49 protein-coding genes (1 of these 49 running past the window's edge) are annotated in these 57,671 nt (G+C 33.6%); 15 read left to right on the forward strand and 34 right to left on the reverse strand.

Going from position 1 to position 57,671, the window contains the following annotated elements:
• Positions 1-270 precede the first annotated feature (270 nt).
• Complete coding sequence (locus ACFOWA_RS08860) at positions 271-501, forward strand: hypothetical protein (protein ID WP_378984169.1); 231 nt, start codon at positions 271-273, stop codon at positions 499-501.
• 24 nt (positions 502-525) lie between these two features.
• On the opposite strand, the gene ACFOWA_RS08865 is transcribed toward ACFOWA_RS08860, so the two are convergent.
• Complete coding sequence (locus tag ACFOWA_RS08865; protein WP_378984172.1) at positions 526-1,254, reverse strand: esterase family protein; 729 nt, start codon at positions 1,252-1,254, stop codon at positions 526-528.
• A gap of 46 nt (positions 1,255-1,300) precedes the next feature.
• Entirely contained in the window at positions 1,301-1,900 is a 600-nt protein-coding gene (locus tag ACFOWA_RS08870; protein ID WP_378984174.1) for a GDSL-type esterase/lipase family protein, read from the reverse strand.
• A gap of 200 nt (positions 1,901-2,100) precedes the next feature.
• On the opposite strand from ACFOWA_RS08870, the gene ACFOWA_RS08875 reads away from it, so the two are divergent.
• The 8 genes from ACFOWA_RS08875 to ACFOWA_RS08910 all read left to right on the forward strand — a co-directional run bounded on the left by ACFOWA_RS08875 (position 2,101) and on the right by ACFOWA_RS08910 (position 14,834).
• Positions 2,101-6,390, forward strand: coding sequence for a PAS domain S-box protein (locus ACFOWA_RS08875; RefSeq protein ID WP_378984176.1), 4,290 nt, complete (start codon positions 2,101-2,103; stop codon positions 6,388-6,390).
• A gap of 490 nt (positions 6,391-6,880) precedes the next feature.
• Positions 6,881-7,114: a hypothetical protein gene (locus tag ACFOWA_RS08880; protein ID WP_378984177.1), complete on the forward strand. Its 234-nt coding sequence runs from the start codon at positions 6,881-6,883 to the stop codon at positions 7,112-7,114.
• Between the two features lie 110 nt (positions 7,115-7,224).
• Positions 7,225-7,779: a hypothetical protein gene (locus ACFOWA_RS08885; protein ID WP_378984179.1), complete on the forward strand. Its 555-nt coding sequence runs from the start codon at positions 7,225-7,227 to the stop codon at positions 7,777-7,779.
• 73 nt (positions 7,780-7,852) lie between these two features.
• Entirely contained in the window at positions 7,853-8,350 is a 498-nt protein-coding gene (locus ACFOWA_RS08890) for a phosphoheptose isomerase (RefSeq protein ID WP_378984180.1), read from the forward strand.
• Positions 8,351-8,545: 195 nt separating this feature from the next.
• Entirely contained in the window at positions 8,546-9,274 is a 729-nt protein-coding gene (locus ACFOWA_RS08895; protein ID WP_378984183.1) for an acyl-CoA desaturase, read from the forward strand.
• A 229-nt stretch (positions 9,275-9,503) separates the two neighbouring features.
• On the forward strand, positions 9,504-10,706 hold the full coding sequence (locus tag ACFOWA_RS08900) for a GAF domain-containing sensor histidine kinase (RefSeq protein ID WP_378984186.1): 1,203 nt from the start codon (positions 9,504-9,506) through the stop codon (positions 10,704-10,706).
• 396 nt (positions 10,707-11,102) lie between these two features.
• Complete coding sequence (locus ACFOWA_RS08905) at positions 11,103-14,411, forward strand: PAS domain S-box protein (protein WP_378984189.1); 3,309 nt, start codon at positions 11,103-11,105, stop codon at positions 14,409-14,411.
• Positions 14,412-14,414: 3 nt separating this feature from the next.
• On the forward strand, positions 14,415-14,834 hold the full coding sequence (locus tag ACFOWA_RS08910; RefSeq protein WP_378984191.1) for a response regulator: 420 nt from the start codon (positions 14,415-14,417) through the stop codon (positions 14,832-14,834).
• On the opposite strand, the gene ACFOWA_RS08915 is transcribed toward ACFOWA_RS08910, so the two are convergent.
• On the reverse strand, positions 14,835-16,124 hold the full coding sequence (locus tag ACFOWA_RS08915) for a gluconate:H+ symporter (RefSeq protein WP_378984193.1): 1,290 nt from the start codon (positions 16,122-16,124) through the stop codon (positions 14,835-14,837).
• Position 16,125: 1 nt separating this feature from the next.
• Entirely contained in the window at positions 16,126-17,616 is a 1,491-nt protein-coding gene (locus ACFOWA_RS08920; RefSeq protein ID WP_378984195.1) for a gluconokinase, read from the reverse strand.
• Positions 17,617-17,865: 249 nt separating this feature from the next.
• Between ACFOWA_RS08920 and ACFOWA_RS08925 the strand changes: the two genes are divergently transcribed.
• Genes ACFOWA_RS08925 through ACFOWA_RS08935 form a run of 3 tightly spaced genes read left to right on the forward strand, consistent with a single transcriptional unit; the run spans position 17,866 to position 23,568 of the window.
• On the forward strand, positions 17,866-18,948 hold the full coding sequence (locus ACFOWA_RS08925; RefSeq protein WP_378984197.1) for an efflux RND transporter periplasmic adaptor subunit: 1,083 nt from the start codon (positions 17,866-17,868) through the stop codon (positions 18,946-18,948).
• Positions 18,949-18,971: 23 nt separating this feature from the next.
• Positions 18,972-22,142, forward strand: coding sequence for an efflux RND transporter permease subunit (locus tag ACFOWA_RS08930; protein WP_378984199.1), 3,171 nt, complete (start codon positions 18,972-18,974; stop codon positions 22,140-22,142).
• Complete coding sequence (locus ACFOWA_RS08935) at positions 22,135-23,568, forward strand: TolC family protein (RefSeq protein WP_378984202.1); 1,434 nt, start codon at positions 22,135-22,137, stop codon at positions 23,566-23,568. Before ACFOWA_RS08930 ends, ACFOWA_RS08935 begins: the two co-directional genes overlap by 8 nt.
• A 330-nt stretch (positions 23,569-23,898) precedes the next feature.
• Here the strand turns inward: ACFOWA_RS08935 and ACFOWA_RS08940 are convergent, their stop codons facing one another.
• From ACFOWA_RS08940 to ACFOWA_RS09080, 29 genes are all read right to left on the reverse strand, one after another.
• Complete coding sequence (locus tag ACFOWA_RS08940) at positions 23,899-24,345, reverse strand: DoxX family protein (RefSeq protein WP_378984205.1); 447 nt, start codon at positions 24,343-24,345, stop codon at positions 23,899-23,901.
• Positions 24,346-24,495: 150 nt separating this feature from the next.
• The gene (locus ACFOWA_RS08945; RefSeq protein WP_378984208.1) at positions 24,496-26,220 is read right to left on the reverse strand and encodes a carbamoyltransferase family protein; all 1,725 of its coding nucleotides are present in this window, start codon (positions 26,218-26,220) and stop codon (positions 24,496-24,498) included.
• Positions 26,221-26,228: 8 nt separating this feature from the next.
• Positions 26,229-26,831, reverse strand: a complete 603-nt coding sequence (xrtY, locus tag ACFOWA_RS08950) for an exosortase Y (RefSeq protein ID WP_378984210.1) — start codon at positions 26,829-26,831, stop codon at positions 26,229-26,231.
• On the reverse strand, positions 26,828-27,736 hold the full coding sequence (locus tag ACFOWA_RS08955) for a glycosyltransferase family 2 protein (RefSeq protein WP_378984212.1): 909 nt from the start codon (positions 27,734-27,736) through the stop codon (positions 26,828-26,830). The genes xrtY and ACFOWA_RS08955 overlap by 4 nt, the downstream gene beginning before the upstream one ends.
• On the reverse strand, positions 27,733-28,923 hold the full coding sequence (locus tag ACFOWA_RS08960) for an XrtY-associated glycosyltransferase XYAG1 (RefSeq protein WP_378984214.1): 1,191 nt from the start codon (positions 28,921-28,923) through the stop codon (positions 27,733-27,735). Before ACFOWA_RS08960 ends, ACFOWA_RS08955 begins: the two co-directional genes overlap by 4 nt.
• Positions 28,920-30,317, reverse strand: a complete 1,398-nt coding sequence (locus tag ACFOWA_RS08965; RefSeq protein ID WP_378984216.1) for a hypothetical protein — start codon at positions 30,315-30,317, stop codon at positions 28,920-28,922. Before ACFOWA_RS08965 ends, ACFOWA_RS08960 begins: the two co-directional genes overlap by 4 nt.
• A gap of 13 nt (positions 30,318-30,330) precedes the next feature.
• Complete coding sequence (locus ACFOWA_RS08970; RefSeq protein WP_378984218.1) at positions 30,331-31,290, reverse strand: glycosyltransferase; 960 nt, start codon at positions 31,288-31,290, stop codon at positions 30,331-30,333.
• Positions 31,283-32,440 carry a glycosyltransferase family 4 protein gene (locus tag ACFOWA_RS08975; RefSeq protein ID WP_378984220.1) on the reverse strand — a complete coding sequence of 386 codons (1,158 nt, stop codon included), beginning with the start codon at positions 32,438-32,440 and terminating at the stop codon, positions 31,283-31,285. Before ACFOWA_RS08975 ends, ACFOWA_RS08970 begins: the two co-directional genes overlap by 8 nt.
• A gap of 21 nt (positions 32,441-32,461) precedes the next feature.
• A complete protein-coding gene (locus tag ACFOWA_RS08980; protein ID WP_378984223.1) occupies positions 32,462-33,346 on the reverse strand; it encodes an FkbM family methyltransferase in 885 nt (294 codons plus the stop codon).
• Entirely contained in the window at positions 33,343-34,599 is a 1,257-nt protein-coding gene (locus tag ACFOWA_RS08985) for a hypothetical protein (RefSeq protein WP_378984225.1), read from the reverse strand. Before ACFOWA_RS08985 ends, ACFOWA_RS08980 begins: the two co-directional genes overlap by 4 nt.
• Before the next feature lie 53 nt (positions 34,600-34,652).
• Complete coding sequence (locus ACFOWA_RS08990; protein ID WP_378984226.1) at positions 34,653-35,894, reverse strand: glycosyltransferase; 1,242 nt, start codon at positions 35,892-35,894, stop codon at positions 34,653-34,655.
• Complete coding sequence (locus ACFOWA_RS08995; RefSeq protein ID WP_378984229.1) at positions 35,873-36,325, reverse strand: methyltransferase domain-containing protein; 453 nt, start codon at positions 36,323-36,325, stop codon at positions 35,873-35,875. Before ACFOWA_RS08995 ends, ACFOWA_RS08990 begins: the two co-directional genes overlap by 22 nt.
• An 18-nt stretch (positions 36,326-36,343) precedes the next feature.
• Entirely contained in the window at positions 36,344-36,586 is a 243-nt protein-coding gene (locus tag ACFOWA_RS09000; RefSeq protein ID WP_378984231.1) for a hypothetical protein, read from the reverse strand.
• 149 nt (positions 36,587-36,735) lie between these two features.
• Positions 36,736-37,749 carry a glycosyltransferase family 4 protein gene (locus ACFOWA_RS09005; protein ID WP_378984233.1) on the reverse strand — a complete coding sequence of 338 codons (1,014 nt, stop codon included), beginning with the start codon at positions 37,747-37,749 and terminating at the stop codon, positions 36,736-36,738.
• 150 nt (positions 37,750-37,899) lie between these two features.
• Positions 37,900-39,042: a glycosyltransferase gene (locus ACFOWA_RS09010; RefSeq protein ID WP_378984235.1), complete on the reverse strand. Its 1,143-nt coding sequence runs from the start codon at positions 39,040-39,042 to the stop codon at positions 37,900-37,902.
• The gene (locus ACFOWA_RS09015) at positions 39,039-39,962 is read right to left on the reverse strand and encodes a glycosyltransferase family 2 protein (protein ID WP_378984238.1); all 924 of its coding nucleotides are present in this window, start codon (positions 39,960-39,962) and stop codon (positions 39,039-39,041) included. The genes ACFOWA_RS09010 and ACFOWA_RS09015 overlap by 4 nt, the downstream gene beginning before the upstream one ends.
• A gap of 60 nt (positions 39,963-40,022) precedes the next feature.
• Complete coding sequence (locus tag ACFOWA_RS09020) at positions 40,023-40,925, reverse strand: glycosyltransferase family 2 protein (protein ID WP_378984241.1); 903 nt, start codon at positions 40,923-40,925, stop codon at positions 40,023-40,025.
• Between the two features lie 4 nt (positions 40,926-40,929).
• The gene (locus tag ACFOWA_RS09025; protein ID WP_378984244.1) at positions 40,930-41,856 is read right to left on the reverse strand and encodes a glycosyltransferase; all 927 of its coding nucleotides are present in this window, start codon (positions 41,854-41,856) and stop codon (positions 40,930-40,932) included.
• Entirely contained in the window at positions 41,846-42,748 is a 903-nt protein-coding gene (locus tag ACFOWA_RS09030) for a glycosyltransferase family 2 protein (RefSeq protein ID WP_378984247.1), read from the reverse strand. Before ACFOWA_RS09030 ends, ACFOWA_RS09025 begins: the two co-directional genes overlap by 11 nt.
• On the reverse strand, positions 42,745-43,680 hold the full coding sequence (locus ACFOWA_RS09035) for a glycosyltransferase family 10 domain-containing protein (RefSeq protein ID WP_378984250.1): 936 nt from the start codon (positions 43,678-43,680) through the stop codon (positions 42,745-42,747). Before ACFOWA_RS09035 ends, ACFOWA_RS09030 begins: the two co-directional genes overlap by 4 nt.
• 180 nt (positions 43,681-43,860) lie before the next feature.
• Positions 43,861-44,550: an FkbM family methyltransferase gene (locus ACFOWA_RS09040; RefSeq protein WP_378984253.1), complete on the reverse strand. Its 690-nt coding sequence runs from the start codon at positions 44,548-44,550 to the stop codon at positions 43,861-43,863.
• The gene (locus ACFOWA_RS09045; RefSeq protein WP_378984256.1) at positions 44,543-45,802 is read right to left on the reverse strand and encodes an ABC transporter ATP-binding protein; all 1,260 of its coding nucleotides are present in this window, start codon (positions 45,800-45,802) and stop codon (positions 44,543-44,545) included. The genes ACFOWA_RS09040 and ACFOWA_RS09045 overlap by 8 nt, the downstream gene beginning before the upstream one ends.
• A 111-nt stretch (positions 45,803-45,913) precedes the next feature.
• Positions 45,914-46,258 carry a four helix bundle protein gene (locus ACFOWA_RS09050; RefSeq protein WP_378984259.1) on the reverse strand — a complete coding sequence of 115 codons (345 nt, stop codon included), beginning with the start codon at positions 46,256-46,258 and terminating at the stop codon, positions 45,914-45,916.
• Positions 46,259-46,353: 95 nt separating this feature from the next.
• Positions 46,354-47,208: an ABC transporter permease gene (locus ACFOWA_RS09055; RefSeq protein WP_378984261.1), complete on the reverse strand. Its 855-nt coding sequence runs from the start codon at positions 47,206-47,208 to the stop codon at positions 46,354-46,356.
• Positions 47,209-47,211: 3 nt separating this feature from the next.
• Complete coding sequence (locus ACFOWA_RS09060; RefSeq protein ID WP_378984264.1) at positions 47,212-48,330, reverse strand: glycosyltransferase family 4 protein; 1,119 nt, start codon at positions 48,328-48,330, stop codon at positions 47,212-47,214.
• Positions 48,320-50,110 carry an asparagine synthase (glutamine-hydrolyzing) gene (gene asnB, locus ACFOWA_RS09065; RefSeq protein ID WP_378984267.1) on the reverse strand — a complete coding sequence of 597 codons (1,791 nt, stop codon included), beginning with the start codon at positions 50,108-50,110 and terminating at the stop codon, positions 48,320-48,322. The genes ACFOWA_RS09060 and asnB overlap by 11 nt, the downstream gene beginning before the upstream one ends.
• 158 nt (positions 50,111-50,268) lie before the next feature.
• Positions 50,269-50,775 carry a UpxY family transcription antiterminator gene (locus ACFOWA_RS09070; protein ID WP_378984270.1) on the reverse strand — a complete coding sequence of 169 codons (507 nt, stop codon included), beginning with the start codon at positions 50,773-50,775 and terminating at the stop codon, positions 50,269-50,271.
• 66 nt (positions 50,776-50,841) lie between these two features.
• A complete protein-coding gene (locus tag ACFOWA_RS09075; protein WP_378984273.1) occupies positions 50,842-53,250 on the reverse strand; it encodes a GumC family protein in 2,409 nt (802 codons plus the stop codon).
• The gene (locus ACFOWA_RS09080; protein ID WP_378984276.1) at positions 53,247-54,071 is read right to left on the reverse strand and encodes a polysaccharide biosynthesis/export family protein; all 825 of its coding nucleotides are present in this window, start codon (positions 54,069-54,071) and stop codon (positions 53,247-53,249) included. The genes ACFOWA_RS09075 and ACFOWA_RS09080 overlap by 4 nt, the downstream gene beginning before the upstream one ends.
• Before the next feature lie 848 nt (positions 54,072-54,919).
• On the opposite strand from ACFOWA_RS09080, the gene ACFOWA_RS09085 reads away from it, so the two are divergent.
• Positions 54,920-55,369 (forward strand): hypothetical protein, encoded by a 450-nt coding sequence (locus ACFOWA_RS09085; RefSeq protein WP_378984278.1) that lies wholly within the window; start codon positions 54,920-54,922, stop codon positions 55,367-55,369.
• A gap of 217 nt (positions 55,370-55,586) precedes the next feature.
• Here the strand turns inward: ACFOWA_RS09085 and ACFOWA_RS09090 are convergent, their stop codons facing one another.
• Complete coding sequence (locus tag ACFOWA_RS09090) at positions 55,587-56,108, reverse strand: NADPH-dependent FMN reductase (protein ID WP_378984280.1); 522 nt, start codon at positions 56,106-56,108, stop codon at positions 55,587-55,589.
• A 181-nt stretch (positions 56,109-56,289) separates the two neighbouring features.
• On the opposite strand from ACFOWA_RS09090, the gene ACFOWA_RS09095 reads away from it, so the two are divergent.
• Together ACFOWA_RS09095 and ACFOWA_RS09100 are read left to right on the forward strand one after the other, a co-directional pair.
• Positions 56,290-57,093 (forward strand): ParA family protein, encoded by an 804-nt coding sequence (locus ACFOWA_RS09095; RefSeq protein ID WP_378984282.1) that lies wholly within the window; start codon positions 56,290-56,292, stop codon positions 57,091-57,093.
• Between the two features lie 7 nt (positions 57,094-57,100).
• A protein-coding gene (locus tag ACFOWA_RS09100) for a ParB/RepB/Spo0J family partition protein (protein ID WP_378984285.1) crosses the window boundary here: on the forward strand, positions 57,101-57,671 show its 5' portion. The gene runs 338 nt beyond the window's last position; 571 of the gene's 909 nt are visible here — the first part of the coding sequence; it begins with the start codon at positions 57,101-57,103; its stop codon lies beyond the right edge, outside the window.

Here is a 57,671-nt window from a genome sequence, read left to right on the forward strand (position 1 = left end):
GGCGCTACAGCGAAAAGCAGGACTAAAATCGGCAATGAAACGCTGAACGTTCACTTCCAAAAAAACCTTTTTATAAAAGATTAAGGCTTAGAATAAATGCGTCAATTAATAACTTTAAGATTACCACCCACAAAAGAAAATGAAAATTTGAATTGTATTGAGAATACGATTACTGGGAAAAAACACACACAAATGTTAACTTAATGGCTTTGATAGCTTAACAATTACTGAAAATTAAATTCTAAACTTTGCGCAAATAAAAATTATTCTATGAATATCGAGCAGATACCAAGCAATGAAGATTTACAAACTTTTCTTAAAAAATTTGATCCTAAAAAATATAAAATGACGCGGGCGGGCGTAGAAATTCGTGGCATTAACGATATGTATAGAAACCTTACACAGGCTAGAACCATTATTGCAAACCTAGAACTTAACTTAACCGTTATTCACACGGCAGATATGCTAAGCTATGGAGGCTTTCAGGTCAATGTAATTTGATTAATAAATGGCCAAATAAAACGCTTAGATATAGATAGGAACCATTTGCCTCCAATAATGTGGGCGATGGGCATTGCTACCCCATTGGTAGAAATGATTGTTTATGCCTTTCTCATTTAAAAGCTTGCTAAGTTGCAGGTTTCCTTCTAAAAATGGGTCTGTTTCGCCAACAGCTAAAATAATTTCCATTGCCCTTAACTGGTTAAGTGTTTCCTCATTTTCTATGTTGGCAATAAATTGCGCAGGCATATTGTAATAAACCTTATCGCTTCTAAATCCGTTCAAAAGGTCTTCAAAATCACCCGGCGCTTCGGTTAAATCATAACGGCCACTAATACCTACTGCTTTTTTAAATAACCATGGATATTTAGTAGCCAGATTAATGGCATGGTAAGCACCCATGCTACAGCCTGCAGTTTCTAAAAAATTACTGTTATTAATAGCATTTACAAAGGGAATTACTTCTTCTAAAATGTACTTTTCATACTGTAAATGCCTTTCAATTCTTACCGAAGGAAATACATCTTTGTTATAAAAGCTTTCACCATCAATACTATCTAAGCATATCAGCTGTATTTCGCCATTGTTTAGCGCCGTATGTATCGAATTTACAATACCCCAATTTTCATAATCGTAAAACCTTGCCGTTCGCGTTGGGAAAAACAACACTGCTCTTCCAGAATATCCAAAAACCAGCAGTTCCATATCTCTATTCAGGTTATTGCTAAACCATTTGTGGTATTCTCTGTGCATTGCTTTTGTTTGTGAAAATAGTGGCTTTATGTTATTGAGGTATTAACTAAAAGTAATTATTACCTAATTTTTCAAGTACAATTTCCGTCCATAATTTGTATCCTTCTTTACTTAAATGAAGTCCGTCTTCGTCGAAATATATTGGATTAGGTTTGCCGGATTTATCTAACATTCTTTTAAAAACATCAATAAAGTGCCAATTGTTGTTTAGCTTAATAATTTCACTTTCGATAAGGTTATTGGTGTATTTAAATTGATCGGCCATGTGCCATCTCGAAACGCTTGGCTTTAACGATATAAAATAACATGGCAGCGTTCCAAACCTTTGGTTAGCCTTAACCATTAATTGCTGAAAAAATATAAATACCTCTTCGGCCGTTCTTCCATCGCCTAAATCATTATCACCTGCATAAATTATTAAAGCTTTTGGTTGATAAAGAAACATAATTCTATCAAAAAACCAAACACAGGCAGCTAAGGTAGAGCCTCCAAAGCCAAGGTTTGTTACTGTAATGTTTTCTAAATCTCTTTCAAGGCTATTCCACAATCGTATTGAAGAACTTCCATAAAATATGATACCAGGATGGTCTTTTTCGTTTTTATTGCGTTTCTCTAGAGATTTTACTTCTTCTTCGTACCAGTACATTTGCTAAATATAAGAACTTAGTTATAGGTAACTTAACACTAAGTGTTAAGTTTTTGTCTTCTTGTAAATTGAATCATTCTGAATAAAGAAATGTTATTTATTTGCATAAAGTTTTTTATACATTACTGAACTTAGATTAATCGCAAAATACCGCTCACTTATCCCTTTTCCGACTAACCAAATAAATAGAGAACCATGCCATGTTAAATAATAAAGACGCTGACCCGATTAGTCATTTTACCAATCTTGCAGCAGTTGCGAAGTCAATTTCAGGATTAAAGTATTTTTTTGTAACCACAAGCGGCAGTAAAGTTTATGGTGATATTCCTAATGTTGAACCTGAATTTTTTACAAGAGAAGAACTTGATTTAATAATTACCAATTTCAGCAGGAAGGAAGTTCATAATAATGTGTCTTTTGATAGGTTAAATCCAACTGATTTCAAAAGCCTTAAGCCATATAAAACATGTTATGCATTTGCCATACCAGATGAAATTGCTGGCACATTAGGGTTGCTATGTTTATTGGATGATGACCAGAAAGCATTAGAAGTAACACAGATAGCTGCTATAAGCCAATTATGTGAACAAGTTGGAAAGCTATTTGAGGAAAGAGCATGCATTGATTTGCAAAATTTCTCTGAAATATTTGAGCTTTCCGAAGATTTGATTTGCATATGCGGCTTAGATGGAAATCTGGAAAACGTAAATCCAAGTTTTGAGCGTGTACTTGGTTGGAAAAGCGAAGAAATTTTGGGTAAACTGCTATACGATTTTGTGCATGAAAAAGATAAATGGTACACTAAAACTAAACTTGGTAGTTTACTAAAAGATGCAAGCAGAATAGGATTTACACATCGATTGCTAACCGCTAAAAACGAATTCAAAACAATTGAATGGGTTGCAACTGTTGTACCTACAACGGGAAAAGTTTCTGCTATTGGTAGAGACATTACCGAAGAACTTGATAAACAACAAAAGCTGCTACAAAGCGAAAAAAAGTTTAAACTATTCTTTGAAAATTCGCAAGGCTTAATGTGTACACACGATTTGACGGGTAAATTCATTTCTGTAAACGAATCTGGAGCAAAAATACTAGGTTACACAAAAGCCGAACTCGATGGATATTCACTTTACAATATTGTTCCAAAAAACAGGCACATATATCTCGACCAATACCTTCAATTAATACAACAACAAGGGTTTGCTAAAGGACAGATGTTAACCTTAGCTAAAAATGGCAGCGAAAGAACTTGGATGTTTTCTAATGTTTTGCAAGAGGATGATGCAGATGGTTATTATATTATTGGAAATGCGGTTGATATTACCGAACAACATGCCTTAGAGAAAGATTTGCTGCACACCAAAGGCATTTTGGAGCGTACAAACAAGGTGGCAAAAGTGGGCGGATGGGAAATGGATATGGCTACCAGTAAAATAGATTGGACGTCAGTAACGAGAGAAATCCACGAAGTTGATGAAGATTTTGTGCCAGAGATTTCTGTTGCCATTAGCTTTTATAAACCTGGAAGTAGGGAGATGGTTGAGGATGCATTTAGGATAAATACAACAACCGGCGAACCTTATGATTTGGAGTTAGAAATAACAACAGCAAAAGGGAGAGATATTTGGGTAAGGGCAATTGGAAATGCAGTATTTAAAGATGGCGTTTGTACGCGTTTATACGGCACTTTCCAAGATATAGATGAATACAAAAAATCAGAAATTGCGTTGGCAGAATCTAAAAAACTTTTGGATGATGTATTAAATGCCGCTTCTGATTTATGCATTATAGCAACTGACTTAAATGGTATAATTACAGTTTTTAACAAAGGCGCAGAAAGTTTGCTTGGATATACTGCTGCCGAAATGATTGGGAAGCAAAATCCTGAAATGCTTTATATACGACACGAAATTGAAAGTCATGAGCCAGCTGTTAAAGTCTTCGAAAACGACCTTATTGGCTTCGAATATTTTTTAGAGATATCAAAGAAAAATTCATCAGCCAAGCACGAATTAAGTTTCGTTTCTAAAACCGGCAATAAGTTAGATGTTTCACTTCTTGTTTCTTTAATTACCAATCCGCAGGGAGAAGTAATCGGTTTCCTTGGTGTGGCTACAGATATCACCAATCAAAAGAAAATGGAAGAGGCACTTTCTACTGAAAGAGCTCGCCTATTGGCGTTTATAGAGCATACTCCTGCTGCGGTGGCTATGTTGGATAATGACATGAAATACTTGGCGGTTAGTCAGAAATGGATTGATGATTATAAATTCAAAACCAACGATCTTATTGGTGCCTCTCATTACCAAATGTTTCCAAATTTAGATGAAGAACGAAAAGCAAGGCACAAAGAAATTTTAAAAGGTAAGATTGATAGGCGAGAGGAAGATATTTTTATCGATTCTCAAACCGAAGAGCAGCATTTCATAACCATGGAGATGCGCCCATGGTATCGTTCTGAAGCTGAAATTGGAGGTATGATGATTTTTACCCAAGATATTTCTGGCATGATTGCCCAGCGTGAAGAACTTAAAACGGCAAGAATACATGCTGATGAGGCCAATCTGGCAAAATCTGAATTTTTGGCTAATATGAGCCACGAAATTAGAACGCCATTAAACGGTGTAATTGGCTTTACCGATTTGGTTTTAAAAACTAAGCTAGACGAAATTCAACAACAATACCTTAAAATCGTAAGCCAATCTGCCGGGGCACTGCTTAACATCATCAACGATATTTTAGATTTTTCTAAAATAGAAGCCGGCAAATTCGAATTGGATATTGATAAGTGCGATTTATATGAAATGACTTGTCAGGCCACTGATATTACCACCTATCAAATTCAATCAAAAAACCTGGAAATGTTGCTTAATTTAAGTCCGCAATTACCACGATTTGTATGGGCTGATGATGTTCGTTTGAAACAGGTGATAACCAATTTGCTCGGTAATGCAGCTAAATTTACTGAACGTGGTGAGATAGAATTGAAAGTAGAAATTTTAGAAGAAGAAGCTAAAAAGTGCATGTTTCGATTCAGTATTCGCGATACTGGAATTGGTATTCAGGCCGATAAACAAGATAAAATATTTGAAGCTTTTGCTCAAGAAGATTCATCAACTACGAAAAAATATGGCGGAACCGGATTAGGGCTAACCATATCAAACAAGTTGTTAAGGATGATGGGAAGCAGATTAGAACTTTTAAGCGAGGCAGGAAAAGGAAGTACATTTTATTTCGATATCTGGCTTGAATGCGAAAAGGGTGATGCAATTGAGTGGAAAGAAATTGATGCAGTCAAAAACGTTCTGATTGTGGACGATAATGATAACAACAGGAATTTCCTTAGAGATATGCTCAACTTAAAAGGCATTAGTACCGACTTGGCAAAAAGTGGCTTTGAGGCATTACAGTATTTAGCCGAAGGCAGATTGTATGATGCTGTTTTAATGGATTATCACATGCCATTTATGGATGGTTTGGAAACGATTGATAAAATCAGAAAAAGCTTCTTTGAATCGCATGAAAGCTTGCCAATACTTTTACTACACAGTTCGGCCGATGATAACACTTTAATTACATCGAGCAAAAGTTTGCAAGTTAACCGCAGACTGGTTAAGCCAATTAAAATGCCCGATTTGTACGATGCCTTGTCCAAATTACACATTAAACAGGATGTTGAAACAAACATCGCCGCAGATAAAAAGGAGCCGAAAGCGGTGATAAGAACTGATACCGGAAAAGTTAAAATATTAATAGTTGAAGACAACGAAGTAAACCGATTTTTAACCAGAAGCTTAATTTCAAATATGTTGGATGGAATAGAAATTATTGAAGCAAATAATGGCAAAGATGGTTTAGAGTGTTTTATCAAACATGCGCCCAATCTTATTTTAATGGATGTGCAAATGCCAATAATGAATGGTTTGCAAGCTACTAAAGCTATCCGTGAGTTGGAAAAGGGAAAACATACACCAATTATTGCGGTAACAGCTGGTAATGTATCGGGTGAGCGTGATAAATGTTTGGATGCAGGTATGGATGATTTTATTACGAAACCAATCTTTCAAGGTGCTTTAGAATTGGTAATAAATAAATGGATTGGAAAATTTACTGATGATAAACCTCAAGCAATCGAATCGGGTGCTGAAGGCGATGAGCATTTCGATTCATCTAGACTAAGCATGTATTATGGAGAAAATAAAGAAAAGCTTGCTAAAATTGCGTCCTTAACCATTATGCAACTAGAAAAGGTTGCAGAACAGCTAAAAGAACTGGCTAAAATAGGGGATATAGAAAATATCAAATTGCTAGGCCATAAAATTTATGGAACTTCCTCATCTGCCGGATTGATGCTGCTGCAAAAATATTCTTCTAAACTGGAAGCCATTACTCAAGTTGATTTCCCAATGCTGGCCGACCTCACAAATGATTTTATAAACGAAGTGCTAATCCTTAAAAAAATCTTAACGGAAAAATATTTATCATAATTAGAACTAGTTATTTTTACTAAATGTTTTTTTGAATGGGCTTGTCGAATTGAATTAAAAATGGATTGGACAACCCACCACTCGTGTAATTAACCAGAGCCTGGCTTTTTACAATAAGTGTAATCGTTTAATAGGAACAGTCGTTATTGCTAAGCTGAGCTTGTAGCAGGCTAAGGCAATCTTTCTTGCGGGAACAGATTGCTTCGTGCCTCGCAATGACGCAATGGTGCTTTATTCAATGTTTTCTAAAGATATTAATCGAACTATGGTTATTAGTGACTTAGTTAAATAATGATTTATAGAATATCAGCTTTCGCGATTGTAAAGCCAAAATGGTGTTACATTAAGCTACTACAAGCCCGAATGGAATTGTAAATATTCTATTTTCACTCTTTATGCTTTGAAATAATATTGACTAAAGTCAACATGAAATTTACAAAAAGGGTAATTTTACTGTATTATTAATTAGTAAAAAGTCTAAATTTGTTTCATGGAAAATGCAAACAGAAAATCTGATTTAAGCACTTTTTTACAAAGGGTTAAGCAATTAAGAGGTTTTGGCGATATGAACTCTTACATTTTAGTTGCAGAATTTAAAGACCTTGGAAATATTCCGGATTATAAAATTAATGACATTATAGAGCACATGTCTTGTGCGCAAACCTGGAACAACGGAAAATCGATATTCATTGAATCTGTTTTAGAGAACATTCTGGAAAACTAGAGAAATTAAAAATACAATCAAGCCTTCACTGTAAACATTGGAGGCTTTTTTTATGTAATACTTTTTTCAATATCCTTAAAAAACTATACCTTCAATAAAAACTATTCATCATGAAAAAAATCATCACTATTTGTTTTTGCTTAGCGCTCGCTATTCATGCAAAAGCACAAAAAACTGTTCCAGAGATTAAAACGGGCACTGTTATGTCTGCAAATGCATTTGTTCAGGGGCAAGAATTTCCATTGGTATTAACCGTTAAAAGTATAACTGCACCGGTTAGCATTGGCTGGTCTGTTGAGGGTTATGGCGATGGCGCTTTTGAAATGAGTGCAAAAGCACTAGAAAGTGGAACACAATTTTTGCCAGTTACACAACCAGCCCTAGGTGTTACTAAATTGGGCGATAATGAGACATTTGGCGTAATTTCTCAGGCTGCGTTTAAAACATTAAGCGATACAAAAGCATTTACCTATGGCGGTGCAAAATTTAAAGTTAAAACACCCGATACTGCAGGGATAAAAATTGGCGGCAAAGATGTTGATGCAATTCATGTTGTTAGCGAAGATGGCAAATTGGAGTTGTGGGTTTTAAATAACCCTTCATTTCCCTTTGTTGTTCAATCTGTAGGGCAAGCAACCGATATCGTAATTACAGATATAAAATAGATTAGAATTTTTACAAAATTAAAGAAGCCCGAAAGGGCTTTTTTAATTTATATCCATTATTTTTACGGCAATTATGGAAAACGACAAAAAAGAAATATTCGATAACGTAGCACAACGATTAAAAATTGAAGGTTTTAATGTAGTAAACCGCGATGAAACTCGCCCTTGGGGAGGATTTTTCGTTATTGATGAGGCACAAGCACAACAATTTGCCGATACTTATTTTGACGGATTAGATGTTGAAAGCCTTAAAATTGGTGGTAAATTGAGTCCGAAAATATTAATTGTTGCACCAAATACACGTTTATCATGGCAATATCACCACCGCCGAGCAGAAATATGGCAAGTGGTAAGTGGTACCGTTGGTATTAAAACCAGTGAAACTGATGAAGAAGGTGAAGTAAAAAAATATGCACCTAAAGATCAGATTAAATTGCAACAAGGCGAACGCCATCGTTTAATTGGTTTAGATGATTGGGGTGTAGTTGCAGAAATTTGGCAACATACCGATGCTTCAAATCCATCAGATGAAAGTGATATCGTAAGGGTTCAAGATGATTTCGGCAGATAAATATTGCGATTAAGCTGTAGCGCATTTCGACAAGCTCAAGGTGATAATTTTAAATGTGATCTAAGGCCTGTCGAAAGCATTAAACAGTATTTTTTAAACTAGAATATCGTTCGCTTTAACGGCGAATATTTTTAACGGAATGTTATTGAAAACTAAAAGGCAATAAATTTCGTTTATAAAGCATACACACATTACATGATTATCTTCATTTTTTTTCTTTTACATTGGTTTCTTTCTCTTTTCAGTCAAACCTTTTTCTTGCACCGTTACTCATCACATAAGATGTTTAAAATGGAACTTTTTTGGGAAAGATTTTTTTACCTGGTATTATTGATTTCTCAAGGTTCTTCTTTTTTAAATCCTCGTGCTTACGCTATACTACATCGCATGCACCATGCCTATAGCGATACAGAAAAAGACCCGCATTCGCCTCATTTTTTTAAGGATGTTTTCGGGATGATGATTGCAACAAAGAACATGTACATGAATTATCTTCATTTTAAAGTTCAGCCAGAACCTGCGTTTCAGGGCAATTACCCTGAATGGCCATTGGTGGATAAAATTGGTAATTCTTGGTTGTGGAGAATAGGATGTGGATTATTTTATATCGGTTTTTACATTGCCTTTGCCAATCATTGGTGGTTATTTATATTATTGCCGGTACATTTTTTAATGGGCCCTTTGCATGGTGCGATTGTTAACTGGTGTGGCCATAAATATGGTTATTCTAACCACGATAATGATGACCATAGCAAAAACTCATTGCCATGGGATTTCTTATTAATGGGGGAGTTGTTCCAAAACAATCACCATAAAAAACCAAACAGCCCAAACTTTGCCAGTAAATGGTGGGAGTTTGACCCAACCTATCCGGTGATGAAATTTCTTCATTGGTTGAAGATTATTAATATTAGGAAGTTGTAATTCTCTTTGTTTTTCGTTATTCGAATCTCAGAATAATTTACCATTAGCGTCAGCGTTAAATCAAAATTCCAAACCCAATCCATCACAAAATAAATCTGCCTCAATACCAATAATTTAGCTTGTAAAATCACTTTTTGTAAACCTCAATTACACCCATTACGTAAAATTTATTTTAGAATAAGCGGCAAAAATCATACTTTGTGCTGCGCTCGGATTTAAAATAAAACTAATGGCATTAAGCAGCGAAAACCCCCGTCCGATACCAGCAAATGAAGTTGAGCGATTAAAAGTGCTCGCAGATTTCGACCCAGATTACACTGACTTACAAAGTAACTTTGAGAATTTGACGGCACTGGCTGCGAAAATTTCTGGCAGTCATATTTCTTTAGTAAACCTTATCGATTCTTTTACGCAGTGGTCTGTTTCAAATTACGGCTTAGATGTAGATCAAATGCCGCGAGAAGAATCCATTTGCCAATACACCATTTCAGGCGAAGACCATTTCGAAATCAGTGATTTATCTATTGATGAACGTTCGAAAGACTTTTTCTACGTAGGTAGTCCGCTAAATTTACGCCATTATTTTGGTGTTCCATTGAAAACACCAGGTGGATATAACATTGGCGCATTATGTGTTATGGATGAAACGGCTAAAACACTTAGCCCGGATAAGATTGATTTGTTAAAACTGCTTGCCAAAGAAGTTGTTGATAAACTGATAAATTTAAAGATTACTCAAAATTTAAAAAATGAGCTTGATGAATCAAAAAAGAGTCAGCGTAAGGCTGCTCATGACATTCGTGGGCCATTATCTGGTGTAACCGGCATTATAGATATTATTCGTAAACGCGATATTCAAAATCAAATTTCAGATATATTGGATTACATGAAGATGATTGAAAACAGTACTAAAGGCGTTTTAACCTTAACAGAGGAAATACTAAATCAGGAAAAAGCTTTAAAAAGTGATGATTTTACTGTAATCACATTTAAGGATAGGTTGGAGAAATTGTATGCTCCACAAGCTAAGGCAAAAAATATATTCTTCAAGGTTATCGTTGGTAATGCAAACAATGATGTTAACTTTTCTAAATATAAATTATTAACCATTGCTGGGAATTTAATATCAAATGCCATAAAGTTTAGCTCTGATTACGGAACGGTTACTGTAAAACTCGATTTAAGTGTTATTGATAAAGAAAAAACGCTAAAGATTGATGTTTCTGATAATGGAAATGGACTTAGTCAGGAATCGGTAGATAAGATTTTAAACGGGCATTTAGAATCGAGCGATGGAACGATGGGAGAGCGAGGTTATGGTTTAGGCTTACCAATGGTAAGTGAAAATGTTCATAGCTTAAATGGTAAAATGGAAATAACATCGCAAGAAGGTTGGGGAACGAATTTCGAAATCACCATTCCTTTATCATAAATAAATGTCTTTTTTATATGCGAAAGATATCAACTCCTACAACTACGTATTTATTGCGTTAAGAGATGTAAAAGGTAAAAATGAATAGAAGAGATAATTTAAATATTCATTTTGTTCTTTTAATATTACAAAAGTTAAAATATCCATTTAAATGGTTTGTAGCGTGTTTTCTATCTAACAATCAATGCTTTTAATGTTCAATTAAATAAAATTCGCCCAGAATTCGGTGTGATGATGATTTGGATCGGCTATGTATTCAATCTAAATTCATACATTGAATTCTTTAAGCATTAAAATCCCGTTTAGGGGAGCTGAAAAGATTGTAAATATAGATTAGGTGCAAAAGAAGTTATGATCTCCCAAACTGGTTATCTCCAATTGTTAAATGCCATAGAAATGCCTTCCATAGTAGTAGGTGTTTCTCCAACATACTTTAAGTTTGTTGCAGCAAATCGTGCATGGCTTTCTTTCTTTGGCCTTAGCGAACAAAATCTTAAAGATTTAACCATCGCAGAATTAAATACCATTTACAACAATCATTTGGTTGGGGTAGAGAATTTTTTCATCAATCTTAAAGAGAATCTTTATTCGGAGGCAGAAACCCCCATTTTAAATGCCACAACAGTTGAAAATCATAACCTTACCAGCCATTTAATTGATGTTGATGAAGATGGAAATAAGTATTTTCTTCACAAAATTGGTTTTAGTGATGTACCTGTTGCAATAGTAAACAATCGCTTTGGCAATACTAAGGTTTTAGATGCTTTGGTAATGGAAGGTTTGGATATGATTGCCGTTATTGATGCAGGTGGAAATTATCTATACGTTAGTCCAACTTCTGAAGGGATTTTAGGTCTTACACCAGAGGACTTCAAAAATACAAATGCTTTCGATTTTATCCATCCGGATGATGTGCCACTCATTGCTGCACAGTTTTCTAAAGCTCCACACATCGAAAAAATACTTTTAAAACCTTATCGTTTTAAAACTGCAAATGGCAATTGGTTATGGTTGGAAACAATCATCAGCAATAAACTAAATGATCCTGATATCTGCGGATTCGTAGCCAATTCTAGAGATATTACCGAACGTGTGCTTGATAAAATTAAGGCCGAAATTAGCAATGAACGGTACAGATATGCAGCAATGGCTACGAGCGATGCAATTTGGGATTGGGATGTTGTGAACGGTACATTAATCTGGGCAGAAAATTTTAGGTTGCTGTTTGGTTATACAGAACAAGAGCTTAACACAGATATGAATTCGTGGACGGATAAAATTCATCCTCACGATGTGGATAGAGTTGTTAACGCGATAAATAGTGCGGTAAATTCTAGCGAAACTGCATGGACATCAGAATATCGTTTTTTAAAGGCCAACGGACAGTATGCTATTGTTAATGATAATGGTTTTATCATTAGAGATGCATTTGGTAAAGCTGTACGAATGGTAGGAGCGATGCATGATGTAACCAAGAAAAGAATTGAAGAGCAACGGCTGCAACTTTTAGAATCTGTTGTGCTAAATACTACTGATAGCGTGGTGATAACGCAAATTGAAACCGGTGAACTGCCTGTATCGAAAATTATTTATGTAAATAGCGCCTTTACGCTAATGACTGGTTATTTGCCTGAGGATGTGATTGGCAAATCGGCAAAAATTTTAGAAGGTCCTAAAACAGATCAGCATGAACTTGAAAGAGTCATGTATAATTTAAATCATGGATATTCTTGTGAAACCAATCTAGTTAACTACAAAAAAAATGGCGAAGAATTTTGGAATAATTTTTCCATTACACCAGTAGCAAATGAAAAGGGCATATTCGACCGTTGTATTTCAATTCAACGTGATGTTACCAAAATAAAAACCGACGAAATTCGTAAAAAACTATTTAATGATATTGCGGCATCATTTAACAATCCTGGTAGGTTGGGCGATATCCTTGCGGTTGTTCTAGCTACTATAAATGAATGTACCGATTTCGGTATTTCTGAGATTTGGATTCCTGATACTTACAAAAGGAACTTGAAACTTTTTGCTAAAAAAACCAATCTAGATAGTGGATTCCAGTTTCATCAGCAAACAATAGATATAAAGAAAATACCTAAAGGCGAGAGTTTAGAGGGCAGTGTTTGGGAAATGATGGACATGCAAATTCTAGATAGTTTGGAACATACAGCTGATTTATCTCGAAGTTTTGCGGCATTAAAAGCTGGCTTAAATACTGCAATTGGGCTACCATTATTACACAATGGCGCATTTATAGGTGTTTTGGTTTTATTAGGCGATACTAAATTACAATCATCATCGCAAGCAATTGTTGGAGAAGAATTGGGTAAATTTTTAGGTGCAGAAATTAGGCGGAAGCAATTAGAAAACGAGTTAGACCAAATTTTTAATTTTGCACCAGATATTATAGCTGTATTAAATTACAAAGGCTTTTTTAGAAAGATAAATTTGGCTGCCTGCGAACTTCTAGGTTATTCGGATAACGAATTGCTAAGTGAACCTGCTACCCATTTTATACATCCAGATGACCAGGAAGGTTCAATTGAAGCTATGAAAAAGGCTATTGATAATGAACTTTCGCACTTTGAAAACAGATACATTACTAAAGACGGTAAAACAATTTGGCTATCTTGGACGGCCTCTTCAGTTGTTGAGGAAGGCTCAATTTTTGTGGTGGGAAAGGATATCACAGAAAGAAAAAATTTAGAAGTTCTTCTCTATAAATCTAACAGCCTTGCCCTTATTGGTAGCTGGGAAATAGACCCAAGAGCAGGAAATGTATATTGTTCTAAAGTCGCGTGTGAAATTATTGAAGCACCTGATGGTTTTAAACCTGATGCTAAAATGATATCACGGTTTTTTGGTGCCGCTAATGATAAAGCAAAAAATGGCTCCAGTGATGCGGTGTGTTTAGAAAGTTTAGAAAATTGGGATGAAGAAATTCAGGTTGAGACTTTAAATGGAAAATTGAAGTGGATAAGAACAATCGGGCAGACGGAACTTGTAAATAACAAATGTGTTAGGGCTTATGGCAGTATCCAAGATATTAATGTTCGAAAAATAGCTGAAATTGATTTTGCAAAGGCCAATAAGGCACTGGCCGAATCGCAAAAACGTTATCAAGAACTGTTTCATGTTAGTCCGCTACCAATGTGGGTTTACGATTTTGAAACTTTAAAGTTTCTTGATGTTAACCGGGCAGCAGTTGAGAATTACGGCTTCACTCGAAGTGAATTTTTAAAAATGAGTATCCGCGATATTAGGCCGCATACAGAATTGGCGATTTTGGAGAAAAGATTAATGGATAAAACTAAGCATAAAAATGTTTTTCGTGGCACATTTCAACATCTTACAAAAGATTCTAGGCTGATAAATGTTGATATTAAAACCAACCCGATTGTGTTTAACGGGCGCAAGGCAAAGTTGGTTGTAGCCAATGATATTACCGAGCGACTGCACTACATAAATACCGTTGAGGCTCAGAATGAAAAGTTAAAGGAAATTGCATGGATACAATCGCATATTGTACGGGCGCCTTTGGCAAGAATTTTAGCCCTTACAGATATGCTTAGCAGCTCGGTAAATCAGAAAAAACTATCTGAAAACGATATTGTAAAGCACATTGAAAGTTCTGCAAAAGAACTTGATAATATAATAAGAGATATAACCATCAAATCTGATGCTTCTAAAATTTAATTAATGAACAGAAAAATATTGGTTATTGATGATGACAGCCTTATATTATTAATACATGAGGCCAAGCTAGAAGAAGAAACAAACTGCGCTTGTGCGTATTTTGATAACGCAAAATCTGCTTTGGAACACATCATTGACGCAGATTCAAACACACATTTTTTACTCTTACTAGATATTAATATGCCTGTAATGAATGGTTGGGATTTGCTTGATGAGATAAAAAAGCATCCATTTAAAAATAATATCTTAACAATAATGGTCACCTCATCGGTTAACGAAGCCGATAAAGAAAAAGCCCAACAGTATGAAATGGTTTTAGATTTTTTAAGTAAACCTCTTAAAACACGTCACATTGATCGTCTTAGGAATATTGTTGAAGTTGCTCCTTTTTTTAAAGAAGCTGTACCCAATCAAAATGTGTAGTTACACAAAATGATTTACAAGCAACACACCTAATAATCCGGCTACAGATACAATGCTTTCCATCATTGTCCAGGTTTTAAATGTTTCTTTTAATGTAAGATTGAAATATTCTTTAAACATCCAAAACCCGGTATCGTTTACGTGAGAGAACATCAAACTACCAGCACCAACGGCTAAAACCATTAATTCTGGAGATGCTCCTGTTCCAATTAGCGGCAAAACAATGCCCGATGCGGTTAATGCAGCAACTGTTGCCGAACCCAATGTTACACGAAGCGAAGCCGTAATTAGCCATGCTAAAAATAAAGGCGAAAGATTTAAATTGGCGGTCAGCGTTTTTACCGTTTCGCCTACGCCACTATCTACCAAAATTTGCTTAAAGGCACCACCGGCAGCAATAATTAATATAATCATGGCAATGCTTTTTACACCTTCTACACAAGAATCCATAGCTTTAGAAATGCTCACTTCCTGAACAGAAATTGTAATTAGGACTGCAACTAATAAGGCAGAAGTTGGGTCGGCCAGGAAAACAAAAACCGGTTTTAAAAAGTAAGGATTTGTAAATGTAACGCCCAACGTACCTGCTACAATTAATAAAACAGGTAGTAAGGCGGTGCTAAAACTCTTTAAACCCGATGGAAGATTTTCATCTTCAGCTAGTACAAAGGTTTTTGATAAGCCGGCATTTTTGTTTTTAATGATTAACCGTGGAAAATAAACGCCAGCTATAATTGCTATCGGGATGCTTAAGCCTAAGCCATATATTAAAGTCTTACCTAAATCTGCATGAAATATTGCCGCCAACGCTACCGGACCAGGATGTGGAGGTAAAAAACCATGGGTAACAGAGAGTGCTGCCGCCATTGGGATGCCAATATACAGCTTTGATAAACCAGTTGCAGATGCAATAGCAAATACTAATGGAATTAAAACAACAAAACCAGCGTTGTAAAACAATGGAATGCCAACCAATAAACCTGTTAATAAAACAGCCCATTGTATATTTTTATGCCCGAATAGTTTAATTAAGATAAATACAATTTTTTTGGCAGATCCACTGTCTTCAATAAGTTTTCCCATCATAGCGCCCAAGGCAAGTACCATTACCATGCTACCAAGTGTGCTGCCAATGCCGCTACTTACCGAAGCCATCACTTTTGTAGCAGGCATGCCCAAAAATAGCCCTGTTAGTATGGCTACAAAAAGTAATGCTATCATTGGGTTTAGCTTTTTAATAATTAAAATAAAAAGCAACACGATTCCGGCAAGTACAATAAGTAACGACATATTATTGATTTAGGTGATGAAGATGATGCATGGTTAGATTTAGGTTTGCATACAGTTCTTTAAATATGAGAAAATTTCTTTGATACTTTGAGTGATTTGAATTATTGGGCAATATAATTTGTTGATTTGCTGCTCCTGTTGAAGGATATGATTCAGTTAAACTTATCGCTTTTGCGGCTAAATAAGCAGCACCCACTGCAGATGCATCTTCTTCTGAAACCAATACTAATTTTTTCCCTGTTACATCGGCAAGTATCTGCATCCATGTTTTTGAATGTACAAAGCCACCGCTAACATTAATTTGCTTAATTGGATTGGCACTGTTTTCTACTGTTTTCATTACGTCGTTTAAGGCATAACAAATTCCTTCTACAACTGCTTTAGCCATATGGTTTTGATTATGTTGTAGTGTTAAGCCAAAAAAAGTTCCGCATGCTTCGCTATTCCAAATTGGGGCTCGTTCGCCTGTTAAATAAGGTAAAAAAATTAGGCCACTGCTTCCTGCAGGAATAACTTCAATACACTCGAATAATGCCTTATAGTCTTCATCATCTAAAGTTTCTTTACCAAAAATATTTTTTAATAGCCATTGAATCGCTATTCCGCCATTATTTATTGGTCCGCCACATATAAAAGTTTGTTCATCTAATATGTAGTTAAAAGGCATTGCAACCCTATTAAAAATTGGTTTTGAACTTGCTAATCTTAATGCACCACTCGTGCCAATGGTTATTGCAGCAACTTCATCCTCAATTGCCTCGCTACCTAAATTGGCCAAACAGCCATCGGAGGCACCGATTACAAAAGTAGTATTAAGGTTAGGGAAAATAGCTTTTGCAGTTAATTGTAGAATGGAATTTTTGTAGTCGGTTTGAACTGGAGTGGATAGTTTTTCGGCATTTAGGCCTGTTAATTGAAGCGCCTGCTCATCCCATGTTAAGGCATTAATGTTAAACAATCCTGTGGCCGATGCTAAAGAGAAATCTACTTTAAATTCGCCAAAGAGTTTAAACCAGATGTATTCTTTTATGGATATAAATTTATGTGCTTTGGCAAATGGTTCAGGTTTATGCTCGGCAAGCCAAATGATTTTGCAAAGCGGCGACATTGAATGGATGGGTGTTCCTGTAGCTTCATAAATCGCTAAACCTTTTTCAGTTGCTTTTAATTTTTGAGCAATTTCTGCACTTCTATTATCTGCCCAGGTAATCATTGGCGCCAAAGCTTTGCAATCTTCATCAACTAAAATTAAACTGTGCATAGCCGAACTTAAGCCAATAGCAATTGGTGCCGAACCTAATTTCTCTTGGAGTTCTTTAATGCAATTGATAAATGCCTGCCAAATAAGTTCGGGGTTTTGTTCGTTGTAACCCACTTTTGGCGCATCAGTAGGATAAAAAAACTGAGCAGAAGCAACAGGCTGGTAAAGCAAATTTAAAGCAACTGCCTTTGTGCTTCCTGTGCCAATATCAATGCCGGCAATGTATTTCATTCGTTTAGGTTTGAGCTGCAATTTAAGTTTTTGAAGCTGAAATTAGAGCCTCGAATACAAATAAGCAAAACCCAACTTCATTATAACTTCATAAATCTGTAGTTATTTCGTATCGTAATTAATCAAAAGGATAGCCCTAATCTACTGAAGTTATTATATCTGCTTTTATCACAGGTACAATCTTTATAGCTAATCTGTCGCAGCGATTAATTTATAAAAAATTAAATCAGATAAAATCAGTAAAAAAAGATGAAGAGAAATGTCATTTTCCTTGGCTTGTGTGCTTTACTCTACGTAACAGGCTGTACACCGAAAAAAGAAGAAAAAGAAGAAGTTGTTACTTATGCGGTTACCTCACCGTTAAAAATAGATACTTCATTTACTAAAGAGTATGTTTCGCAGATTAAGTCTGTAAGAAATATAGAAATAAGGGCGCTTGAGAAAGGCTACTTGCAGAACATTTATGTAGATGAAGGTCAGCATGTGCGTGCTGGGCAAGTGTTGTTTCGGATTATGCCTAAAATGCTTCAGGCCGAGTTATTAAAGGCACAGGCAGAAACCAAATCTGCCGAAATAGAATTAGAAAACACAAAATTACTTACCGATAAAAATGTGGTTTCTAAAAACGAGTTAGCCATGGCTAAAGCCAAATTGCAGGCAGCCAACGCAGAAACCTCCTTAGCCAAAATGCATTTAGGTTTTACAGAAATCAGGGCACCATTTGATGGCACGATAGATCGCATTCCATTTAAATTGGGAAGTATGGTTGATGAAGGCGCATTGCTTACCAGCTTATCTGATAACAGTCAGGTTTTTGCCTATTTCAATGTTTCCGAACCCGAATATTTAAATTATCAATCTGCCGCTAAAGTTAAAGGGCAGCAAGAGGTGGGGCTGCTATTGGCAAATAATGAATTGCTAAAATCGAAAGGCAGAGTAGAAGTTATTGAAAGTGAATTTAATAACGAAACAGGTAACATTGCTTTCAGGGCTCGGTTTACTAACGCCGATAACTTATTAAGAAATGGCGAAACCGGTAAAATTCAAATGGTTGTGCCTTTAAAAAATGCATTGGTTATTCCGCAAAAAGCAACTTACGATATTCAGGATAAAACCTATGTTTTCGTAATCGACGCTAAAAATAAAGTTCATTCAAGGGCGATAACAATTGCCAGCGAATTGCCTGATCTATATGTAATTGGCGATGGTTTAGCTTTAGGCGATAAGATTTTACTAGAAGGTGTGCAGAAAGTAAAGGATGATGATAAAATCAATTACAAATTTCAGCAACCGCAAGAAGTTATTAAACAGTTAAGATTAAAAACAGAATAATCTAAATCCTCCATACTTATTTTATGTTTAGCAAATTCATACAAAGGCCAGTCCTTTCTATCGTTATATCGCTTGTAATTGTGTTTTTAGGTGTTTTAGCAATAAGCTATCTTCCTGTAACTCAATTCCCATCCATTTCTCCACCAAAAGTTAACATTACGGCAGAATATCCAGGGGCAAATAACGAATTACTCATCAAATCCGTTGTTATTCCGCTAGAACGGGCGTTAAATGGCGTACCAGGAATGAAATACATTGCTTCTGATGCTGGAAACGATGGTGAAGCATCCATCCAGGTCGTGTTTAATTTGGGTACCGATCCAAATCAGGCATCATTAAATGTTCAAAACCGTGTGGCTGCGGTAACCAATAAGCTACCTCCATTGGTGGTTAGAGAAGGGGTTAAAATCACTCGAGAGGAATCTAATATGTTGATGTACATTAACTTATATAGTAAGGATCCAAAGATGAACCAAAACTTCCTCTACAACTTTGCCGATATCAATTTGCTTTCGGAATTGAAAAGGATTGATGGCGTTGGTTTCGCAGATATTTTGGGTGATAGGGATTATGCCATGCGAATTTGGTTAAAACCCGATAGGATGCAGGCTTACAAAATTTCTGTTGATGAAGTGATGAAATCGCTTGATGAACAAAGTTTAGAAGCATCGCCGGGTAAGACAGGAGAAAGCTCTGGTAGAAGATCGCAGGCTTTTGAATATGTATTAAAATATTCTGGTCGATTTAACACTAAAGAGGGTTACGAAAACATTGTCTTACGGGCAAACGCCAATGGCGAAATGCTGCGTTTAAAAGATGTGGCTGATGTAGATTTTAGCGCTTCTGCTTACAATTTATATTCTACTTTAAACGGTAAAGCCTCAGCGGCAATCGTTTTAAAACAATCGTACGGAAGTAATGCCACGCAGGTAATAAAAGATGTTAAGGCTAAAATGGCCGAAATCAAATCTAGTTCTTTCCCTAAAGGCTTAGATTATGAAGTGAGTTATGATGTATCGAAATTTTTGGATGCATCTATAGAAAAGGTAATTCACACTTTGGTAGAAGCTTTTATTCTGGTTGGATTAGTTGTATTTCTATTCCTTGGCGATTGGCGCTCTACCGTAATTCCGGCTATTGCTGTCCCGGTTTCGCTAATTGGAACCTTTGTTTTCATGTCTTTCTTTGGCATTACACTAAACTTAATAACGCTTTTTGCATTGGTATTGGCGATAGGCGTGGTTGTGGATGATGCGATTGTGGTAATTGAAGCTGTGCATGCGAAGATGGAGCATGATAGAAAAATGTCAGTTCTGAGGGCTACGCAAGAGGCTATGAAAGAAATTAGTGGAGCAATTATCGCGATTACTTTCCTAATGGCATCGGTATTTATTCCGGTAACGTTTATGTCTGGTCCGGTGGGTATTTTTTACCGTCAGTTTTCTATAACAATGGCTACGGCAATTATTCTTTCTGGTATTGTTGCACTTACGCTTACGCCTGCCTTATGTGCAATCATGCTAAAAAACAATCATGGCGCACCTAAAAAGAAAACCATAGTAGATAAATTTCTTGATGGATTTAATAATGGCTTCGCTAAACTTTCGGGTAAATATGAGCTGGTTTTAACCAAAGTTGTTAGTCGCAGGTTATTAACTTTCGGTGTATTAATTGTGTTTTGTTTAGGAATATGGGGTTTAAGTGGAAGCGTACCATCTGGCTTTATCCCGAACGAAGATCAAGGGATGGTTTATGCAATTATTCAAACGCCGCCAGGTTCTACATTAGAGCGTACCGACCAGATAGCAGAGAAACTGCAAAAAATGTGCGAGGATATTGATGGCGTAAAATCTGTTTCATCGCTTGCCGGTTACGAAATTTTAACTGAAGGTACTGGTTCCAACTCTGGTACATGTTTAATTAATTTGAAAGATTGGGATGAACGAAAAAGTTCTGCCCAGGAAATCATCAAAGAGTTGGAAGAAAAATCAAAATCTATCCCTGGTGCAGCGATTGAATTTTTCCAACCACCAGCGGTTCCGGGTTATGGTGCAGCGGGCGGTTTCGAGCTTCGATTACTTGATAAAGCAGGAAGTGGCGATTATAAAAAAATGGAAATCGTTGCTAACGATTTTGTTAGAGAACTAAATAAACGTAAAGAGTTATCATCAGTTTTTACTTTCTATAGCGCAAGTTTCCCGCAATATATGCTAAAGATAGATAACGATATAGCTCAGCAGAAAGGTGTAACGATTGATAATGCAATGAATACGCTATCTACTTTTGTCGGTAGTAATTACGAAACCAGCTTTATAAAATACGACCGTCAGTACAAAGTTATGGTTCAGGCATTGCCACAATACAGGGCTTTGCCTGGTGATATTTTGAAGCTTTCGGTTAAAAATGATAAAGATGAAATGGTTCCTTTTTCAGCATTCATGACTATGGATAAAGTGTACGGATTATCTGAAATTACTCGACACAACATGTACAATGCTGCAGAAATTAGTGGTCAGTCTGCTTCTGGCTATAGTTCTGGTGAGGCTATTGCAGCCATAACCGAAGTGGCTAAGAAAACTTTGCCTCGCGGTTTCGGGATAGATTGGGCAGGGATTTCCAAAGATGAAGTTTCGCGTGGAAACGAAGCGATATATATCTTTTTAATCTGTTTGGGCTTCGTTTATCTGGTGCTAGCCGCTCAGTACGAAAGTTTTATCCTGCCATTATCCGTTATTCTATCATTACCGGTTGGAATTTTTGGTGCATTCCTTTTCTTAAAGCTTTTAGGTTTGGAGAATAACATCTACGCCCAGGTTGCCATGGTTATGCTAATTGGTTTGCTTGGTAAAAACGCAGTGTTGATAGTAGAGTTTGCCACACAAAGGCAGGCTCAGGGTGCAACAATTTTAAAAGCCGCAATGGAAGGTGCAAGTGTGCGTTTCCGACCAATTCTAATGACATCATTCGCATTTATCGCAGGCTTAATTCCGCTGATGATAGCAAGCGGGCCGGGTAAAATTGGTAACAGAACGATTGGTTCTGCCGCCGCTGGTGGTATGCTTTTCGGAACCATATTCGGGGTAATTGTTATACCAGGCTTGTACTTTATTTTCGGAACAATTGCAGCAAAACATAAGCTGATAAAAATTGAAGAAGAACATCCATTAACTGAAGAAATAGAAGATAATGTTTAAGAGAAATATTTATAAATACCTAGGTTTAGTATTGATATGTGCTGCATATTCTGCTTGTAATGTGCCTGAATATGCCCAACGTAACGAAAATAAAAACGTTCCTGCTGGTTTTAACAACCTTACAGATAGCACAAATACGGGAAAAGTACAATGGCGACAATTTTTTACCGACCCTAATTTGGTAAGCTTGATTGATACCGCAATAAAAAACAATCAGGAATTGAACGTAACGCTGCAAGAAATTGAGATTGCTAAAAACGAAATAAAATCTAGAAAGGGTGATTTATTACCAACTTTAGGTTATCGTGTTGGAGCAGGATTGGAGAAAGTTGGGCGATACACAAGTTCTGGTGCGGGCGACGCTTCTACAGATATCACTCCAGGTAGGGAAGTGCCAGAGGTTTTACCCGATTATGCTTTCGGATTGCAAGCAAACTGGGAAGCTGATATTTGGCATAAACTAAGAAATGCTAAAAAGGCAGCCGTTACCAGATATCTATCTACAGTAGAAGGAAGAAATTTTGTTATTACCAATTTGGTTGCTGAAGTTGCCAATTCTTACTACGAATTGCTGGCACTTGATAATCAATTGGCTATAGTAAAGCAGAATATCGCCTTGCAAAGTAATGCTTTGGAATTAATGAAAATTCAAAAGCAGGCAACACGAGTTACTGAACTTGCTGTAAGAAAATTCGAAGCTGATGTTTTAAGTTCTAAAAGCTTGGAATTTGATATCCTGCAAAACATTACAGAGAGTGAGAATAAAATTAATTACCTGTTAGGTCGTTTTCCGCAACCAATTATTAGAGATAAAGGAAGTTTTACAGATTTGGTACCGCCAACTGTTCAAGCTGGTTTGCCGGCTCAATTATTAGCAAATCGCCCCGACATAAAGCAAGCAGAATTGGATTTGGCTGCAGCGAAGTTAGATGTTCAGGTTGCAAAAGCGCAATTCTATCCATCATTAGGCATTTCTGCTACCATTGGTTATCAGGCATTTAATCCATCTTATTTATTGAGAACGCCAGAATCATTAGCTTATTCTTTAGCAGCAGATTTAGCCGGGCCATTGATTAATCGCAATGCAATTAAAGCCGAATATGCCACAGCAAATGCAAAACAATTACAGGCTGTTTTTAACTACGAGAAAACAATTTTAAATGGATATGTTGAGGTTGCAAATCAGTTGTCAAACATTACAAACCTTCAAAAAAGCTACGATTTAAAATCGAAACAAGTTTTGGCACTAACGCAATCGATAGACATTTCGAACGATCTATTTAAAGCAGCAAGAGCCGATTATTTCGAAGTTTTAATGACTCAGCGTGATGCCTTACAATCTAAATTAGAACTTATTGAAACCAAGAAACAACAATTAAATGCGGTTGTAAACATTTATCACGCTCTTGGCGGTGGATGGAATTAACTGAAAAGATGGTTTGAAGTTGAGTATTAAAATAACTTATTTTCGATTTGCCGTGTTGAGTTTGCGGGATTTTTTAGAATCATTAGTTACGAAATTTGTAGCGTTAAGTCTGTCGAAACATTTTTAACTAGCTTTTAAACTAAGTTCGATTCTTAAACTATATAAGAAAAAACCATGAAATAAATACAGGGTGACGTAAACTAATAAAAAGGCATTAAATAAATAAGCCCCGGATTAAGAGTTTGAACGTTCTAAATCCGGGGCTTTTCTTTTATTGATAGATATTTAAAACTTACTAACCAATAACCTTAAAAATTATTTGGGAGATTATTAATTAACATCTGCTTTTAATTTTCTTGTATAATCAACAGATAAAACTCCATTTCCTTCAATTATAAAACAAATTAGTCCGATAAGAACAGATATTGATAGCCACAATTCGGAGTATGGTCTGAAAATATTGGTCGATAAGTTTATAAAGAAGACCGCACCGATAAGAATTGGTAGGTTAATGACGCAAAAAGCTCTTGTATGCGTTCCTAAAGCAATAGCCAAACCTCCAATTAAATGTACAATGATAATAAAATGCGCTATCATGCTAATGAAAACTGCTGTACCCAAATGCGCATGATGCATTAGTGAACTAAAGGCACCCATATTCAGGTAAAATGCAATGCCTTTCCATATTAAAATTAGACCTAAAAGAATCCTAAAATAATCAAGCCAAGCTGGGTGATGGCTATCACCCCAATCCTGCAATTTTTTAAATGTGCTCATATCTTTATAATTGGTTATAAGCAATATACGTAAAAATTAATACTGATTATCAAGTACAAAGAACTTTAACATTTGATGTAGCTAAATTTTATTTTAAGTAAAACTAGCTGATTTAATTATTTTAAAATAGATGATTAAGAAAAGGCAATTTCACCTCAGAACAATTATATCTTCCATTACCAGCATATCCATTTTAGTGCGCAAAAAGCAATCTAAAGCTTCTTCGGGTGTGTTTACAATCGGTTCGTTTTCATTAAAAGAAGTGTTTAAAAGAATAGGCACACCGGTTTGTTTATAAAATGAATAAATCAGCTTGTGATAACGCTCGTCTGTTTCTGCATGAACCGTTTGTAACCTTCCGGTACCGTCAACATGTGTAACAGCGGGAATGCAATCAACTTTATTTTTTTTTATTTTGAATACCTTTTCCATAAAAGGTACATCATCACTTTGCTCAAAATATTCATCAACAAACTCTGACAAAATTGATGGAGCAAAAGGTCGGAATGATTCTCTTCGCTTAATTTTACTATTGATGATATCTTTAGCCTTTGCATTTCTGGGGTCAGCAAGAATAGAGCGGTGACCTAATGCTCTGGGGCCAAACTCTGCTCGGCCTTGAAACCATCCAACAACACCTTCATTTTTTAAGCATTTTATAATCAACTCATAATATTCATCAATTGATGGTTTAAGATATTTTATATTTTTCGAATTTAGCAGGTCTTCTATGTAAGTGTTATCAAATTTACTACCGAAATAGGCATGTAACATTGGTACAGTTCTAGGTTTTTGAAGCAATTGATTGTACACCCACAATGCAGCACCTAGACAAGTTCCGGCATCGTGCCCGGCGGGAGGAATATAAATATGTTCGAATTCGGTTTGCTGTAATATTTTTCCGTTTGCTACAGAGTTTTGTGCAACACCGCCGGCAATACATATTTTTTTTAAGCCAGTATTTTTTTGCAGGTGTTTTAGAATATGAATAATAACTTTCTCCGTTACTTTTTGCACACTTGCAGCTATGTTTTTATGCCGTTGAGAAATCGGCTCATCATATTTTCTAGCAGGGCCTAACAATAGGATTAACTCTTCAGAAAATACAGCTTCAACTTCAGGTATTCCATTATTCCAAACCATTTGAACACCGTTTTTTGTATGCGTGAAATACTTGAGATTTAGCTCAAATAAACCATTTGATTTTAAGTGGACTAACTCTTGAATTTCTAGTTCATAAGCGGGTTCGCCATAAGGTGCCAATCCCATTACTTTGTATTCATCGCCATAGTGTGGGAAACCTAAAAATTGAGTTAAGGCGGTGTAGAATAAACCCAAAGAATGCGGATAGCTAACCGTATCCAATACCGATATCTTATTACTTTTTCCGGTAGCTATCATGGTACTAGTAAAGTCTCCAAAGCCATCAATACTTAATATTGCAGATTCATCAAAAGGTGAGGCGAAAAATGCACTTGCTAAATGTGTCCGATGATGTTCTACATTGTGGATTTTACCTTTCAATTCATTTGGCTTCAATCCAAAGTGCATGATAAATTGATCTTCAATACTTTTGGCTTTTTTTAAGTTCTGCAATCTATCGTTTATGTTTTTTATGCTTAGTCGATTTTTTAATGCTGTAAAAACTTTTTTAGTAAAATTGGCTTTAGGGTTTCTTGAAATTGCGATATGATCAACATCTCTAATATCAATACCGGCTTCATTTAAGCAAAACTGAATCGACATAGAAGGAAAACCAGCCCAATGCTTAATTCGTCGAAAACGTTCTTCTTCTGTTGCAGCTATGAGTGTTCCATCTTTGTAAATGCAAGCAGCAGAATCTCCATGAAAGGCGTTAATTCCTAAAATGTACATATCAGATTTTAGGGTTGCTTATCATCTTTTGGGACTTTAATTTTTGTGTTTTTTTTAATCCACACATAAAGCATTATAAAAATGAAAATGTAAACGATAACATTAAATATTTCATGGTGGTATTCGAAATAATTTCGCTGACTTTGAAAAAATCCAAATAGCAAATCTAAGCCCGCTATCCTTAAAATATTTAAAATATAGATGGTAATTATGCCTATTACCAACATTTTTATAGTCTCTTTCCAGCTCGCAGGAAATGCCAAAACAAATGCTGCCAAAAAACTCATTACACCCAATCCAAGGCACGAGTAATTGATGCGAAGTAGTGGGCCGTTTACAACCATAACATCCATTTCATTGTATATGGCGTAAAGACCAAATAGTTTAATTATCCAGACGGCAGGTACAATAAGCGCATTTTTTAAGCCTTGTATATAATTAAAATTTGAGGAAATAAAAGCATTATAGTATTTTCCGCCAGGACTCATTACACTATTCATAAATAAATTTCCCTGACTAAAAATTATGTACAATATGAAAAGCATTACGATAAACTTTATCGCTTTTCTATCTGCAGCTTTCTTAGCTTGTTGAGGTGATATTTCGTTCATAAAGTGTTCGTTGTTTTAATGGATGCGGAATGTATCTCTGTTTGATTGTGTGTAGGATTATTTTGCAGCGATTTTATCTTTTTATCAACCAATAATCTAAACCATAATGCCTGCAAATAATGAAACCTAATTCCGGTTTTACCATCCAATATGCCTAACTGAAATACCATTCGATAAATGAAATATAGATACGGTCTAATGCCTAATGGTAATTTCCACCAAAGGCTTTTGAACCATGCTCTCTGCTCATCAGGGTTGCCAAATAAAGAAGCTTTAATGACTTGATTCCTGATTTTATGCATCCGATCTACTTCTTCTTTTGCAATTAAATCACTATATTTTTCATGTTTTTCTATCCAGAAGTTTATATCATTTTCTTTCAGATTGTTTTCTATCAGAAATCCCTTTTGCCATGTAATACTTTTGCCTGGAACAACAAAACGATGATCCATATTTTCATTTAAATCGGAATAGCCAATGTTAGTTCTAAACATTTTTAAAAGGTAAAACGGGTAGTATCCTCCAAAACGAATCCACTTACCTTGAAAATAATTTTTGCGATTAAAATAGATGCTATTAATATTTCGATATGCATCAGCATTGAAATTTTCTAGCAATTGATAGAGTTCTTTGCTTACAATCTGATCTGCATCTAAAGCAATAATCCACGGGCTTTGTATATCGAAATTTTTAAGTGCAAAATCCCATTGTTTAGGATGATTTTCAAAAAGATTTACTTTAATTAGTGCGCCAAAAGTTGTTGCTATTTCTGTTGTTTTATCTGTACTTCCACTATCAAGAATATAAGTTTTGGCTTTTAAATTTTGAATAGAATTTAGCAATCTTGGCAAATGAATTTCTTCGTTGTAAGTAAGGATGATGAAACTGAAATTTTTATTAATCATTCTATTGTTTCCCTAGAACTACTTTTAATTATATGCCGATAAATTGCTACGTATTTAGAAGCGAGCGCAGAATCATCAAAATCTTCTAGGATAATTTTAGGGGCACATTTTCTAATTAATTCAAGTTTTGGTTTATCTTGAAAAATGCATGATAGATTATGTTTGATTTCTTTCACATTAAGCGGTGTAACCCAGCCTAAACCTTTAATCTTTACATAATCAGACAAACCAACTTTATCTGAAATTAATACGGAAGTTCCAACACTTAAACTTTCTACAACAACATTTGCAAAATTTTCATTGTAAGAGGTTAGAGCACAAACATCATGTGCTGCGAGTAAATCAAACTTTTCTGAATTTGAAACTTGCCCTGTCCATGTTATATTTTCGGTGATATTCAGTTTTTCTGCCTTTTCCAAAAGCCTTTGCAAATATTCTTCTTCACCTGAACCTGCAATAGTTAGTGACCATGAAAAGTTTAAGCTCGCTAGTGCTTCAAAGAGCAGTTCTAAACCTTTTTTTTCTTCGATTCGAGATAGAAAAATTACCTTAAATATTGAGCTAGAATTGCTCTCCTCTATATTATAATCTTTAAGGTTAACCAAATTAGAGATAACACTTATGCTTTTGGGTTTAACAATTTTTAAAACATCTTCTTTTTCTTGATTGCTGGTAGTATGTATATGGCAATATTTTAATAAACGTTTACCAAAAAAAGCGTGAACAACTCGTTTAGAGCATGAATTTCGGTTGTTAAAAGTATAAGATGTTAGCATTCCTCTTGGCGATACCACGATTGGGACATTGTGCCATTTGGCAATAAAGCAGCTGAATATCGATGTTAAATTCCACCAAGCATGTATGTGAATTATACTATTTTCACTGCCGTTTTTAATGATTTCTTTCCTCAGATTTAATAATAATGCTGGCGAAAAATGACTATGATCTTTTGTTAGTCTTTTATAATAAATTACCTGAACACCTTCTATAATTTGTGGTTCTCCAGGTTTTATATTAAGCTCGGTTTTACCATTTGCTGTGGTGGTGAATACCCTTATTTTGTAATCACATTCTGTTTTGTTTTCTTGTGATTTGACCAATACCTCACACAACTTCGCAATGCTGTGAATGGGTCCACCGTATGTGTAAGCAGGTTTGTAAGAAGGTGTGATGTGGATGATTGTCAATTTCTTAAATACGTATCTAATCTTTTGATAATAAATTTATTGAGAAAAATATAGATTATAAAAAAGCCTGCAAAACTTCCAATCAACTTATCTAAAGCCATTTCGAAAAGATTTATTTGAAATATAAAAGGTACAACAAATGCAAGTCCCCATATTTGATTGTACGATTTTTGAATAATGTATTTATATGCTAAACCAATAATAATACCCCATAAAAGTAGCGGTATTAACATGCCTGGAAAACCAAAGTCGATGTAATTTTCAGTAATGTAGCCTAAACTGATGGAAGTGCCTGAATTAGCTCCAGCAAATCCAACCCCAGTATAAATTATTGTTTTTTCAGTATCATCTATAGATGTTTTTTTTGGAAACAAAATCCTTGGCATTACAATTCTTTTTAAAGCATCTATCCATAATCTGCCATGCTCATGAGGACGGTTACTTGGTACATATGCAATAGATGCAGAAAAGATGTCGATATAGGAAACACGATCCAATAGATTGGTTACTCCGTCTTCATATTTTAAATTATCTGTTTTTGTAGTTAAATCATATAATTTTTTTAATGCTTCAGCTTTTGAAACGGTAACGATTTGTCTGCTTTCTCCACCAGATAAATAGTTTCTGTATTCTGGTTTAACATATTGCCAAACAATCATCAAATTGAATAGAAGAGCTATTAGTAAGCCAAACGCGGCATAATTAAGATATGTGTAGGTTCTTTTGATAAAAATAAATAAGATTATGGCAACGATAAAAAAATCCTTAAACGAACTAAAATAACCAGTTAAACTAAAGATAACCTCTGCAGTTAAAATGATATAAAGTAATTTTCTATTCTGATTAAATAAAAAATAGTAAGTAAAAAAGAAAAAGAAGATAGCCCATTTTAAATCTTGAATTTTAATAAAGAATTGCTGCAAACCTGGAAATGCATGAGAGAAATATAAGATTATTGGCGTTAAGCATATTGTTGTAACGTAAAGCGTTACAATTTTTTTTAAGTTGTAGCTTTTCATCGTAGATTGAAAGCTATCGAAGTTAATCATCGGTATATTCTTTACAATTAAAAAAATACCTAAGGTGATAACATAAAGTGATATTAAACTATAATAATAAGCTTGATTTATGTTTTGATAGTAAATGAATAAATCGCTAAAATTTTTATACTGATAATTAGCATAAAATACTTTTAAACAAACCTGAGACCATTGCATTAACAGACCAAAGAAGAGAATTGGTGGTTCATCTTTTCGCCATAATAACTTTGCAGAATAGGGAATAAATAAAATACTAAAAAAAGTTGCTAAAGGGTTTATAGTAAATAGCGATAATGCCAAGATTATACCAATGACTACTTTAAATGCGCCTAGTTTTATGGAGTTTTTAAACATAATTAAAACGAAATTATGTAGTAAGAATTCTGATTAGTTTTTTATCCACTTTAAACTTTCGACTAATGGTGAATATCGACCATCTTAAAAACAAACTTAAAATATTGGTATTCGCGTTTAACAACATAAACGCTTTTTTGGCTTCGATATATTCTTTTTTAGAAATTAAAAATAACAAATCGTTAAAATAGCTGGGTTGGGTTTTGTACTTGTTAAATTTTATGCCTTGAGATTTTTCTTTACCCATCAATAAACTGATTATTTTAGCATGTATCTCCATGTCTTCTGCAATTCGCGGATAAATGCTGGAATAGCTTCTGCTTAATTGCTGTTGATGTCGTCTTAAGTAAATTAACTTCTTATCAATCCTCCCGATATCTGAGTTTTGAGCTATTCTAGTCCAGAACTCAAAATCTCCACTCACCTTTAAATCTTTATTAAAAAAGCCAATGTTTTTTATTTTCGTTTTGTCTATCGTAACAGTAGAAATGTTATCAGTAATGCATCCAAATCTGATACATATATTTAAATACAACTGCACTGGAATAATTTGCGGAGTATTATCTATACTTTCGTTCCTGATAATATTATTATTCTCATCGATGTATTCTACAGAGTGATAGCTCATTCCGACGTTTGGATTGTTAGAATGAAATTTTAAACATTCACTTAAGCATTCAGGATGCATAATATCATCTTGCGACCAAATGTGGACTAAATTAGCAGTTGCCGCTTCTAAAAGGATATTAAGTGTAGCAAAAAGGCCTAAATTTTTCATGTTCACTAACAGCTTTATTCTGCCCGGATATTTTTGCTGGATGTTTTTTATGGTGTCAATACTTTTATCCGTAGAACCATCATCGCATATTAAAAATTCGAAAGGGCTTAAGGTTTGATTTAAAACCGAAACGATTGATTGCTCCAAATACCTACATCCGTTGTAAACAGGTAATATGACAGCTATTTTATGCATTATTCAGCCGATTAATTATAATTTCTGATTGATTGCTTATAGAATGGCTTTTGATGATATCTGAAGATTTTTTTCCCATTTCTTGTAGAACTTCTTTATCCAAAATTTGGCTTAAATATGTTTGGGAAAAAACGTCTGTGTTTTTAAAGAGGAATCCGTTTATACTTTCTTGTAATAAATCTAAATGGCAGCCAACTTTATCAGAAACCAAAATTGCTTTTCCACAAGCCATGGCTTCATTGACTGCTAATCCCCATGTTTCTCCAGGTCCTTGAGATGGTAAGCAAAACAAATCACAAGCTTGATAAATTGCAGGCATATTACTTTGATTTTGAAAATCCATAAAATGGATGTTAAATGATTGGCTATTTTGCAAATGCTGAGCTGCCTTTTTTTTAAGCTGTTTTTCTAATGCTCCATTTCCAACAAATAATAAGTGCACATTAGGTTTTTGAAGTTTTATAAATGCGTCCAGCAATAAATCAGGCGATTTTTTAGCTTCAAATTTACCTGCGAATAATAACAAAATATCACTTTTAGCAATGTTATGTTTATTTCTTATCTCTTTAGCCTCGGGTTTTTTATCTTTGCTAAAACGATTGTTATCTACGGCATGTGGTAGATCGATCAGTTTTTCATCCATAATGCCGCAGCTTTTAAAGTATTCCTTATTTGCTTTTCCAACGTAAAATGCCAAATCAACTTTGCTATACACCCATTTTAGAAAGGCTTTTCTTATTCCTTTTTTAAACCAAGATTGATTGTCGGTTAAAGTACTATCACCTCTAAACCAAATGGGTGTTTTATTTTTAAAATGCAGCAATACATTTAAATGGCTATGATAAGCCCATCCGTATACCAATATAGCATTTGGATCGAAATCACTTATTAGTTTATTTAAATATGAATTTTTAATGCCCATAAAATGATCCGAACTTGGGCTTTTAGACGAATTTTTTAGAAAGCGATAGTTGTAACCATCTAATAAATCAATATCCCATTCAATATTTTGAGCAAAACCTATATCATAATTTTCGTTGTCTAAACCTAAAGTATAATAAACCATCAAATTACATTTTTGAGCCAATAGCTTAAATAATGGCGCATAGTATTGTATTGGATGAGTTGTAATTACGACAAGTTTTTTCAAGTTGAGCGAATATGTTAACTATTAAACGTACTCTTTAAAAACATAAAAAGATTTAGCAGATGAAACTCTTTTTGTTACAAAATCAATATCTCTTATGTAAATTGTATTAGATTCAATGTAGGGAAGGGCGGGCTCCAAAACTCTTGTAAAAGGATTGTATGAATAGGGCTTAAAATTAAAAGAAATCAATTTTTTATGAATGCTATCCATGTCATGTCCATACAAATTTGAACCCCCAATAATCTCAATGATTATTGCTTTTAGTTCGGGGTTAATAAGTGTTTTATTTGCTCCATCAAGAACTTCTAATTCATAACCTTCAACATCAATTTTTATTAACGCTGGGCTGTATTTATCCTCAAAATAATCTAAATTAATTACTTCAATGCCTTGGCCATCAATGTTCTCTTCCTCAATAATTACGTGGTTTGTTGTGTCATCAGTTGTAGAAAATAAAAGAATTTCCGCCGTTTTACCAACACCTTTATTTACAAGTTCAACTAAATTAGAGAGTTCATTTAACTCAATATTTTTGCTTAAAATTTCAAATGTAGAATTAATTGGCTCGAATGCTAAAGTTGTTGCTTTCGTTACTCCAGATGCAAGTAATGTATATGAGCCAACATTTGCACCAACATCGTAAAAAACATCTCCTTCTTTTAAAAAATGGAGTACAAACCCCATATCATTAAATTCGTGCAAACCTGTGTAAATGTTTCCGGTAATACCAGTTAACCTTTTCCTGGCATAAAAGGAAACATCATTTACGAAAGGAACTTTTATTAATCCTTTATATATTCTTGAATTGATTTGCCATTTTACCAAGTTAAAATAGGCAAGCAATAAATGTTTTTTTGCTAACGGATGGTTATTTATAAATCCTAATGTTCTTTTTATTGCAATCAACCTATAGCAGAATTAAATACTTCAGTTTGTTGTTTAGTCATAATTTCTGGTGTGAACCTTATTTTATTTTTGATTACAGCATCTTTTTTTTCGATTATAGAATTAACATAAAGGAGGAATGATTGGTTTATAGATGTTTGATCATCCTCTATATTGGATTGATATATGGAAGTGTAATTTCTAAGCATGTTATTTCCTTCGCTATTTTGTTTTAGTAAAGAAAATATCGGTTTATTTGCTAGCAGATATGTATAAATTTTTGATGGTATGTAACTCAAATCATCTGAACCAATAATCACTAAACCATCACTTATTTTTAAATGATTTAATGTATTATAGAAGCTTAATCTATCAGTAATTTCAACAATCGAATTTGCTAATTTAAATAAGTTTGCAATGGGTAGAACTGATTGTATTCCAGTACCTTTTGGAGCGTAGCTTGTTCCTAAAAAATATAATTCTGTTCTATCTTGAATTTCCATCGGAAGGGCTTTAAAAGCCAATAGTATCTTACTTATACTATCTATCATTATAGAACCAACAACACCAGCATACAATATTTTTATCTTTTTATTATTGTTTAATAAGCACCGAAATTTACTCTTTAAGGCAACCTCGAAATCTTTGTATTCTGCACTAAAAGGAATGATTTGATGTGGTAGGTTTTTTAATTTTGGATATCTTAAGTTAATATCATTGATGTAATTCTTTGAAACCGATATTAAGCCACTAACATTTTTTAATGCAATTGGCTCTAAATATTTATTTAACCTGTATGATAGCCAGTATTTTTTTGGTCTTTGATTTTTTGGTTTGTCTTGATAATATTCCGTGTGCCATGGGTCTTGAAAGTCAATTACGTAAGGGATATTAAATTTTTTCTTCCAATAGTTACCTAATATGCAAACAGGAAATTGTGTTGTTGAAAAGTAAACTAAGTCATATTTTTTCTCTGCAAGCAATTGGTTAACTTTCGTTTTGTAGTACCACAAACTTCTTAATGCTACGCTACCCAAGCCAAATTTGATGGTGAAGTATTTTGGGAATGCTTTTATCCGATGTATCAAAATTTTAGAGGAAATATTTTGCATAAACATTGGTTCCATGTCAAGGTCTACGTATTTTTCATTTACACAAACTACCTCAGCCTCCCAGCCAAATTTCTTAAAATAAGGTAAACTCATTCTAACTCGATGCATGTCTGCAGCATTTACAGGAGCAAAGTATGGCGAGATGATGAGAACGCGTTTCAAATAATTAATACGATTAAAATCTTCTAACCCATTGATATAGGAGGTTTTTATTTCTACAGGGATCTAATAACATTTAAAAATTTTTCTTCCTCATTTTCCCAATTAAATTTTTGCTGAGCATATCTATATGACCAATTCTTTGCATTCACCAACTCATCCCTATTATTAATAAAATTTGACAAAACATTTGCAAGTGATTCTGCATCGTTCTTTTTATATAAAAACCCTAAATGTGGATGCTCTTCTAGTAAACATTTTTGTGCTAATGTGTCACTAGCAACTATGGCTAAACTGCATTGCATATATGTGAAAATTTTGTTACTTAATGCAATGTTATTATTGGTTGAAAAACCAGTTTCTGAACACATACCAATATCGAATGCTTGTCCAAAATCGAATATTAAGTCTGGCGAAATCATCTTATAGAATTTTATTCGCTTAGTATCTTCGCTAGACTTTCCTAATATATTTTTGAGTTTGTCTTCATACACAGGATTTACTTCACCTAATAAGTTTAACTCTATGTCGTAATCTTTTAAAATGCATAAAGCATCTATAATAGTTTCTATACCTCTCTCAGGACCAACCGTTTGTGAAAACCAGAATAATTTTAACGGTATATCATTTTTACAATTTGGAGTTAATTGTCTTTTTGGAAATACATTTAAGATGCAAGTAACGTTTATGCCTAAATTTTTTTGATAATAATCAGCAATTAATGGACTTGCTGCGGAAACATAATCGGCTTGAGGCATGTAAGTTTCCTCGATACTAACTTTGAGTTTCACTTTTAAATCAGTCTTATCATCTGTTTCCTCATATCTGTGAAAATCCTCTGCATCAAAGCCAGATTTTTTATTTTTCTTTTTTGCCGCTAAAATAGCAATTGGTAATGCACCTAAATTATGAGCAATATAGATGTCAGCATTTAAACTTATAGCTTTCTTTAATTGCCAATAATAATTTCTATTGATTGCCAAAATTTGTAAAGCAGAGAGGTTAAATTTAGAGTGTATTCTTTGGCTTATCTTATTAATAAATCCGGAGGCTAATTTAGTTAAGTATGATTTTATATTTCTATCAGTCCAATCTAGGGCGTTATATCTTATTGTTGGGTTTGAATTTAAAAAGTAATAATCTTCAATAATTAATTTTTTAACGTACTGAGTAAAAATTATATGAACAGAAAAACCATTTTTTAATAGAGTTATTGCTTCTTTTACTAACCTGGGGTTGGTGCTTATATGCCCAGGAGTAATAAAACAAACTTTTTTTATTTTTTTTTCACTATACATAAAAGCTCTTCACCACCGGTAAGTGAAATTATTTTTTCGGTTTGATTCCAACTATTTAGTTGCCTTATATTATATGGACTAGAACTTATAAAATATGGATAATGCTTAAAAATTGTTGAATAAAAATCTGCTGATATCATGTTTGGGTGTACTTGTCCCCAAAACAGATGAAAATTTTGTGGGTTTGCTTTCTTGAAGTCGTTTGAACCGTTTGGTGAAAGTAAAATTAAAAACCCATTTTTATCAAGAAGTTTAAAGCATAAATTTATAAACATTTTGATGTCGGGTAAATGCTCTATTACATGAGATGAGAATATAAAGTTGAAAGGTTGACCAGTTATATCTTCACTTTTAGTAAATATCTGTAGGTTAAGGTTCCTGATTCCAAATTCGGCTCTTTCTTTTCCAATTTCAAAACCAGTAGCGAGCATGCCTATGTCTTTAAATTGTCATGTAGTATATCCCCAACTACAGCCATAATCTAAAATACTTTTATTGTTAATGGGTCCATTAATAGATTCTAATATTTGTTTTATTTGGTCTATATTTCGGTTTGTATCAGTAAATTTCTGTTCTAGAAATGATTTTAATTCATCATTAGAAGGTAAGTCGGTTGTAATTCCATTTTGACTGTAGTATTTATTATAAAAATTATGATTGAATTTTTTGCCATCGCTAGGATGCCTAAACATTAAATTACAATTGTTACACTTCAGAAGGGTAGTTACCAAATACTTTCGATCGATTAATAAATAGCTTGTACTCCCACAATAGGTACAAATTCTTTTGGTGAAAAACTTAAAACAAGATGAAGTAAAATAAATTAATTTGTTAATTGATATCATACACGGTTTAAGAAATCAACTAGTTTTTTGCCGTATGCATTCCAACTGAAAGACTGTGCTTTTAGGTATGCATTTTTACCCATCATATTTAACAAATCTTTATCTAAATATAATTTTTCTACATTCTTAACAAGTTCATTTGAATCTTTAATTGGTATTATAAAACCTTCGATACCATTCGTTATAATAGATTCACAACCGGAGTTTGGAGTGCAAATTACAGGTAAGCCACATGCCATGGCCTCTAATTGGACGTAAGCCATGCCTTCATCTAAACTTGGTAATATAAAAACTGAAGCTGAATTGTAATAGTGAATTAACTCTTTGTGATTAACAGATTTAATATGATAAATTAAATGTTTGTATAGGTTAAAGATTTCTTTGAATTCAGAATCAACCGTACCAATTATTAAACAATTAATAGGGTATTTAAACTTGAGTATTTCTAGTGCCTTAAATAAATATATTAACCCTTTTCTTACACCTATTGAACCTACAAATATTATCGTAAAGTCGCTTTTAATGCATGGAGTTGGCTTAAATATTTCTAGATTAACGCCATAGGGAATTACCTTAATTTTATCTCTATTTAGGCCGTATTTAATAAATGATTTGGCAACGTATTCAGATGGACATAAAATATAGTCGGCCATTTCCGCCTCCTTTAATTCTCTGTCAATTATAAATTTTGAATTTGGCTTCTCGAAGCGAAGCTGTAATCTATCATATTCTTCTGCAAGTATTTCATTTTGATGCCTATTACAAGAGCCACACTCCTCTAAAATTGCAACTTTACCCCTTTTTTTAGCTGCCTTTATTGTGCTTAATCCAGCCCATGCCCATACTAAAACTATATCCTCATCTTTAACTTTCTTACTTACCCATTTATCAAATAATATTGGTAATCTTTCATTTAAATATGCAGTTAGCCTGTTTAATAGATTTAATTTATTTGTAAGAAATGGAAGTATAAAAATAGGTGTGAAACATAAAATTTTACTAATCGGCAAAGCCACACGGTTGAGGTATTTATTTTTTGGATGGCTAGTAAAAACTTTGTGCAGTAAAGAATAGTGGTTCAATTGATTAGCCATGTAATCGGAATGGAATTTTGTTGGGCAGCTAATGCTAACTTTTTTTAACTTGCGCACCTTTTAAATTTAGTTAAGATCAATTATACAATCCCTTAGTTGATTTGCATTTTTATATAACCCTATCTCAAATCCTTTATCTTTCCAAAGTTTCATGTCTCCGAGTTCGTTTGCTAAAACAGCAATATTTCTTTCCAAAGCTTCATATAAAACAAATGGACCAGTTTCATAGGTAATCGAAGGGATAACTAACAAATCTATTTTTTTGTAAAACTCATTAATTTGCGCTTCCGATAAATTAATTTCCCAATAGATATTTGGGTTTTTGGATGATATTCTTCTTACCTTATTATAGTATTTTATATCATTAACTATGCCTGCAATATGTAACTTTAAATCTTTCCTATTGGCTAAATTAAAAACATCAATTAGAATATGTAATCCCTTTTCGTAGCTGATTCTACCGACAAAACCTATATTATTTATCGCTTTTTTGCTTTGTTTTCGAGGAATTAATTCTTTATCAAATAACTGGCCTGTTAGAAATAACTTATTAAAATCGAAACCATTAATGAGAAAAACCTCTTTTTGCCAATTTTTAAAAAGAAATATTTTATCGCATAATTTATTAAGAGAGGTTAATATTTGCTTTTTTGTATCAACTGCCGAAACCAGCTGCTTAGGAAAGCCAGCAGCAATGGCTGTTTCAGCAATGCATTTACTCAAAGCTTCATTTATTCCTTTTTTACTTATATAGCAGGCTAAACATCTTTTGGTTATGATTACTCCATCACAAGGTTCCTTACCGAATTTCATCAAATCGCCATGTAGGCAAGTTATCCCAGGAACATGAGCGGTGAAATGGATTTCTGCATTTAATTCTTTTGCAGCTTGAAAGTGAAAAATATTAAATGCTGGCGTTAATGTGTGGAAATGAACCAAATCATAATTATTTTGTATCAACAGCTCGCTAAACTCCTTTAAATTATTAGATGGTTTTTTACCCGATATGATATCATGGTCATTGTTTAATTCATCAGCAACATAGTAAACTTTAATATTTTCATATAAATTAGATTCACAATTGCCGACAGTTATAATGTGAACTTCGTTAAGATTTGAAATTAAGTTTTTAGCTAAATTCAGAACATATTTCTCGGTTCCGCCAGTACTTTTAGGGTAGAAATAGGCTGTTACGAGCGCTATTTTCATGCTATATATTTCCTTTTCAATGCAGCTAAATCTTCAGCGTTTTTATAACCAATAATTTTAGAAAATGATCTTAGTAAACCTTTCTCTTTTGGTATGTAAGTTGGCTCTATTGAGAGTAATAATTCTATAGCTTCATTTGCTAATTTTTTATTTACAACACTCAATCTATGTATGCAATGCCTTAGCGATTTTGTGATGGCTATTTTTTTACCAGGTTCCTGTTCAAAATCATTTTTCCATATTTGATACACTTCTTTTGTGTTTCCATAAATATCAGATAGAAAAAGTAAATCGCTTTTTTTAGATAAAGAATTAGGTTGAGCACTGCGATACAAAGCCATTATACCCGGCGTATATAAAAAAGTAAATTTCATAATCGCAGCATCTAAAAAATATCTGGCATCTTGTATAATTGGCAAGCTTTCATTCCAGCTCAATTTTTCACATACTTTTCTTGAGTATAGAATGGCGGCAGGTGGGCACCAAAAATCAGTAAAGATGGAAATTTCTAAGTCGCCTTCGATTTCGCGGGTTATGGTTTCTGTAATGATAATTTCATTCTTTTCAATATGAAATTTTTGCCAGTCTCCATAAGCTACACCTGTATTATTTTCTTTCAAAGCTTTTACCTGAACATTAAGCTTATCTGGTAGCAATAAATCATCAGCATCTAAATACTGAATGTAATCTCCAATTGAAATATCAAATCCTAAATTCCTCGCGTTACTAACGCCTTTGTTTTCAGTAGAATATATTTTAATTGGTTTTGGATATTGTTCTAGTAGCAATAAAGTATCATCTGTTGAACCGTCATTAATCACAATAACTTCAAATTCAGTATAGGTTGAGTTATAAACTGAATCTAGGGTTTGAACAATAGTTTGCTCAGCGTTGTAAGCTGGAATAATGATGGAAATCAAAGTTTTTTTATAATTGATTTGAGTTTGAATAATTCTAATTAAAACCTATCATTTTTTAATTTACTTAAAATTACCCACTCCAAATATATATTTCAAAGTGATAAAGATAATCTTTAAAGAGATTCTTAATCGTTCAGTAAATGTTGGCTTCCAATGCTTTAGTGATTGAAGTCTAAAATCATTAAGTGATGAAATAATCGTTGAATGATAATACGTGGAGTAGAAGTTTTTTTTTAAGTTTTGGATTATGTATTTTTCAGTAAAACCGTTCTCTATTCTATTATTTTCAAGTAGTACATTAAGTATTTCTCTATACCTCTTATGCTGACCAGTTGCAGTCTTTGTTTCTGAATAGTATCTAGCAAATGATAGAATCTTTTTTAAAATAATGGGTTTACTGATTCTGCTGAGTCTTAGCCATAAATCAAGATCCATTGAATAATGTAGTTCCTCATTCAAAATTGGATTAGCAATTAAATTGGCTCTCCAAAAAACTGACGGTTGTCCAATATTGTTTTTCCAAAACTCTATTAAGTTGTTTGTCGAAAATTCCATTGCTTGAAATTTCCAACTTAAACTGCCAAATGCTTGACAATCACCTATTATCCAAAATGTATTTTGTTCTGTAGAATTCAAAGATGAATAGGCATTTGCAACTTCAATAAAAGTGTTCTTACCATACATATCATCCGAATTGATCCATGCTATAATTTCACCCGTAGCAATTTTAAATCCTTTATTTATTGCCTCGCTTTGACCTCCATCTTTCTCACTTATCCAATATTTTATTTTATCTTGATATTTTTTAATAATGTCTATGGAATTATCTGTACTCCCACCATCAATAACAATATATTCAAGGTTTGGATAATTCTGGTTTATAACAGATAGAATTGTTTCTTCTAAATAATTGCCTTGATTATAACTCGGAGTAATGATAGAAATTTTAGGCTCTTTACACACAGGATTATTTAATATTCTTTAAGTACTTAAAAGCGTCAATCCTACCTCTGAAATCATAATATGCTTTTATCGTTTCGAACCAATTTAATTCCCATATTCTTCTAATCGATATTTTAAAAAGTGTTAAAATATTAGGTTTTATTATAAGATTTTTGCTTTTAAATACTAATATTTCACTCGAAAATGTCATTGCTCTAGATAATCGCAGGATATAATTTCTTGAAATTCTATGCTTTGGAATATAATGTTTAAGTTGTAAATTGGTGAATTGACCAACCTCATGTTTTTTTTTGATCATAAATTTTAAAATATCAACATCTTCTCCTGACATTAAATCATTACCTGTTCTGCCAAAAAGTATTAAATTTTCTTCCTCAAAGTAAGCCATAAGTGCACTTTTGTCTATAAAAATTCCTGCACCGCATACCCAACAAGTATCTTTCTCCGATTTTGAAATATTTACTTGTTTATTCTCATTGTTTAGATCGAAGATTGCACATAAGTGTTTGTAATTATAGAACCATTTTGCTGGTTGTTGTTCATATACAGCTTCGCTAATACCACAACCAATTACTTTCAAATTTGGATATGCGTGAAGATTTTGAATAAAGTTAAGTATGTAGTTTTTGTCAAGCCAATTATCATCATCACAAAATAGTAACCATTTGTTCTTAGCTATTATTGCGCCTTTTTTTCTTGCATTATTTAATCCTGGTTTTGGTTCTTTTATTATTTTATATTCTAAATTGTATTTAACTAGTTCTATTGTGGCTTTTATAGATGTATCATCTGTAGATGCGTTATCTACAATGATTACCTCTACTGATAAACTTGAATTTAGCTGTAATTCTGCTAAATGTTGTATAGTTTTAGGTAATCTTGTTGCACTATTATAACAACAAATAATTATAGATATTCCTTTATTTAACAATGGACTTATTATATTTTAGAGATTTTATAATTAAAACTGGAATATATACTACTTTTAAGTGATTTATTAGTTTTACGCTCCAAAAGTGTTGCATGTAAAATTTTATCAGCTCTAAAAATTCATGATTGCTATACAGACCATTTACAATCTTATTGATTAAAATGTTTTTGTTGTAATATAGGCTATAGAATTCTAAATGATCTTGTAGTAGATAATAATTATATTTTCTGTTATATGTTGAGTTCATTCCCTTTTCGGAGATATTCCATATGTAGAGAATTTTATTAACATAAAAACCTTTCATGCCGTTTTTTAATGCTTTTAGCCAAAAATCTACATCTTGTACGTTATTTGAATATTCTAAGGAATAACCTTTTATTCTAAACCAAGTTTCTTTTTTAAAAGGACTGGATCCAAGTAATGTCCAATTATTTAATAATGCAAATATGTTCAAACTTGATTGTGTTGATATGACCGCATTAGATACATGAATATGTGTGTTTTTTTCTACGTCATTTTTTAAATAATCTCCGTAAATAAAATCAACATTTATCTGTGACTTAAATGTTTTTAATATCAAATCTACAGCATAGGGAGGTAATATATCATCAGCATCTAGGGGTATTATGTAAGGAGATGTTGCAATAGAAATTCCTAAATTTCTTGCTCCAGATAAACCAATGTTTTTATCTGTGCGCTTAATTATAACTTTAGTTTTTTTTTGTAACCAATGTAGAAGTCGGTTTGTTATTGGATTGTGTGAGCAATCATTTATAATTATAACTTCTATTTTATTATAACAGTAGTTATTCTTTATTGAACGTAAAGCTTTAAGAAAGCACTCTTCGTTATAAACGCAGATAATTATGCTTATTTCAGCATAGGTTATCATTTTCTAAGAATTTTTCTTTTCACAGTACCAATAAAACGTCTTAATTGAAAATATAACACCCTGTTCGATTGTTTAATATATTTTGGAATGGATCTTTGGTATGTGTAATTAATGATATTTTGTAGAAATAGAATTACGTTCTCCTCTCTAACAAATTCATTGAGCTCATCATTTACAAAAGCAGGCTCATTTAAATATTTCACATATAGATCATCATTGGCATCAACTAATAATATATGATTTATGACATCATTAAAATTATCAAAATCATGGCAATTAATAAACCTTTTAGTATTGAAATCTCTATTTACTAGTTCAGTACCCCAGTAAATTGGAACACAATTTTCTAATAATGGTTCGAAAATTTTTTCGGTTACATATCCTGGGTAACTTGTATTTTCAAATGAGATGACAAATTTATACTCTTTAATAAATTTTCTCTTGTTTTCGATAGAACCTCCAATATTATTATACAAAAGACCACCTGAGTCGACTTTTTTAAATTTGGAAAGGTCTTTAAAAAATTGATTTCTAATTTCACAACCAGGATTTGAAACTAAAAAACAACAAAATTTCTTTTTTAATTCAAGAATTTTTTTAATGTCATGTTTAGTACCAATTAATTTCTTTACATCATCATAAATGGCATAAAGGGGAAGTCTATAGTTTCTATCATCATTAATATAATCAAAACTGAATGAGAAATCACACTGAGAAAAATCTGGTCTCTGATTTTCTCCAATAAACAAAATTTTTGTACAGTTGTATTCTCTATGGCAATTTCCAAATACGGAATAAAATAATAAATCAGGTTTTGTTGAAATAGATACGTGGTAGTTTTTTAAAAGTAATTCATAGAAATATGAAGATTCTGGAATAAAACCATCCCAAAAATCCACAAATAATATTTTAATGTGTTTTTTATTATTCATGCCAAATAGTACGAATGGTAATATCTTTTGCTAGATTCTTTTCCATTCATTACTGAGATATAATTTAAGGTGTGATGGTATGCCCATTAGTCTTTTAAAATTATCAAATTTAGGAGGAGATTTTTTAATAAGCTGCTTCATTTAAACCAACTACAATAGCAGATATAGGGAGTTTTGACATTAATAAGGAAAACCAAAATTGAAAAACATAAAATCTCTTATTTTCCCAAAAAGTCCTGACCTTCTTTTTATATAGATTTCGTCACCACCCAGATTTTTAACTTTTTTAAATCCGTTTTTTTTCATAAGCCTACAAATACTTAAATCGCCGTAGTTATTTTCAACAGAAATTGCATGGATGTCAATATTATTAAAATCAATTGTTTTTAAAACATCAAGTTCTCCTCCTTCAATATCAATGCTTAGGTAGTCAACTTTCTTAACAGAATTATTTTCTAAAATTTCATTTAAAATATAACATTGTACATTTATTTCATTTAGTGTACCGCCATGCTCTTCAAGTTCATTCTCAATTCTTTTTAAATGACGAGAATCATATTTTGATTTCAATCCGCTTAACATTTCTGCATAGCCTGTTATTTCATAGAATATACCTTCTCCATTAAAATCTGCTACACAGCCATGTATATTTAGAGATTTTCTGTTTAACGCTAATTTCTCAAAACTAGAGCTTAAAGGTTCAATAGATATTCCTTTCCAGTCTAAGTTTTTTTCAAAAAAATAGGTGTTACTAAATGTTACACCATCATTGGCTCCAATATCTAAAAAAAAGCCCTTGGTTTTATTTTTGAAAATTTCCTTATTAAGATATTCATCTTGGCCTGATTGGCTATAATACTTTTTACGCATAATCTGTTTTAAAACTAAAATCAATGGCTAAATTTCCAATTACATTTTTTGGAAATTCAATAAATGATGTGTTGGATTTGCTATTTTTCTTTACTTCAAACCCAATAATGTTGAGATAATCCCCGGTACAAATTTCAGAGCCCAGCGCTAGGCCCATTTTATAAAATCCGGGTAATAGGCCAATTGAATTGCATATTCCATTTATGCTAATTTTCTGAGATATTTTTGATTCTTCCAGCAATTGATTTGTTCTAAGATCCAAAACTGAAACTCTGCTTTCCTGTTCGTTGTATATAATTATAGCTATACAGTCGAATTGATTTTTACTGCTTGATTCGAGTTCTAATTCAAACTCAATATCTTCAAACTGACTATAAATGTTTCTATTAACCGAGAAATAATTCACATGTAGTTCACCACTTAAAACGTACTTAGTTACTTTATGCGTAATAAATCCTGCTACACCTTGTGTCATGTATTGGTCGCAAACATTAACTATATTTCCTTTGCCGCAGATAATTCCATTATGCAATAATATTCCAGTTCCGCACAATTTTAATATGGCATCCATATTATGGCTAACAAATAAAACCGTGCGCCCTTCGCCTTTGCTTACATCACTCATTTTTCCCAAGCACTTCTTTTGAAATTCGGCATCGCCAACGGCTAAAACTTCATCAACAATTAAAATTTCGCTTTCTAAATGTGCGGCAACAGCAAAGGCTAAACGAACATACATTCCTGATGAGTAGCGTTTTACGGGAGTGTCTAGATAACGTTCTATGCCCGCGAAATTTACAATTTCCTCTAATTTTCGCTGGATTTCCTTTTTGCGCATTCCGAGAATTGCGCCATTCAAAAAAATGTTTTCTCTTCCTGATAATTCTGGGTGAAAGCCGGTTCCTACTTCTAGAAGACTTGCTATTCTGCCTCTGCCTGATATTTTTCCGGTGGTAGGGGCGGTTACCCGGCTTAAAATTTTTAGCAGTGTGCTTTTACCTGCACCATTTCTGCCTATAATGCCAACTGCATCGCCTTGTTCTATTTCAAAATTGATGTCTTTCAAACTCCAAACAATATTGCTTTCACTCTTAGTGTTTTGATTATTTGTTTCACCAATTTTTAAAAAGGGATCTTCCTTGCCACGAATATTAGCGTACCATCTTTCCAAATCTCGACCAATTGTGCCCGTTCCAATCTGCCCTAATTGATAGGCTTTACTTAGGTTTTCTACTTTTATAGCGGTGGGCATTAGTTTTTTGTTATTCGTTATTCGTTTTTCGTTCAGCTATGAATAACTACACTTTATTATAATAGTTATTTAAAAGTTGGGAGTATACTTATTAATTGAATAGAAAGATGTTTAATTTAAAGATTTAATCAATTTAGCCAACATCATTTTTATGCTTGTAATTTGCGCATCAATTAACAAATAGGTCTCTTCATTTAGATAAGATAAACTTTTTGCTAAAAATAAGTGATAATGTGTTTCTGCTAACGATCCTTTTGCTATAAAGAGAAATTGCTTGAATTCTTTACTAAATTGTCTAGCCTGACCTTCGATAATATTTGTTGGAACACTTGCCGCACTTCTTCTAATTTGAGATATCAATCCAAATCTTTCATCTAATGGAAATTCCTTTGTAACCAAATATATGTTTAATGTAAGCTCATGTGCTTTTTTCCATACTTCTAATTTGTTTTCCATATTTTGAATATTAATAAGAAATTAAAAAAGTGATTTATGAATCCAAATATGTATTCATATCGTGTCATAACTAAAAACGAAAGACAACAAACGTTTTAAACCGTATCCACAAAATTTCGCTCTACCTTATTAAAAATTACAATACCAAAAATTAAAAGTATCAATACAACTGCAGAAGCATAAACTAAACTTCCACAGCTAAAACTTCCTTCGCCTAAAAAGCCATATCGAAATGTTTCTATAATGGGTGTCATTGGGTTATATTCGATAATCCAGGCATATTCAGGGTATTTGTTAATGGCTTCAGATAGTGGATAAATAACAGTTGTGGCATACATTAAAAGCTGTACGCCAAAAGTTACTAAAAATGCTAAGTCACGGTATTTGGTAGTCATTGCCGATATAATCATTCCACTGCCTAAACCTAAAAGTGCCATTAGTAAAATAAGTAATGGAAACAAAGCAATTGCCGAAGTAATTTCAAAGGATGCGCTGATAAAATAATAGTAAGCTATACATAGTAAAAACAGAATCATTTGAACCCCGAAACGCACCAAACAACTTATTACAATGCTTAAGGGCATAATAAGACGGGGGAAGTAAACCTTACCAAAAATAGCTGCATTATCTTTAAAAACGGATGATGTTCTCGTAAGGCAATCAGCAAAGTAATTCCAGGCTGTAATACCTGCTAGGTAAAATAAGGGTTTTGGAAGTCCATCGGTAGATATGCCTGCTAAATTGCCAAATATGAATGTAAAAATGATGGTTGTAAAAATCGGCTGAATAAAGAACCAAAGCGGACCAAGTATGGTTTGTTTATAAAATGATACAAAATCTCGACGAACCAAAAGCCATAACAAATCTCTGTAAGCCCAAACCTCATTAAGTTTTAAATCAAAAAGCGATGATTTAGATTCAATTGTCCAGTTATGGTTTTGATAGCTCATCCTTTATGAAAGTAAGTTATAAACCCTATTTTTATATATTTCAAAGCTGAAATTTGCTAAGCAATTCTCTTGAGTAGTTAAATGTTCTTTGCGTTTTTTAAGAATTGAAAGTTCTATCGCATTTGTTAATTCTGATATGGAATCAGTGTTTATTAGCATTCCGAGTTTTCCATTTAGTAGCGCATCCTTACTTCCGTCTCTATTTCCTGCGATAGATTCGCAACCACATGCTGCAGCTTCAATAAAACCTATTCCAAATCCCTCACTCGTACTTGGCATCACGAAAATATCAGCAAGTAAATAATGATTCGTGAGTTCCTCATCCGAAATATAACCAGCTATAGTTATATGTTTTTCAACTCCAGATTCTTTAATAAGTTGTTCCACTCTAATTAGTTCTGCTTCATCGCCGTTACCTGCCAAGATAAAATGTATATCTGGAAACTTATCAGTTAATAATTTTACTGCAGCAATAACTTTATCATAACCTTTGTATTGCTCACTTGATGATAGCCTGCAAACGCTTAATAAAATTGGCTGATTTAGATTTAGATTATAAAACTTCAATAGGTGAGCAGGCTTTTCGAAATTTTTCGGGATATCAAAAAAGGGGTCTAAGCAATTATTTAAAACCTCAATTTGCTTTAATGAAATTCCATTCGTTTTTTGCAGTTTTTCTGCGGTATAGTGACTTACTGCCCAAATTTTAAGTCCAGGCTGATTTAAGAAAGAAACCTTCCATTGTGCTAAGCTTTTCCAAACTTCTATGCCGTGAGCCAGTAATACTATTTTTATTTTAGGCTTAAATTTTTTGATTGCCCAGGCAAAAACCAAGAGATTAATGTGGCTCAGAATTACGGTATCAGATTTTAAGCCTTCACTAATGGCTTTCAACCCGAAATTGAATTTTTTGCCCTCAAAAAAAATATAATTTTCAGGGTTAGTATATCTTAAATCGACATCTTTATCATACATAGAGAAAGCTTTAAACGACAGATTATTCTCCTCATTTTGTGCAAGTAATTCATTAAAAACTTTAATCAATGCTCTGCAAACTTTTTCGATGCCACCAGCTAAACTAAAAGTATAAAGTGTAAGAAAAAGTATTCTGTTATTTTGCATTTAATACCTGATAGACTGCCATCATTTTAGCCCAATGCACCTTACCATTTTTAAAATCATTAGTTGCTTTATCGATGTAAGGATTTTCAGAAGCCTTTAATCCATTTAAAAAAAACTGATTATGCTTTAGCCAATTTTGAAATGGGAATGTAAAGCCCATTTTATTTCTGTTCCAAATTTTTTCCGGTAATATGTCCTTAAAGGCATCTATTAAAAGGCTTTTTGAGCGCAAGCCTTTATACTTTATGTTATTATCAATTAAGGCAATAGCAGTAATAATTTCATTATCTAGAAATGGTACACGTACTTCTACACCATGCTGCATGCTCATAAAATCAGTATCTTTTAATAGCTGATTTTGCATGTAAAGGTTGGTTTCTAGCCAAGATGCCTGTTCTTCATCTTTTAAATGATTAGGAATGTTTACCTTGATGCTGTTTAAAATTTTATCTACTTGGTTTACAGATAAATTTAATAAATGAGCAATTTCTTGTGGGGCAAAAAGACCTCTTAAAAACAGATATTTCCCTACTCCATTTTTATAACTTAAATAGTAACTTCTTTTTAAAGACGAACTGTTAAAGTATTTCCCAGATTTAAGTAGAAACTTAGGAAATTTTGATAAAGCATTTACAACTTTTATACGCTTAAAAGATGGATAGCCACCGAAAAGTTCATCGGCACCGATGCCTGATAAAACAGCCTTTAATCCATTTTCTTTAGCGAAATAATTGATAAACCAAGAATTGATGCCATCAGTAGTTGGCTGATCCATTGCCTGTAAAGCTGTTGGAAAATGCTGACTAAATATTTCTTCGTTGATGGTATATTCAGAGTGCTTTCCTTTTATTTTAGCGCTAATTAAGTCTTGATATTGTTTCTCTGAAAATTTTTCATCATCGAAATTTATCGAAAGTGAATTTATAGATGCACCTTCATATTTATCCGCTAAAAGACTAATTATACTGCTATCAATTCCTCCGCTTGAAAATACGCCAATCGGTGCATCGGCAATTAAATGTTTTTTAACTGCTTTCTGCAACAATTCTTTAATCAATACTTCCGCTTGTTTTGATGTATTAATTTGGTAATTCACCTTTTTATTGTTGAAAGGCTTTATCTCGAAGATATTTGTCTGCAAATCATATTCTAAAAAATTGCCCTTCGGCAATGCATAAACATTTTTAAGTGTTGTTGTAGGTTCGGGTAAATGCCCAAAGGCTAAAAAATATACCTTCCAATTGGGGTTCTCTGTATAAGAATATGAGATATTTTTGAAGGCTTTCACTTCAGATGCAAATACCAGGTTTTCTGTTGCGGTTGAGTAATACAAAGGCTTTATTCCCGATTTATCTCTAACAAGGTAATTCAATTCTTTCTGCATATCGTACAATGCAAATGCAAACATCCCACTTAATTTTTCAAAACTTGCTGTCCCCCAAGCCTGGTAAGCTGCCAGAATAACTTCGGTATCGCTTTTTGTTCGAAATTTGAAATTTAGTAGTGTCAATTCTTCTTTCAATTCCAGGTAATTATAAATCTCACCATTAAATGTTATCACCAAATTTCCTTCATCATAAAACATCGGTTGATGCCCATTTTGACTTAAATCTATAATCGAAAGTCGCCTGTGACCAAAGTGAAGCGATTTTGAATCATTGGTATAAAAGCCTTCATCATCTGGCCCTCCATGTTTCATAACATCACACATAGCTTTTACATCATTTTCCAGCTGAAGCGAACTTTTATTTTTATCGATAATTCCGGCTATGCGACACATTTATCGATGTTTATGGTTATAATATATGAGTTGTTAATGATTGCCACTTTACACAGCTTCGCCCTTTCAGTCACATTTTTAATTTGAAAACGTACCGATTAGTGCTTAAATATTTTTGCTATTAATGTGTTAATTTATCACCACATTAATAAAAGTGTTTAATGTAATGGCTCTATAAAAGCCATTGAAGTATTAATTTGTATCGCAAAGCCCATATTATCTAATCGTAATATAATGCGTTGTTTATTTTGAAATGAAACCAGTTCTGCTACCATATCTTTAAATGGACCGGCTTTGATAATTACTTTTTCACCCGGATTGATTTTATAATTCAGAACCTCCAATTCGGCATCGGTAGCTAACAATAACTTTAAATTTTCAATTTGTTTTTCAGGCATAGATGAAATTTGACCTGAAAAATATAGGAATCTGGCAATGCCATTCGTCATTAATACTTCCGAATGTTCTTTAGCTGAAATATAAACGAAAAGATACGATTTAATTAAGGGTTCCTCAACAATTTTCTTTCTATCGCTCCATTGCTTCAGCTCTTTTTTTAATGGAATATATGCAGTAATATTTTTACGCATTAGTTCTTGATAGGCTTTTTTTTCAGCCCTCGAACGCGTATAAACCGGATACCATCTGTAATTATTATCAATCATTAATTTAAAAAGCTTTATATCTAAAAGCGAATACTATCCACCACCTTAATTATTAATTTTTTACTATTACCTATTTCTTTTTCCAAAACATCCACCATTTTCTATTTTCATCATCGTAATATCCCGAACCTGAATAACCGCTGTAATCAGAATAATAATAAGTGCTATTGCCACCACCACGGCATAATCAGTTGTATAATAGTTGGCGTACAACGCATCGTCTCCAAAAGCATTTAGTACAATCGCCAAATTACTTAAGCCATATTCACGAGATAATCTTTCTGGTATCGCAGCGGCACGTTGCTGTGAAACACCAGAGCGGATAACAAAAAGATTTACATCAGACGATCTGATTAAAGGAATCGCATCAGACACTAAACCAACAGGAGCTGTATCTATCAAAATGTAATCGTAATGAGGTTCTAGCTGTGTTAATAATTCTCTCATGGCAGCTGTATGCAACAATTCAGACGGGTTTGGCGGCACCGGACCAGAAGGAATAAAATCGATTTGATGAACCTTATCGTGTACAAGAACATCTTCTAAAATAGCCTGATTGGAAAGTATAGAACTTAATCCCTTACTATTGTCGCTACCAAAAACCTTATGCAATTTCGATTTTCGTAAATCGGCAGCAATTAATATTACTTTCTTTTCGATTAAAGCGAGCGTGCCTGCTAAGTTTACGGTAACAAAAGATTTTCCCTCTCCAGAGATTTCGGAGGTTATGCAAATAATTTTACTTTGCTTATGGCTAGCTAAAAAACTTAAGTTGGTTCTAACAGAACGTACAGATTCTGCAAATACAGATTTTGGTTTGGCAATAGAAAGTGCTTGACGGCTGTCTTTATCAATATAATCTGGAAATTTCCTAATTACACCAATAATCGGTGTGTTTGTTAAACCTTCAACCATTTCCTTATCGTATATGTAAGGATTTAAAAACCTAACCAGCAATATTAATCCTATTCCTCCGGCCAAACCTATCACCAATGCAGTTGTATAAGTTTTGTTTTCATTTGGCGAAATTGGATAGAATGAAGGGTAAGCAGGATTCACAATTGACGCACCCGGAACAATTGCTGCAGCGTTCATTTCGGCTTCAAGTTTTTTCTCTGATAAGTACGATCTAACTTTATTATTTACTTCGAAATTGGCCTGAAGCTTTACAAAATTTTGCTCTTTCGTAGGAATGGTACTAATGTTTTGGTTTACACCTGCAATCTGATTATCAATGTATCTTATGGTTCGCTCATTTTGTTCACGAAGCAACCTGATGTTATTTTTAATAGATGATTTAACGGCAGCAATCTGCTTATCAATAGTTAAAACGGGTTGAGATTCGGGATTGAATTGAGATAATTTAACTTCTCTACTCGCTAATAAAGTATTTATTTGGCCCACCAAGCCACCAAGGTTATTGCTCAGTTCGCCTTCTAAATCAATGCCGATTTCGATTTTATTTCTATTGTTGTTAACCTGTTCTTCTAACTGACTAATGCCTAAAGCCTTTAAATTTAGCTCAGATTTTTGTTTCTCCAGGTCGCTAAGTTTTCCTACCGTCAGAGTAGTTGCTGATGATAAATCAACAATTTTGTTTTGGGTTTTAAAGTTTGCTAAGTTACTTCCTGATTTGCCCGTTTCGGTGTTTATAAAGCCAAGTTGGTTATCGATAAATTCTACCGTTTGCCTTGCAGATCTTCGTCGCTGAATAACATCATAAAGCACATATTCTTTCATAATGGCATTAAGAATATCGGCAGCAAATTGTGGGTTTCCATCGGTTTGGCTTAAGCTCATAACATTGGTAAACCTTGCTGCTTCGCCAATATTTAAACCGCCCATAGCTCGACCAATAAAATCCTCTTTTGTGTTAAACTTAAATTGATAAATGCTTTTTGGAGGAATCTTATCGCGAATCCGAAAAATCATATTGCCAGCGTTTATGTTTTCTCCATAACGATAGGTTTTTTTTGAATCTTCCAGCGCATTTTTAATTGTGAAACTTTGTTCGTTTATAGCTTCTACCTGATAAAGCGATCGCTCGAAATTTACACTATCTTGCTTTACAATTTCAATTACAAATGGAACATTAGGATAGGTTTCTGTTGTTCTTATTCTACCTTTTATATAATAGCTTATCTTGTAATCGATGTTTTTTACGGCGTTTAAAATAACTTCGTTGCTTCTAATAACAAAACTTTCTGCCTGTATTTTATCTGTGTAATTATAACTTTGCATGGCAGCTTGCCCGCCTGTGCTTATTGCGGGGTTAGCGTCTTCTAGCTTAAGCGATGCACCTGTTTGATAAACTGGTGGGGTATACCACAGGTAAATTTTAGCAACTATTAATACAATTACAACCATGCCGGCAACCCAATACCATCTACTTAAAAAAACACGAAATATTTTATAAAAATCTATTTGCTGACTAACAGATTGTGGCTGAGCTGGAGTTGGGTTATTTTCCATCATCTGGTTAGGCTAAGTATTAATATCCCTAAATTTACCACTACCAAAATTGGTTGTATCACATTGTTAACACTAGTTAATTTTTCGCTAAGTGCGGCACTTTTTGTAGGTTGTAGAATTATAATATCATTGTTTTGAAGCACTAATTTTTTGCTTGCCAAACTATTTATATCAGATAGGTTTACATAAATTATCTCCGGATGATTTCTATCACCTCTAATAATTTTTAATGTTTTTGGGTCGGCAGTTTTTGTGATTCCACCGGCTTCACCAATAATATCTATAAGTGTGGTATTTTCTCGCTCGATAAAAAAGTTGCCTTGTTTGCTAAACTCACCTAATAGCGTAACTTTTAGGTTAACGATATTTAGCTCGATTATGGGGTCTTTCAGTAGTTTTTGCTTATACAAATCCTGAATTTTAATAGCAGCTTCTCGTCTAGTTAAACCTGCAATTTCTACTTTGCCAACGGCAGGTAGGTTTACCTGCCCGTCTAAATCTACCGGATAGGAGAGTACGTTTTGTCCGTTATAATTATTAATGTTATTGTTAGTTTGATTTGTAAAATTGCTGCCTGCTGTGGCGCCAAATTCGGGGTTTTGAACATTTCTGATGGCTATCTTATCATTAACCTTTATTTTGTAGTAAGCATCTGATATGCCTCGGTCATTTACTACATAAACTTGCTTGATGGTATCGGTAACTATATCTGTTGGTGCATTAAACAGACTATGTTTCTTGCGGACGGAACAGGCGCTAAAAAGGAATAGTAAGGAAAACGTGATAAATAAATAGATGTGTTTACTGTTGAAATTCTCTATCATAAAGTGCTTCTCCCTAATAATTTGTTAGTTAAACAAAATGATTTTAAATGTTCTCAGAAAAAAATATTTGGCTTATTCTTAACTAGAACTGTTTGGTTATAACCGTAATTTAGCAATTTTTATTAATAATTACCTATAATTGGTTAATTTAATGCTAGTTGTTGTTTAAACAGTAAATACTGTATATTTACTTATCCTTTGTTGTTATAGCATATCCCATAAAATTCATTTTTATGGGAAAGTTTATAATTTTAATTCTTCTGTGTTTTGGTTCTGTAAAGTCTTTCGGTCAAATACCAAATACATGCTACTATCTTTCTGGCGGTAGGCTTTACACTAATCCTGCACGTACAGTTCCGAGCGGTGGCATTACGGCGATAAGTCAATGCTCGAACGGCTATAGTGGAACTCCAAATTTTACTGTTAATAATTCCCCGCCTGTTTCATTTATTTCGCAAACATTATGTCTTTTAGGTGGAGGAAATTACTATAATGTAAATTGCCCCCTCGATGACTACGTCTGGTTTTTAATACTACCAATCGGCATGATTGGATTTCGATTCATGCGTAAGCGTGAGTTATCTTATTAGGATTTTTCATATCTAATTAATTTAAAGGTTTTAATAGCTTTATTTAATGCTGATTTATGAGAACCGAAGCAGCTATTTATTCACTCCAATTCATGGTGTGAATATCCGTAATAATATTTTCTATTAACCATAATTGGCCAACTAATTGGACTCTGTTCAGATAATGAACAAACAAGAAATCAACAAAAGTAAGTGAACAAAAAGAACAGTTAAATGGCTTGCTAGCTTCGGTAACTTTGAATAATTTACTTCATCCCTATGAAGCGTTTAAAGCTTGTTTTATTGATTTTATTAGCTTCGTATTTTCAGAAATCTTTTGCACAAACTGGGTGTTTGGTCTCAAGTAATAACACAGTTTATACGGTTCAAGATAACTCACTTGGTAGTTTATTAACTACGATCTTTGGTAATCCTGTTTATCTACCAAATCCAAATGAGCCAAGTGTATCTGCTTGTGTATCGAATTCTCAATTTAGATGGGTAGGGGCTTCGCAAAATTGTACAGTTTGCCCACAGGGTTATGCTACAGTTTTAGGTACAGTAACTGGTTGCAATGGGGTTAGGCTTACTGGTATAGTTGCAAACCGCACAGTTGTGCAATGCAACCTAGATGATTATTCTTGGGCTTTTGGCTCTATTGCATCAATTTTTGCGTTTTTTATGATAAGACGAACAAGAACATCACAGCTAAATTTATCACAGGTTTAGATAAGCTTAACAACCAGAGATCGATTGTTAATTTTCCTTTACATTATTAATAAGTTGCTTTTTTTAGTTAACGTCACCCTGAATTTATTTCAGGGTCTTTTTAGCAGGAAAAATGCTGAAATGAATTCAGCAAGACGTGTGGCACAAGCAATACGGCGTTAAAACAGCAGAATATCAAGTTAAGTAACAGAACTCAGCTTGACTATAAAATCCTATTCTAAAATTTTATAAACTTGTCAATCTGCTCATTGGTAAATTTAATGGTATCTTCCTGAATCAAATTGCCTTCCGCATCAAGCTCAGTTTTTATATTTGGAATGTGTAAACGAAGCGGCAAAACATTTAAATGTATGTAATGGCAAACCCCGGTAAAATGGTCAACTCCTCTGATATTACCATACTTACCCGATGAAATTCCAATTAAAGCTGCTTTTTTATCATAAAAACTTTCCGGGAAATTGCATGCATCAATAAGCACCTTTAAAACACCTGGGAAACTTCCATTATACTCCGGCATTATGAAAATGAATTTATCAGTTGCAGAAATTAAATCCTGAATTTTTTGAAAAGCTTCCGTCCGTTTACCAAACATATCGCTATTTAAAACATCAATTGGTAAATGCTCTAAATTCAGTAGGTTAGATTCCTCACCTTTTAATTTAAGTTGCTGTTGGTAATATTTAGCCACTTTTAGCGTATTGCTATTGGGTCTGTTTGTTCCGGCTATTATTGTAATCATGGATGAATTGTTAATAAGATGTGTAAAACCCAAAAGCCCTTATTGCTAAAATTACCATATAGTTTGTATCTTAGCTGATTGATAAAAAGGGCGTAAACAACGCAAAAATAGAACTTTTTGCCGATTAATTGGCAACAATTGTACAGCCCAAACACACATTAAGTAAACTTCGGATACATAGATGAGCAAAATTATTGCATTAGCAAATCAAAAAGGTGGCGTAGGTAAAACAACATCATCCATAAACCTGGCTGCAAGTTTGGCCGTATTAGAATATAAAACTTTATTGGTAGATGCTGATCCTCAGGCAAATTCGACTTCGGGTATTGGTTTCGACCCACGGAATATAAAAGACAGTATCTACGAATGTATCATTAACGATATCGATCCTTTACAAGCCATACAAAAAACGGAAACACCAAATTTAGATTTATTACCTGCACATATTGATTTGGTAGGGGCAGAAATTGAAATGATAAACCTTAATAACCGCGAATATAAAATGAAAGCGGTTTTAGAAAAGATTAAAGATCAGTATGATTTTATTATCATCGATTGTTCTCCATCATTGGGTTTAATTACGATTAATGCACTAACCGCTGCAGATTCGGTAATAATTCCTGTTCAATGCGAATATTTTGCTTTAGAAGGCTTGGGTAAACTACTGAATACAATTAAAATTGTTCAAAACCGTTTAAACCCTGAATTGGAAATTGAAGGGATTTTACTTACCATGTATGATGTGCGCTTACGTTTATCAAACCAGGTGGTAGAGGAGGTAAGAACGCATTTCCACGAGTTGGTTTTTGATACCATTATTCAGCGAAATACCCGTTTAAGTGAGGCTCCTAGTTACGGCGTTTCGGTTATTATGCATGATGCAAATTGCAAAGGCGCAATAAATTACCTTAACCTTGCCCGCGAAATTGTTAAGAAAAACGGCTTGTTAAAAGAGGAAGAAAACATTGATACAGCAACTTTATAAATCATAAATGACATCTTTTCAGCGAAAAACAGGTTTAGGAAGAGGGCTAAGTGCGCTTTTAGATGATAGCGATTCTTCTCATCCGCCGAAGCAGAATGTTAATCATATTAGCGAAACCGAACAGATTGGTAACATCAGTCATGTAAGTTTAACCGAAGTTGAAACCAATCCATTTCAACCACGAACCGAATTTGACCAGGTTGCACTAAATGAACTTGCCGATTCGATAAAAACTCAAGGATTAATCCAACCCATTACCGTTAGAAAAATTGGTGCAAATAAATACCAGTTAATCTCTGGTGAGCGAAGATTTAGAGCGTCGAAGCTTGCTGGTTTATCTCAAATACCTGCTTATATCCGTAGCGCAAACGACCAACAGATGTTGGAAATGGCATTGATCGAGAATATCCAGCGGGAAAATTTAAACGCAATTGAAGTAGCTTTGAGTTTTCAAAGGATGATTGATGAAGTTGGTTTAAAACAAGAACAACTTGGCGAACGTGTTGGTAAAAACCGTACAACGGTTACAAATTATCTGCGTTTATTAAAACTTCCTCCTGCAATACAAGCTTCCATCC

Origin of the sequence: Pedobacter lithocola (assembly GCF_042650845.1) — a bacterium.
GTDB lineage: Bacteria > Bacteroidota > Bacteroidia > Sphingobacteriales > Sphingobacteriaceae > Pedobacter > Pedobacter lithocola.

What these genes read in the sequence shown, in the direction of transcription:
- ACFOWA_RS08860 (WP_378984169.1), top strand. Translation starts at nt 271, where the DNA reads ATGAATATCGAGCAGATACCAAGCAATGAAGATTTACAAACTTTTCTT.
- ACFOWA_RS08865 (WP_378984172.1), bottom strand. Translation starts at nt 1,254, where the DNA reads ATGCACAGAGAATACCACAAATGGTTTAGCAATAACCTGAATAGAGAT.
- ACFOWA_RS08870 (WP_378984174.1), bottom strand. Translation starts at nt 1,900, where the DNA reads ATGTACTGGTACGAAGAAGAAGTAAAATCTCTAGAGAAACGCAATAAA.
- ACFOWA_RS08875 (WP_378984176.1), top strand. Translation starts at nt 2,101, where the DNA reads ATGTTAAATAATAAAGACGCTGACCCGATTAGTCATTTTACCAATCTT.
- ACFOWA_RS08880 (WP_378984177.1), top strand. Translation starts at nt 6,881, where the DNA reads ATGGAAAATGCAAACAGAAAATCTGATTTAAGCACTTTTTTACAAAGG.
- ACFOWA_RS08885 (WP_378984179.1), top strand. Translation starts at nt 7,225, where the DNA reads ATGAAAAAAATCATCACTATTTGTTTTTGCTTAGCGCTCGCTATTCAT.
- ACFOWA_RS08890 (WP_378984180.1), top strand. Translation starts at nt 7,853, where the DNA reads ATGGAAAACGACAAAAAAGAAATATTCGATAACGTAGCACAACGATTA.
- ACFOWA_RS08895 (WP_378984183.1), top strand. Translation starts at nt 8,546, where the DNA reads ATGATTATCTTCATTTTTTTTCTTTTACATTGGTTTCTTTCTCTTTTC.
- ACFOWA_RS08900 (WP_378984186.1), top strand. Translation starts at nt 9,504, where the DNA reads ATGGCATTAAGCAGCGAAAACCCCCGTCCGATACCAGCAAATGAAGTT.
- ACFOWA_RS08905 (WP_378984189.1), top strand. Translation starts at nt 11,103, where the DNA reads ATGCCTTCCATAGTAGTAGGTGTTTCTCCAACATACTTTAAGTTTGTT.
- ACFOWA_RS08910 (WP_378984191.1), top strand. Translation starts at nt 14,415, where the DNA reads ATGAACAGAAAAATATTGGTTATTGATGATGACAGCCTTATATTATTA.
- ACFOWA_RS08915 (WP_378984193.1), bottom strand. Translation starts at nt 16,124, where the DNA reads ATGTCGTTACTTATTGTACTTGCCGGAATCGTGTTGCTTTTTATTTTA.
- ACFOWA_RS08920 (WP_378984195.1), bottom strand. Translation starts at nt 17,616, where the DNA reads ATGAAATACATTGCCGGCATTGATATTGGCACAGGAAGCACAAAGGCA.
- ACFOWA_RS08925 (WP_378984197.1), top strand. Translation starts at nt 17,866, where the DNA reads ATGAAGAGAAATGTCATTTTCCTTGGCTTGTGTGCTTTACTCTACGTA.
- ACFOWA_RS08930 (WP_378984199.1), top strand. Translation starts at nt 18,972, where the DNA reads ATGTTTAGCAAATTCATACAAAGGCCAGTCCTTTCTATCGTTATATCG.
- ACFOWA_RS08935 (WP_378984202.1), top strand. Translation starts at nt 22,135, where the DNA reads ATGTTTAAGAGAAATATTTATAAATACCTAGGTTTAGTATTGATATGT.
- ACFOWA_RS08940 (WP_378984205.1), bottom strand. Translation starts at nt 24,345, where the DNA reads ATGAGCACATTTAAAAAATTGCAGGATTGGGGTGATAGCCATCACCCA.
- ACFOWA_RS08945 (WP_378984208.1), bottom strand. Translation starts at nt 26,220, where the DNA reads ATGTACATTTTAGGAATTAACGCCTTTCATGGAGATTCTGCTGCTTGC.
- xrtY (WP_378984210.1), bottom strand. Translation starts at nt 26,831, where the DNA reads ATGAACGAAATATCACCTCAACAAGCTAAGAAAGCTGCAGATAGAAAA.
- ACFOWA_RS08955 (WP_378984212.1), bottom strand. Translation starts at nt 27,736, where the DNA reads ATGATTAATAAAAATTTCAGTTTCATCATCCTTACTTACAACGAAGAA.
- ACFOWA_RS08965 (WP_378984216.1), bottom strand. Translation starts at nt 30,317, where the DNA reads ATGTTTAAAAACTCCATAAAACTAGGCGCATTTAAAGTAGTCATTGGT.
- ACFOWA_RS08970 (WP_378984218.1), bottom strand. Translation starts at nt 31,290, where the DNA reads ATGCATAAAATAGCTGTCATATTACCTGTTTACAACGGATGTAGGTAT.
- ACFOWA_RS08990 (WP_378984226.1), bottom strand. Translation starts at nt 35,894, where the DNA reads ATGTATAGTGAAAAAAAAATAAAAAAAGTTTGTTTTATTACTCCTGGG.
- ACFOWA_RS08995 (WP_378984229.1), bottom strand. Translation starts at nt 36,325, where the DNA reads ATGCTCGCTACTGGTTTTGAAATTGGAAAAGAAAGAGCCGAATTTGGA.
- ACFOWA_RS09000 (WP_378984231.1), bottom strand. Translation starts at nt 36,586, where the DNA reads ATGTTTAGGCATCCTAGCGATGGCAAAAAATTCAATCATAATTTTTAT.
- ACFOWA_RS09010 (WP_378984235.1), bottom strand. Translation starts at nt 39,042, where the DNA reads ATGAAAATAGCGCTCGTAACAGCCTATTTCTACCCTAAAAGTACTGGC.
- ACFOWA_RS09030 (WP_378984247.1), bottom strand. Translation starts at nt 42,748, where the DNA reads ATGATAACCTATGCTGAAATAAGCATAATTATCTGCGTTTATAACGAA.
- ACFOWA_RS09035 (WP_378984250.1), bottom strand. Translation starts at nt 43,680, where the DNA reads ATGAATAATAAAAAACACATTAAAATATTATTTGTGGATTTTTGGGAT.
- ACFOWA_RS09040 (WP_378984253.1), bottom strand. Translation starts at nt 44,550, where the DNA reads ATGCGTAAAAAGTATTATAGCCAATCAGGCCAAGATGAATATCTTAAT.
- ACFOWA_RS09045 (WP_378984256.1), bottom strand. Translation starts at nt 45,802, where the DNA reads ATGCCCACCGCTATAAAAGTAGAAAACCTAAGTAAAGCCTATCAATTA.
- ACFOWA_RS09050 (WP_378984259.1), bottom strand. Translation starts at nt 46,258, where the DNA reads ATGGAAAACAAATTAGAAGTATGGAAAAAAGCACATGAGCTTACATTA.
- ACFOWA_RS09055 (WP_378984261.1), bottom strand. Translation starts at nt 47,208, where the DNA reads ATGAGCTATCAAAACCATAACTGGACAATTGAATCTAAATCATCGCTT.
- ACFOWA_RS09060 (WP_378984264.1), bottom strand. Translation starts at nt 48,330, where the DNA reads ATGCAAAATAACAGAATACTTTTTCTTACACTTTATACTTTTAGTTTA.
- asnB (WP_378984267.1), bottom strand. Translation starts at nt 50,110, where the DNA reads ATGTGTCGCATAGCCGGAATTATCGATAAAAATAAAAGTTCGCTTCAG.
- ACFOWA_RS09070 (WP_378984270.1), bottom strand. Translation starts at nt 50,775, where the DNA reads ATGATTGATAATAATTACAGATGGTATCCGGTTTATACGCGTTCGAGG.
- ACFOWA_RS09075 (WP_378984273.1), bottom strand. Translation starts at nt 53,250, where the DNA reads ATGATGGAAAATAACCCAACTCCAGCTCAGCCACAATCTGTTAGTCAG.
- ACFOWA_RS09080 (WP_378984276.1), bottom strand. Translation starts at nt 54,071, where the DNA reads ATGATAGAGAATTTCAACAGTAAACACATCTATTTATTTATCACGTTT.
- ACFOWA_RS09085 (WP_378984278.1), top strand. Translation starts at nt 54,920, where the DNA reads ATGAAGCGTTTAAAGCTTGTTTTATTGATTTTATTAGCTTCGTATTTT.
- ACFOWA_RS09090 (WP_378984280.1), bottom strand. Translation starts at nt 56,108, where the DNA reads ATGATTACAATAATAGCCGGAACAAACAGACCCAATAGCAATACGCTA.
- ACFOWA_RS09095 (WP_378984282.1), top strand. Translation starts at nt 56,290, where the DNA reads ATGAGCAAAATTATTGCATTAGCAAATCAAAAAGGTGGCGTAGGTAAA.